The organism is Oceanobacillus damuensis, from assembly GCF_001618145.1.
Taxonomy (GTDB): Bacteria; Bacillota; Bacilli; order Bacillales; family Amphibacillaceae; genus Oceanobacillus; species Oceanobacillus damuensis.
The window spans coordinates 57,672-115,342 of sequence record NZ_LQNF01000013.1; the positions used below are offsets into that span (position 1 = coordinate 57,672).

The 57,671-nt window shown below is 38.8% G+C and carries 47 protein-coding genes, 1 pseudogene and 1 riboswitch (2 of these 49 cut by a window edge); of the genes and pseudogenes, 11 read left to right on the plus strand and 37 right to left on the minus strand.

Annotated elements, in window-relative coordinates; genetic code table 11:
- From A4245_RS10065 to A4245_RS10175, 23 genes are all read right to left on the minus strand, one after another.
- A protein-coding gene (locus A4245_RS10065) for a trimethylamine N-oxide permease (protein WP_234402390.1) crosses the window boundary here: on the minus strand, positions 1-190 show its 5' portion. 1,412 nt of this gene lie to the left of the window's left edge; 190 of the gene's 1,602 nt are visible here — the first part of the coding sequence; the start codon lies at positions 188-190; the stop codon falls past the left edge of the window.
- A gap of 376 nt (positions 191-566) precedes the next feature.
- On the minus strand, positions 567-1,529 hold the full coding sequence (locus A4245_RS10070) for a PDR/VanB family oxidoreductase (protein WP_067727606.1): 963 nt from the start codon (positions 1,527-1,529) through the stop codon (positions 567-569).
- 1 nt (position 1,530) lies between these two features.
- Positions 1,531-2,352 carry a dimethylamine monooxygenase subunit DmmA family protein gene (locus tag A4245_RS10075; protein ID WP_067727607.1) on the minus strand — a complete coding sequence of 274 codons (822 nt, stop codon included), beginning with the start codon at positions 2,350-2,352 and terminating at the stop codon, positions 1,531-1,533.
- 18 nt (positions 2,353-2,370) lie between these two features.
- Entirely contained in the window at positions 2,371-3,354 is a 984-nt protein-coding gene (locus tag A4245_RS10080) for a heme-dependent oxidative N-demethylase family protein (protein ID WP_067727608.1), read from the minus strand.
- A gap of 543 nt (positions 3,355-3,897) precedes the next feature.
- Positions 3,898-5,265: an ethanolamine permease gene (gene eat / locus A4245_RS10085; protein ID WP_067727609.1), complete on the minus strand. Its 1,368-nt coding sequence runs from the start codon at positions 5,263-5,265 to the stop codon at positions 3,898-3,900.
- A 466-nt stretch (positions 5,266-5,731) separates the two neighbouring features.
- Positions 5,732-6,094 carry a cupin domain-containing protein gene (locus A4245_RS10090; protein WP_067727610.1) on the minus strand — a complete coding sequence of 121 codons (363 nt, stop codon included), beginning with the start codon at positions 6,092-6,094 and terminating at the stop codon, positions 5,732-5,734.
- 529 nt (positions 6,095-6,623) lie between these two features.
- Positions 6,624-6,764 (minus strand): GapA-binding peptide SR1P, encoded by a 141-nt coding sequence (locus A4245_RS19690; RefSeq protein ID WP_407668383.1) that lies wholly within the window; start codon positions 6,762-6,764, stop codon positions 6,624-6,626.
- A gap of 145 nt (positions 6,765-6,909) precedes the next feature.
- Positions 6,910-7,713, minus strand: coding sequence for a helix-turn-helix domain-containing protein (locus A4245_RS10095; RefSeq protein WP_067727611.1), 804 nt, complete (start codon positions 7,711-7,713; stop codon positions 6,910-6,912).
- A gap of 223 nt (positions 7,714-7,936) precedes the next feature.
- A complete protein-coding gene (locus tag A4245_RS10100; RefSeq protein ID WP_067727612.1) occupies positions 7,937-8,518 on the minus strand; it encodes a hypothetical protein in 582 nt (193 codons plus the stop codon).
- A 621-nt stretch (positions 8,519-9,139) separates the two neighbouring features.
- Entirely contained in the window at positions 9,140-9,496 is a 357-nt protein-coding gene (locus A4245_RS10110; protein ID WP_067727614.1) for a transcriptional activator HxlR, read from the minus strand.
- 672 nt (positions 9,497-10,168) lie between these two features.
- Complete coding sequence (locus A4245_RS10115; RefSeq protein WP_067727615.1) at positions 10,169-12,064, minus strand: alkaline phosphatase D family protein; 1,896 nt, start codon at positions 12,062-12,064, stop codon at positions 10,169-10,171.
- A 134-nt stretch (positions 12,065-12,198) separates the two neighbouring features.
- A complete protein-coding gene (locus A4245_RS10120) occupies positions 12,199-13,092 on the minus strand; it encodes an endonuclease/exonuclease/phosphatase family protein (protein ID WP_234402397.1) in 894 nt (297 codons plus the stop codon).
- A 350-nt stretch (positions 13,093-13,442) separates the two neighbouring features.
- Positions 13,443-14,441 carry a 4-hydroxythreonine-4-phosphate dehydrogenase PdxA gene (pdxA, locus tag A4245_RS10125; protein WP_067727616.1) on the minus strand — a complete coding sequence of 333 codons (999 nt, stop codon included), beginning with the start codon at positions 14,439-14,441 and terminating at the stop codon, positions 13,443-13,445.
- A complete protein-coding gene (locus A4245_RS10130; RefSeq protein WP_067727617.1) occupies positions 14,441-15,736 on the minus strand; it encodes a four-carbon acid sugar kinase family protein in 1,296 nt (431 codons plus the stop codon). Before A4245_RS10130 ends, pdxA begins: the two co-directional genes overlap by 1 nt.
- A gap of 24 nt (positions 15,737-15,760) precedes the next feature.
- Complete coding sequence (locus tag A4245_RS10135) at positions 15,761-16,768, minus strand: 2-keto-3-deoxygluconate permease (RefSeq protein ID WP_067727618.1); 1,008 nt, start codon at positions 16,766-16,768, stop codon at positions 15,761-15,763.
- Positions 16,769-16,979: 211 nt separating this feature from the next.
- Complete coding sequence (locus tag A4245_RS10140) at positions 16,980-18,719, minus strand: PrpR N-terminal domain-containing protein (protein WP_067727619.1); 1,740 nt, start codon at positions 18,717-18,719, stop codon at positions 16,980-16,982.
- A 238-nt stretch (positions 18,720-18,957) separates the two neighbouring features.
- On the minus strand, positions 18,958-19,797 hold the full coding sequence (locus tag A4245_RS10145) for an HAD-IIA family hydrolase (protein WP_067727620.1): 840 nt from the start codon (positions 19,795-19,797) through the stop codon (positions 18,958-18,960).
- A 21-nt stretch (positions 19,798-19,818) separates the two neighbouring features.
- A complete protein-coding gene (locus A4245_RS10150; RefSeq protein ID WP_067727621.1) occupies positions 19,819-20,622 on the minus strand; it encodes a sugar phosphate isomerase/epimerase family protein in 804 nt (267 codons plus the stop codon).
- The gene (locus tag A4245_RS10155; RefSeq protein ID WP_067727622.1) at positions 20,619-21,749 is read right to left on the minus strand and encodes an ABC transporter ATP-binding protein; all 1,131 of its coding nucleotides are present in this window, start codon (positions 21,747-21,749) and stop codon (positions 20,619-20,621) included. The genes A4245_RS10150 and A4245_RS10155 overlap by 4 nt, the downstream gene beginning before the upstream one ends.
- A gap of 11 nt (positions 21,750-21,760) precedes the next feature.
- Positions 21,761-22,585, minus strand: a complete 825-nt coding sequence (locus A4245_RS10160; RefSeq protein ID WP_067727623.1) for a carbohydrate ABC transporter permease — start codon at positions 22,583-22,585, stop codon at positions 21,761-21,763.
- Positions 22,575-23,489: a carbohydrate ABC transporter permease gene (locus A4245_RS10165; RefSeq protein ID WP_067727624.1), complete on the minus strand. Its 915-nt coding sequence runs from the start codon at positions 23,487-23,489 to the stop codon at positions 22,575-22,577. The genes A4245_RS10160 and A4245_RS10165 overlap by 11 nt, the downstream gene beginning before the upstream one ends.
- A gap of 185 nt (positions 23,490-23,674) precedes the next feature.
- Entirely contained in the window at positions 23,675-24,964 is a 1,290-nt protein-coding gene (locus A4245_RS10170) for an ABC transporter substrate-binding protein (RefSeq protein ID WP_067727625.1), read from the minus strand.
- A 408-nt stretch (positions 24,965-25,372) separates the two neighbouring features.
- Positions 25,373-25,972 (minus strand): glycerol-3-phosphate responsive antiterminator, encoded by a 600-nt coding sequence (locus tag A4245_RS10175; protein ID WP_234402391.1) that lies wholly within the window; start codon positions 25,970-25,972, stop codon positions 25,373-25,375.
- Positions 25,973-26,509: 537 nt separating this feature from the next.
- On the opposite strand from A4245_RS10175, the gene A4245_RS10180 reads away from it, so the two are divergent.
- On the plus strand, positions 26,510-27,652 hold the full coding sequence (locus A4245_RS10180) for a CapA family protein (RefSeq protein WP_084268759.1): 1,143 nt from the start codon (positions 26,510-26,512) through the stop codon (positions 27,650-27,652).
- A gap of 310 nt (positions 27,653-27,962) precedes the next feature.
- Here A4245_RS10180 and A4245_RS10185 read toward each other — a convergent pair whose 3' ends face one another.
- The gene (locus A4245_RS10185; protein ID WP_067727626.1) at positions 27,963-31,355 is read right to left on the minus strand and encodes a phosphodiester glycosidase family protein; all 3,393 of its coding nucleotides are present in this window, start codon (positions 31,353-31,355) and stop codon (positions 27,963-27,965) included.
- A gap of 786 nt (positions 31,356-32,141) precedes the next feature.
- Positions 32,142-32,609, minus strand: a complete 468-nt coding sequence (locus tag A4245_RS10190) for a PTS sugar transporter subunit IIA (RefSeq protein ID WP_199860670.1) — start codon at positions 32,607-32,609, stop codon at positions 32,142-32,144.
- Positions 32,610-33,069: 460 nt separating this feature from the next.
- Positions 33,070-33,181, plus strand: a riboswitch (TPP riboswitch).
- Positions 33,182-33,279: 98 nt separating this feature from the next.
- On the opposite strand from A4245_RS10190, the gene A4245_RS10195 reads away from it, so the two are divergent.
- From A4245_RS10195 to A4245_RS10230, 8 genes and pseudogenes are all read left to right on the plus strand, one after another.
- Positions 33,280-33,933: a thiamine phosphate synthase gene (locus A4245_RS10195; protein WP_067727628.1), complete on the plus strand. Its 654-nt coding sequence runs from the start codon at positions 33,280-33,282 to the stop codon at positions 33,931-33,933.
- Positions 33,917-35,041: a glycine oxidase ThiO gene (gene thiO, locus A4245_RS10200; RefSeq protein WP_067727629.1), complete on the plus strand. Its 1,125-nt coding sequence runs from the start codon at positions 33,917-33,919 to the stop codon at positions 35,039-35,041. The genes A4245_RS10195 and thiO overlap by 17 nt, the downstream gene beginning before the upstream one ends.
- Complete coding sequence (gene thiS, locus A4245_RS10205) at positions 35,038-35,241, plus strand: sulfur carrier protein ThiS (protein ID WP_067727630.1); 204 nt, start codon at positions 35,038-35,040, stop codon at positions 35,239-35,241. The genes thiO and thiS overlap by 4 nt, the downstream gene beginning before the upstream one ends.
- 1 nt (position 35,242) lies before the next feature.
- A complete protein-coding gene (locus A4245_RS10210; protein ID WP_067727631.1) occupies positions 35,243-36,007 on the plus strand; it encodes a thiazole synthase in 765 nt (254 codons plus the stop codon).
- Entirely contained in the window at positions 36,007-37,023 is a 1,017-nt protein-coding gene (locus A4245_RS10215; RefSeq protein ID WP_067727632.1) for a thiazole biosynthesis adenylyltransferase ThiF, read from the plus strand. The genes A4245_RS10210 and A4245_RS10215 overlap by 1 nt, the downstream gene beginning before the upstream one ends.
- Before the next feature lie 67 nt (positions 37,024-37,090).
- Positions 37,091-38,419 carry a PTS galactitol transporter subunit IIC gene (locus A4245_RS10220; RefSeq protein ID WP_067727633.1) on the plus strand — a complete coding sequence of 443 codons (1,329 nt, stop codon included), beginning with the start codon at positions 37,091-37,093 and terminating at the stop codon, positions 38,417-38,419.
- Between the two features lie 2 nt (positions 38,420-38,421).
- Complete coding sequence (locus A4245_RS10225) at positions 38,422-38,706, plus strand: PTS sugar transporter subunit IIB (protein WP_067727634.1); 285 nt, start codon at positions 38,422-38,424, stop codon at positions 38,704-38,706.
- 236 nt (positions 38,707-38,942) lie between these two features.
- Positions 38,943-39,254, plus strand: a pseudogene (locus A4245_RS10230) (CapA family protein); the annotation flags it as partial.
- A 482-nt stretch (positions 39,255-39,736) separates the two neighbouring features.
- On the opposite strand, the gene A4245_RS10235 reads toward A4245_RS10230, so the two are convergent.
- The 5 genes from A4245_RS10235 to A4245_RS10255 form a co-directional block, all read right to left on the minus strand.
- The gene (locus tag A4245_RS10235; protein ID WP_067727636.1) at positions 39,737-41,083 is read right to left on the minus strand and encodes a hypothetical protein; all 1,347 of its coding nucleotides are present in this window, start codon (positions 41,081-41,083) and stop codon (positions 39,737-39,739) included.
- 88 nt (positions 41,084-41,171) lie between these two features.
- A complete protein-coding gene (locus tag A4245_RS10240; RefSeq protein ID WP_067727637.1) occupies positions 41,172-42,104 on the minus strand; it encodes a nucleoside hydrolase in 933 nt (310 codons plus the stop codon).
- A gap of 27 nt (positions 42,105-42,131) precedes the next feature.
- Positions 42,132-43,370 (minus strand): NupC/NupG family nucleoside CNT transporter, encoded by a 1,239-nt coding sequence (locus tag A4245_RS10245; RefSeq protein ID WP_067727638.1) that lies wholly within the window; start codon positions 43,368-43,370, stop codon positions 42,132-42,134.
- A gap of 17 nt (positions 43,371-43,387) precedes the next feature.
- On the minus strand, positions 43,388-44,281 hold the full coding sequence (gene rbsK, locus A4245_RS10250) for a ribokinase (RefSeq protein WP_067727639.1): 894 nt from the start codon (positions 44,279-44,281) through the stop codon (positions 43,388-43,390).
- A gap of 4 nt (positions 44,282-44,285) precedes the next feature.
- A complete protein-coding gene (locus A4245_RS10255) occupies positions 44,286-45,272 on the minus strand; it encodes a LacI family DNA-binding transcriptional regulator (RefSeq protein WP_067727640.1) in 987 nt (328 codons plus the stop codon).
- 819 nt (positions 45,273-46,091) lie between these two features.
- Here A4245_RS10255 and A4245_RS10260 point away from each other — a divergent pair.
- The gene (locus A4245_RS10260) at positions 46,092-48,599 is read left to right on the plus strand and encodes an NEW3 domain-containing protein (RefSeq protein ID WP_067727641.1); all 2,508 of its coding nucleotides are present in this window, start codon (positions 46,092-46,094) and stop codon (positions 48,597-48,599) included.
- Between the two features lie 235 nt (positions 48,600-48,834).
- On the opposite strand, the gene A4245_RS10265 is transcribed toward A4245_RS10260, so the two are convergent.
- From A4245_RS10265 to A4245_RS10280, 4 genes are all read right to left on the minus strand, one after another.
- Positions 48,835-49,644: a carbohydrate ABC transporter permease gene (locus A4245_RS10265; protein ID WP_067727642.1), complete on the minus strand. Its 810-nt coding sequence runs from the start codon at positions 49,642-49,644 to the stop codon at positions 48,835-48,837.
- 17 nt (positions 49,645-49,661) lie between these two features.
- On the minus strand, positions 49,662-50,636 hold the full coding sequence (locus A4245_RS10270) for a carbohydrate ABC transporter permease (protein WP_084268760.1): 975 nt from the start codon (positions 50,634-50,636) through the stop codon (positions 49,662-49,664).
- A gap of 62 nt (positions 50,637-50,698) precedes the next feature.
- Positions 50,699-52,015, minus strand: coding sequence for an extracellular solute-binding protein (locus tag A4245_RS10275; RefSeq protein WP_067727643.1), 1,317 nt, complete (start codon positions 52,013-52,015; stop codon positions 50,699-50,701).
- A gap of 59 nt (positions 52,016-52,074) precedes the next feature.
- Positions 52,075-53,247 carry an ROK family transcriptional regulator gene (locus A4245_RS10280; protein WP_067727644.1) on the minus strand — a complete coding sequence of 391 codons (1,173 nt, stop codon included), beginning with the start codon at positions 53,245-53,247 and terminating at the stop codon, positions 52,075-52,077.
- A gap of 265 nt (positions 53,248-53,512) precedes the next feature.
- Here A4245_RS10280 and argH point away from each other — a divergent pair, with 265 nt between their 5' ends.
- On the plus strand, positions 53,513-54,922 hold the full coding sequence (gene argH / locus A4245_RS10285; protein WP_067727645.1) for an argininosuccinate lyase: 1,410 nt from the start codon (positions 53,513-53,515) through the stop codon (positions 54,920-54,922).
- Positions 54,923-55,185: 263 nt separating this feature from the next.
- Here argH and A4245_RS20590 read toward each other — a convergent pair whose 3' ends face one another.
- From A4245_RS20590 to A4245_RS10295, 3 genes are all read right to left on the minus strand, one after another.
- Positions 55,186-55,299: a putative holin-like toxin gene (locus A4245_RS20590; protein ID WP_234402393.1), complete on the minus strand. Its 114-nt coding sequence runs from the start codon at positions 55,297-55,299 to the stop codon at positions 55,186-55,188.
- A gap of 162 nt (positions 55,300-55,461) precedes the next feature.
- On the minus strand, positions 55,462-56,109 hold the full coding sequence (locus A4245_RS10290; protein ID WP_084268761.1) for a bifunctional metallophosphatase/5'-nucleotidase: 648 nt from the start codon (positions 56,107-56,109) through the stop codon (positions 55,462-55,464).
- Positions 56,110-56,304: 195 nt separating this feature from the next.
- Positions 56,305-57,671: the 3' portion of an alpha amylase family protein gene (locus tag A4245_RS10295; RefSeq protein WP_067727647.1), read on the minus strand. The gene runs 301 nt beyond the window's last position; only the last 1,367 of its 1,668 coding nucleotides appear in the window; the start codon falls outside the window, past its right edge — the gene reads right to left on this strand; its stop codon occupies positions 56,305-56,307.

A 57,671-nucleotide genomic window follows, 5' to 3' on the forward strand; every position in this document is an offset into this window, starting at 1 on the left:
TCCAAACCAGCCACGATAGACCTCCCACAGTGGCTGCAATAGCCCCAATTGAAAATAAAACTAATGCTGGTACCCCGCTCGCAAACCAAAAAGCATCCTTCCATGTCATTTCTTTTTTTAATCCTTGGGATGCTTCCTCATCTTTCGGGATTTCTTCTTCCGGCAATGATTCTTTTAATAGTTCACTCACAAGCATCAAGACCTCCTTGGTATTTAAACAATAAAGAATTGATTTACCTTTCACAGATATGAAAGAATATATCTAAGGTGCCAACTAAATCTATTACAACACTTGTTTTGCGAAAGGACTGCATTCCGCAAATGAGCTGTAAGAAAGCGCATGGATAATTGTCCTTACGCAATTATCCATGCGCTTTCAGCCTATTTATCAGTTTTTTAAAATAGGAATTCTCTAAGATTTAGTTGCTTATCGTTTTGCTTGTATATGCTATACTCCGGTTATTTTCAACGACAGTTTGGGATGGATGCTTATCATTTATTTAGCAATAACTGTTCACAAATTTCCTCACTGGAAGGGTGGATTTCAACGTTTTTTACTTTATAAACTACAAGTCTAAGACAATGCTGCCATTCTTTGTTTTTGCTCGTGATATACACGTGCAAATGACACTTTTTTCTTGTTTCTCCTTATCTGTAAGGAAGAAATCCCTGTGATCAACTTCCCCATCCAGTACGTCTACTTGACAACTACCGCATCCTCCGATTTTGCAAGAATACGGAGCATCGATACCATGATTCAATAAAGTATCGAGCAAGGTTTCTCCTTCTGGCACTTCTAATACTTTATTGCTTCTATTTAATTTAACTTGGAAAGGTTCCATTGGACCAAAGTCTGGTGGGACAAAAAGTTCAAAATGAATATTTGTATCAGGGTACCCATATGATTTCGCTGACTCTGAATATTCGTTTATCATTCTTTCAGGGCCACAGAAATATACATGGGTTCCGATCGGCTGATTTTTCATTAAATCGGTCGTCATCCTATTGCCTTCCTCTGAAAAGTAAAATTTAGTTTCATCTGGATAAACCGAATTCAGAAAGGAATAAAAAGCACATAATTCCTTTGAACGTGCAGCATAATGCAATTCAAATGATTTTCCTTTCTTTCTCAAATCTGCTGCCATGGCGATAAAAGGCGTTATTCCGATACCTGCTGCAATTAAGATATGGTGTTTGGCGCTGAAACTAAGTGCAAAGTGATTTTTTGGATAACTGATTTTCAGCTGGTCTCCTTCTTTTATACGATCATGCCAGCATATCGAGCCACCTTTTGATTCATCATTTCGGCGGATAGCAATTTGGTAGTAATCTGATTGGTCTGGGTCATTTATTAAGGAATAATTATTTTCATAAATATTCTGATCGATTTGTACATATGTTTTAACATGAGATCCTCCGCCACAGCGCAGCAGCCTTGAAGTATCAATGGGCTTTAGTTTAAAACTTTTAACCTGTGGAGATTCACACCTAATCTCTTCTACAACAACATCGATGGTATTTCCAGACATCTTATTTTTTCCTCCTTTCCACACCAATTACTGCTTCTTCAGCTTTCACATAACCAAGATATGCGCCAAGCCTTCTTGAATAATGACTAGAAACCTCTAACTTCGTATTGCAGTGTTCACAAATCATTTCTTCTATTTCATCGCCTGTTTGATTTGTATTAAAAGCGTAGCACTTTACACACATAATTTTTTCCTTTTTCTGTCCTAACCCATTATATTGAATTTCATCATCTGTAAAACCTGAATTATAAGCTACGTTTTTAACGAAATTAATCATCGACCAGGATCCAGAAATATAAAGTCTTGTACCAATTACTTGGTTATTGAAAATAGTTTGCAGCTTAAAATTGTCTAAAGAAGTTATTAAGTTAATGTTATGGTAGTGCTGAAGATAACCCAATAATTCTCCTTGTTCCCCTGCTTTGACATAAACATTGGCTTCAACCCCATTGAAAGATAGAAAGTCAATAATCACTAGATTGTCAAACAGGGCCGCTTCTTCCATTAACAGCAACATTTTCTTGCATCGTTCAGGGATTTTAAAATGTGAATATTCGGAAATATTAATTTCAAAAAAATCACCTTCAGATATTGAAAGGTATTCTCCGTTGTTGATTGAAGTGTTGATAAAGAGACGACATATTCCTTCTTCATTTGTTTTAATCAAATAGACAGGAAGTTGAATAGTAGTTTCATTGCACACTATTTGATCTGCATAAGCAATCATGTTTGGGATAGAGCCCTTGGTCAATTCGACTTCTGCAATATGACCTTGTTCAAATGTCTTTAATTTGCTGAGAAGCTTACAATTAATTGGATGCATTTCCTTTCTTCCCTTCTTTTATTTTATTGAAGAAGAGCCTTCTATCCTCTGTTTCAAGTATTCCAGTATTTCATCTTTATATGAAATAAAACCTTTATATTCCGCTATATCATTTGGTATGTCATCCATAATATTATAGAATTGATATTTCCATTGCTTATTCTTAATCAACTCTTCAAGAGTAATCAGATGTGTGTGAATACTAAACAAAATACCATTACTGCGTGGTAGACGAAATAACCTCTGATCCTCTACTCTTAAATTAACTAATTGACCAGCGTTATCAGCGGTGACATTTCCTTTTTTCGGTCCCCATTCTCCAAATGTCTCTGGTGCAGTATCAAGAATCGGCTCAATTGTTAACGTCCAATTATATCTGGTCCAAGGCTGCTCAGCTTCAATTCTTAAAATGAAATCGCGAACCTTCTCAACTAAACCACTGCCAGAAAAGGCATGTGGAACAGGATTGTGTATTTCTAAAAATTCCATCCCTAAATCAAATGCAATTGACCAATCAGCCGGGAAACATAGCTGTCCAGCGTCCATATATAGCTTTCCGTCTCTTTGTCCCAGATAAACTAAATCTTCTTGAACATGCCGGCCAATAAAGTCTAATGGTTCATAAGGCAAGCTGGAAAGATCACCAAAAGTAAAGGTTTCTTCTTCTCCTAGTAGATGGTTTCGAAATACCCAGTAGTTTCTTTCTTTCTTTAGACTAAAATAGTTTGGGTGGATGGATACCATCTCGTGCATAATCATTTCCAGTATTTCCCACTGAGCTTCAATAGAATGTGGGAAAGATTGGAAAGTCTGTTCTTTTCTGCTCTCTAATAGTTCTCGTTTTAGTTTAATTTCCTCGAAATATTCTGGAGTAATGTCAAGTACATACGGGGGATCAAGTTTCCTGGAATTATTAGAATATCTATAGGAATCTGTAGTAAATGGGAACGGAAAACGTTCTAATAAAGGTTTGCTCATAATTTTTGCACTCTGTGTAACCATTATGTTATTCCTCCTTTTAAGGTACTGAATATTCAGAAATAAACTCTTACAACTGACCAAGCTTCATAATAAATCGGAACGTAATTTCTCTTTCCAATTACTTATTGTATTGCATATTCAGATTGATTGGCGGTTACTTAGATAGCGCTTTCATTAACTTTTGCATCATTCATACATTATAGTAGTTATGAACTTAGAGGTAATTTTTTCAATAAATCCTTTGATCTTCCTGGCCTGACAAATAGGATTCTCACATGACTACGCTTTCAATATTATTCTGACTGCAATTCTGCCTTCGCATTTTATAGTAGTTTTCCAGGGAATCATTAGATCACCTTTCCTCGCTCCTTTCCGTACATCCTTTGAATCGCATACTTTATTATAAATCAGATTAGGATGTGAAAAAAGTACGCACTTTTAATTCATATAGTATGTTAAAAAACATTAACATACGCAAATTCACCTCGTTGACACCATGAAGTTTCTATTGTTCATGAATGTAATATATCTATAGTTGAATCTATATTTATTTAACTAGAGTTATTATGAAGGAATTCTTTTTACTTCTTCTTCCTCCTCATTAAGTGCAGCAAATTTTTCTTCTGGAGCATCTTGGTTGATGCGGTACCTTGCCCATGTGAAGTAATAAATACTTGCTACGGCGAAAATACCGATGTTAATTACGAAAAAGACAGGATCCTTAAAAATACTGGAGAATAAAGCAATTATGCTAATGATAATACAGACGATAGGCACAACTGGGTAAAATGGTGCTTTATACGGGCGATTCAGATTTGGTTCTTTTTTCCTTAAAACCATTAGTGATATGTTCATCATAATGTAAGACACTAACGCTCCAAATGTAGCGATTAAAATTAATCGATCCGGATTGAACATTAGAACAAACACGAAACCAATTGCTCCCGGAACAAGGATTGCCATATATGGTGTGCGGCGCTTCTCATTTAGCTTAGACAGAAATTTAGGGAAATACCCAGCTCTTGACAATGCAAAGGTTTGTCTGGAATATGCCAAGATTGCCCCTGCTAAGCTTGCAAGCATTCCGAATAAACCAACTACAGAGAGGACACTGATTAACCATGAATTTTCATTGACACCAGTGGCAATCGCATAGGAAAGTGGGTTTTCTTCTACAGATGCTCCAGCTGCTCCACCAAGGCCAACGGTAACTGTAACCACAAGGAACGCAAGGATAACAAGTGTAAAAATCGCTCTCATAATCCCTTTAGGCATGTCCTTAACGGGGTCACGGCACTCTTCTGCAAGCATTGGCAGCATTTCCATACAAATATACAACCACATCGCATAAGGAAGTGCAGCCCATATACCGGAGATTCCACCAGGGATGAGTCCACCTTCAAATAATTTTTCAGCGGTAATATGTGGCATCCCATAAAAAGAGAAAAGTAATACAACACCTACAGAGATAGTAACAAGAATCATCTCGATTGTTGCGTATTCATTCACACCTAAGATATGAACAATAAAGAAAAACACATATAAAACTGCAGCAGCTAGAATAGGATCGATTGCAGGAATCAGGAAATTCACGTAATAACCTGCCCCAGCTGTGAACACCGCTGTACCTACCGCAAATTCTAATGTAACACCTACACCAGTAAGAAACCCAGCATATGGCCCCATTGCTCTTCTAGTAAAAGCATATGCCCCTCCAGCATGTGGCATTGCTGTTGTCAGCTCCGATAATGATAGGCACAATGTTACATACATAAGACCTATTATCGCAGTAGCAATCAACATTCCAATTAAACCTGATTCAGCCAGACCGTAGTTCCAACCAAAATATGACCCCGAAATAACGATTCCCACACCCAAGCCCCATATTTGTAAAGGACCTAAAACCTTTTTTAATTCCATATTATTACTCAAAATTTTCCCCCTTATTTATTAAATATTTTAATTTCATAAGTCTTTGTACAGATAAAAGTCTGACAACAATACGTAACATCCTCTTAGAAAATTAGTCGTTACTTCATTCTTGGACTTATCAAAAAGGAATATGGATAGTTTCAGTTTCCTATACTCGAAACAAACAATGGCAACCATAGGTCCATCAGAAATAAATGTGGAAAGGGTTAGCAGCTCTTTGTTGGGTTTTAATTAACAGGAATCTTCATTAAGTGAATATGGAAAAACGACCTTATAAAGGTTTGCTCACAATTTTGTCATTTATAGAACTACTATGTTATTCCTCCCTTCTAACTAAACTGAAGATCAGATAAATCTTCCGCAGCTTACCGATTGCACTTCATAATAGCCTTGCTGATAATCATTGAGGTGATTATAATGCAGTTTTCCTTCTCTATTTCTTTCCAATTACGCCTTTTAAATCATATTAAGATTTACGATGCCTTGTATAGATAGCGCTTCCATCACTTTCCGCATCAAAAAGGACTGTTGTAGTGGGTGTGAAAATTAAAGCATCGCCTTCTTCTGCCACAAACTTTCTGCCTTTATCATCTCGTACAGCAATCTTTCCTTTTGCAACAGTTTGTATTTCCAACAACTCATATGTGATCTTAAACTCTTCCTTATGCGTATCGAAGTAACCCATTTCAGTTGAACTTACAGGCACATTAAAAAATTGTATTGTATTTGTAAGTTTTTTTGTTTCATAACTGCCTGCTTTTATCAGCTGTATACCTGGATTCTGATTTAGATACTTGTAATTTATTTTTGACAATGTCTTCTCACTCATCCTCTTCGCTCCAATACAATAGTTTTCATTTTAACTGGCGTCCGTGTAAATATCCTTTGTAAATCACAGTTTTTCTCGCCAGTTTCCCTCCTTCCTCTCTTTTTTCCCCCTTATCTAGAAATTCTAGCTAAGCAATAACAGGGCCTTCAAAACTTACTTGTCTTACAGCATGCTGTAATCAAGGACTTCAGTAAATTTTTTAGAAGTCTTTATTTAGTCATTACTTCTAGTATGACTGTGTATTTTATTATAATTTAGACTATTCAGGAAATGAAGTACGCACTTTGAAATCACATGGTGTAAAAAATCATACTAAAGATTTTTTCTTTGACGCATAAACTAGAGACGAAATAAGGATCTATCAGTGTATAAATATGGTATATACGTTCCTGAACCAATCATTCAAATTACTTTCCTGCACCTAAATAAGTGGCAAAAAAAATGCTCCTCTCAAATTCTTTCTGAGTAGAAGCACATGAGTAAATTTAATATTTGTATATAAATCGCTATTTTGAAGTTATTATTTTCATTAGCAATTATGCTTTTTTGCTGGAGGACATTGCATACATTTACCGTAAAGTACATCTACCTTTTCACTTTCGATATAATCTATAACCTTACCACATTTCTGGCAAACGATTTGTCTCATCATTACTTTCAACTCCTTCATAGTAGTATGCAAAGCGGTTAATTCTCCCTCTTCATAATTTGCTTATAATCTCTACAAATTAAATTGACTGTGACTTTCAGGAATTTATTAGACAACAATAAGGTAAATGTTCTCAAAATTATCCCTATATAGAAATTTAAATAATTTACTGCAGGTTATACATAAACTGAGTAGGCGTCAAATCAGCAAATTTTTTAAAGCCTTTAATAAAATGCGCCTGATCATGATATCCATTATCATAAGCCACATCTAACGGATTATAATTATTCTTGGTGAAAATCATGGTTGCTAACGAATTTTGAAATCTGACTATTTCACTGAAGCGTTTCGGTGTAAACCCGATAGTTTCCTCAAACTTTTTACGTAAATATCGGTCTGAATATCCTGTTTCTATAGATAATTGTTTAACATTTATATTACCCTTACAGGAATAAATTTTTTTGACCGAATAATCAATTAAATCCTGGTGATTCATATTGGGATAGTATCTCTTACTGAACTCCTCAAATAGATGCATCCTTTCTTCAAAAGACTTTCCAGCGAATATTTGCTCCAAAACAGAGTGATCTATAGACATTACATCAGATAAAGAAACGGTTTTCCCCAAAAGCTCTCTCATCGAATATTTTAATTCTATAAATCTTTGCTCTGGATAAAATCTGACACCAAAATATTCACAATCATCCTGTAAATCTATGCTTTCGCTTCGTTGATTTGGACTGGTCCAAAGGAATATGGACGGCTTTTTTTCAGAGCAGCAAAACAGTAAATCAATAGATCCATCAGGAATAAGTGAAAAAGAGTTAAGTTCTCCTTTTCTGGTTTTAAATTGGTAGAACAACGCGACGCTTTTGTGGGTGATTGATTTTTCTAACGGTTTTTTTTCTACATAATTACCCATTTTGTAGTTAATTTCGGGTTGGGCAGGAAAAAAATTAAAAGTTTTCAATTAAATCCCCTCCTTGTAATTGGCTCAATTTCTGTGGTAATAATTTCCTAATGAACCTTGGCAAACAAGGTTTTATAAAAATAACAATTGGAAAATCAACACCGGACAAACCAAGAATTTTTATAAAAGATGGGAATGTCTTTAGAGACAAGCAGCTTATATGGTTCGGCACACATATATCAAATTTGCTGTTGGTTGTTAATCATAGTTAGTTTCCATTCGATTAATGGTGATGTCTTTCTTCTGCCTCCAGTTTATTTTCATCTCCGATTATTTCAGTATCCAGGTAACCTAAAGTAACAAGCGTGACAAGCGTAAACATTACAGTAACGGAAATTATTGCTTTAGCAGTCCAGGGATGATGCAACTTATTTTCCTTGGAAATACCTGCTTTCGTATCAACCAGATGGATGATGAACAAATAGCTTACTATAGAAAAAATAACGATATATACCAACATAAAAGAATAGCTGTTTGAAGGTATCATATCTCCTATCATCGCCCCCATCATTCCCCCCATTACCCCGCCGGCAACGCCTTCGCCCATGGCAAGCAGACTAATTGGCTTCCCTACTAAAATTCCGACGATAAGGGCAAAATTCATTGCGGTAATCGTAGAAGCGGTTAGATCACCTTTAAACATGATTCCCAAAATTAAGCCAATCGCTGTACTGCTAACCATACCTAATATCATTGCAATTGCCATTCCTGTCATGTTTTTTAATTGCTCTCTATTCCGATAAACTTTAATCAAGCATATAATTGTGTAAACCAAAATTATTACAGTGCCTATTATTAATAACATATTCTCTCCCCTAAAAAGATAGTTATTTGGCATTCATAAACCGGCAAACTATATTGATAATACTTCTGCATTACCATTTTGCAATTTGTCCATCTTTAGGTTAAGCCGCTTCCTGGGTAAGCGCTTTCAAATAACCCCTCTTTTTCTATGCTAGATTTCAAATCAGGTATTACACTTCTATTGAATCTTTAGCCTTTCGGTATGATGAGGCTATTATTATTTTAATTCTTTAGCACTTCTGCATTTATACTTTCGATCCAAACTGGTACGGGGGACGATAATGTTTCTTTTATATATATTATAATTGCTGTTCCAGTTTAAATGAAGTACGCACTTTAGAATCATATTGTGTATAAATATATACTAATTGTGATTAAATTCATCACCATACCCTATTACTCTTTCTTTTATAAAAGGAAAACTAAAATAGATATCTGCGGGAATGTAAGCAATAGAGAAAAAATGTTTCATCATTTTAAGCACAAAAGATAAAAGGTTCACAGCAACTATTATTGTTGCTGTGAATTTATTAATTAAAGGATATCTATACGAAAAAATTAGTTTGTTATCCAGGGAAAGCACAATTATTACACTCCTGATTTATACAGCTTTCCCCATGTCTCATTCAGAATTTGTCAGTTCGATTTTCAGAACATTTTCCATATAGTCTTTTCCCCAATCATACATAGATTCAAGAATCGGCATCAAGCTATCTCCTTTTTTAGTTAATGAATACTCTACCTTTGGTGGAACAACAGGGTAGACCTCACGGTGAACAATAAGATCTTCTTCCAGTTCCCGTAATTGACTGACGAGCATTCGTTGCGTAATTCCAGGGATTAATGCTTTCAGTTCACCAAATCGCTTCGTTCCTTCTTTTCCTAGATGCCACATAATAAGCATTTTCCATTTGCCACCGATAATAGCAAGGGTGAGTTCTTTTTCACAGTTAAGTGCTTTTAAATTAATGCGACTCATTGATTCACCTCCATTCCAGTTCGAATTCCCCAAGTAACCACCACTCAGCTTAATTATAATAAGAAGGCGATTTCAAGAATCCAAAAACCTTTCTTCCGATGAAAACTTTATATGAAAGGAACACAGAACCTCCTTTCTTTGTTTTGTCTCTCTATTTAGAATAGTTTAACATGTCTGTTTGGTTTTTATAAGTACATACTTTTTCATCATATAGTAATATTTAAGTAACTATAATACCTTACCAGACTATCCGGAGAGCGCTTATCCACCAGATTAGAAAGATAAAAACGATAATAAGAATAATAGCTAAACAATCCCGGCCATTTCAAAAGCTATTATTCTGTTTGTCAATTTCTTATGTTACTGGCTTTAGTTGGGGGATTATAAAAAGGAAGTTAGAAAAGAGGTATTGGGTATTAATGAAGTGATTTTAGCAAAAAAAGTGTCCACCATAGGAGAAAATGTGAAATCTATCAGAGGATAAAAAGGTAGAGCACCACCTCCATTCGGGAGAGGGTGCGTGACAAACGGGATAGCACTGACTACACTCGGGAGAGGACGCGTGGCAAACGGGTGAGCACAGCACTCACTCGGGAAAGCGCGCCGGCAAACGGTAGAGCACAGCACACTCTCGGGAGAGGGCGCTACCATACGATAGAGCCCCGCCTTCTTTTAAATATTCAGCAGACGATTATCCTCTGTCACCGTTAATTTTACCTCCCCATTCGGAATTTCACATTGCCACAACAATGATTTGGAGGCATCTTCCGTTTCAATCTGGTCGACAGAATATGCCGTGCAAACTGCCTTCGTTTTTGTCAACTGAAGCAAGGAGTAGCCATGTGTCGTACTGTCAAACAGCTCGATCCACGGATTTTCCAATTTAATGATTTGCTGCAGTTCTTTAAATAAGAGCTCCGCTGTTATCGTGCTTAAGCTCCCCAACTTAGAGTGGAGTGTACTGACCAGCTCCGATACGGCTTCAGATGGGATCGGACCGGAAGTATCAGGGATATTCTGCATAGCATTGCGAATGGTTTCCCTGAGATTGCTCGAGGTCACCGAACCAACCATCAGCTCGACTCCATATTTTTCACCGGTACGGTTATAATCATATTGAAGATAAGAAGCTTCAAATGTATGGAAATCCCCTGTCAAGGCAATGAAATTTTCAATATTATTATTCAGGACGGTCTGTGCGATCACATCCCTTTCATAGGCATATCCATCCCAGGCATCAAGATTGAAGAATCGTTGCAGCAGCTTCAACTCTGTGACCTGCACCTCATTGCCCCATACCTTCCATAGGCTGTCGGCCTGCTTTAATTCGTTAAGGAACCAATCTCTCTGCGGTCTCCCTAGCATGGAACGTGACGACTGCTGGATACCCTCACAGCCACTGGTAAAATAACGGTCCAGCTGTCCTTCGCCACATGGGTGGGAATCCCGATATAAACGCTCATCTGTGAGGAGGATGGAGACCAGATTTCCAACCGTTACCGTCCGGTAGATTTTAATCGATTCATCAAAAGATTTGTCCGGATCATATGGAACCCTTGCAGGCATATACTCAAACCAGACCTGATTCGCGAACAGCCTCCTAGTCGGATCGGAAGCTTCACTGTCATCAGGAGCTACAGCCGGATAGAAGGTATCATTGGCAAACTCATGATCATCCCATATCGCAACAATGGCATGACGTTCATGAAGCTTCTGCAGATCCTTGTCTGTCCGGTATGTTTGGTATAGTGTCCTGTAATCCTCAATGGTAAAAGCTTTGCTGCCTCCACTCGGAAGCTCAATATACCTATCCTCCAATCCACCTTGGTAAGCTTCCTCACCTACAGCTTCATAAATGTAATCGCCCAAATGCAGGAAGAAATCCATCTCCTCTTCCGCCATATGGCCCAATGCGTTAAAATAGCCATTCGTATAATCCTGACAAGATATGTAGCCAATCGTTGCTGAATGGACATCGCTTCCGGGTACAGGCAATGTTTTTGACTTGCCAGTTTTGCTGACAAGACCGCTCTTCGTTATAAAGCGGTAATAATAGACCTGATCAGGCTCCAATGTTCCGTCCAGATCCACCCGCACAATGTTATCATAGTCCTTCCATATTGGAGAGAACCCGCTCAATTCAACCGTTGAAAAGTCTTCTGATCTGCTCACCTCAAACATGACAAATTTCCCCCCATCGATTGCGTCTCTGAGATTTTTGTCACTTTCTTTGCCGTTCTGTTCCATATAATAAATGACTGTACTGCTTATTTCCGGATTGGAGAATCCTGTTTCAAGCTCCGGATCAACTCTCGTCCAAAGCATCATCCCGCTCGCAGTTGGGTCACCGGAAGCAATAGACTGGGGAAATCCTTTGCCCGGTTCTCCTGCTGCCGGATATGCTTCCAATTTAGGTGCCGCTTGCACCTTTGATGTCAAGGAAGCAAGTCGGTTTAGACCGGACGTTTCCAAAGCAAGTACAGCTGTTCCCGCCAAAAAATATTTTAAGAAAAGCCTTCTTGATTGACCCTGTGATAATTTTGCTGTTTCATTATTCCTGTTCTTCACAAAAACACTCCATTTCTTTTTATGATTAAACATACCGTCATATCTTTAAAAACATGAATCAGGAAACGCCACATATGTCCACTGTGGCATTTCCTGCATAATTGCATCAATAGTTTAAGCGGCTACTGAAACTTTTAAAAAATCATGTCCGACATTACCGGATAATGGTCACTCGGATACTGCCCATTTTTTTGGTAGGTAATTATTTCACTAGTCTCAGTGATGACATTTCCCTTCGATAAAATCCAGTCAATTCTGTTATCCGCTCCACCGCCAGTTGCATCTTCAAAACCGGTAAACGTACCAAAACCATCATTTATTCTAGTTTCTGCAGCAGTCCATGTGTCGGTGAAACCGCCTTGTTCAATTAATATTTGATATGGTTCACTGTCTGGACCGGCATTAAAATCTCCTGTCAAAATTACTGGCAAGTCCTGATTAAATTCCTTCACTTTTTCCGAAATAAGTGCTGCACTTTTCTCTCTTGCCTCTTCAGACATATGATCAAAATGGGTATTCACAAAATAGAATTCTTCACCTGATCTTTCATCCAGAAATTTAACCCAGGTAACCATTCTGGGAATCGTATTGCCCCATGACATGGACCCAACAACATCAGGCGTATCGGACAGCCAGAAATGATCATATTCCAGTGGTGTAAAACGATTCTCATTATAGAAAATAGACATGAATTCACCTTCGTTGCCGCCCTCGCGTCCCTGACCGATCCACTCATAGTTTGGCAAGTCGGCAGCCACATCTTTCACCTGCTCATACACCGCCTCCTGTGTCCCAATAATATCCGGCTGTTCCTTTCGAATAACCTGTCGAATGGTAGAGCGTCTCTCTTCCCACGTGTGCGGAGATGGATCAAAATCATTTAAGTATCTTAAATTGAAACTCATTACTCTTAGCTTCGTATCCGTGATATTCTCAGTCTCTTTTGCAGCAAAGGTCTCCACAGGACTTGAAATGAAACCTCCCCAAAGTACGAATAAGCTCGATAATACGAAGAATCTTTTCATCATGTTTTTCAATTAAAATTCCTCCTTAAATTGTGTTTGAACAGTGAGAACAGAAACGATTTTGACATAAAGAGTGGTATGCTTAAGAAAATCCCTCCTCAGCGGTTGCTTACTTTTATCTTAACGGAAGTCTATTAAGCCGATATAAACTAGATTTGGAGAATAAGTAAAGAAAAATAGGCGGATGGACTTAGGTAGGATGTGGACGTTCTGCCCCGTTTTGGAATAGTGTTAGTTGCGGTTTATATAGTTCAATATCATAAATAGATTCAACTCTCTCAGAGCCGGGCTGCTCCTATTCAAATATAAAAAGGAAGCATGAGAAACTCCCCCATGCTTCCTTACCTTAATCGTTATTTTTCCGGTGCTAGTTCAATTGCTTGGCGCAATGCCTCAAGCATGCTTCTTTCGTCAACGATGCCCTTTCCGGCAATGTCGAATGCAGTTCCATGATCAACACTTGTTCTGATGATAGGCAAACCGACTGTAATGTTTACTCCAGCTTCAAGTCCCAATACTTTAATTGGACCATGACCTTGATCGTGGTACATTGCAACGACTATATCAAAGTCTCCGCGTTGGGCGCGGAAGAACAGCGTGTCTGCCGGCAGTGGGCCTTCGACATTAATTCCGTTCTCCGTCGCACGTTCAATGGCCGGGATGATTTTTTCTTCCTCTTCCCCATAACCGAATAGCCCATTTTCTCCTGCGTGTGGGTTAATGCCGCACACACCAATTTTTGGCTGCTTAATCCCTGATTTGGAAAGCGTCTCATGTGCCAGCTCAATAACTTTTTGTACTCGTTCCGGTTTAATCATGTTAATCGCGTCGAGTAAACCTACATGAGTTGTCACATGAATGACCTTTAATTTAGGGGATGAAAGCATCATTGAAAATTCTTTTGTATCCGTTAATTCAGCTAAAATCTCCGTATGTCCCGGGTATTTATGACCACCTTTATGCAATGCCTCCTTATTTAATGGAGCAGTACAAATGGCATCAATTTTCCCTGCATTGGCCAATTCGATCGCAGTCTTCAAGTACTGAAAGGCAGCATCTCCAGCCGCTGAGGATACTTCACCAAACGGCAGGTCTGCCGGCAGCAAATCCAGGTCATAACAAGCGATTTCTCCAAAATGGACAGATGAAAAATCAGCATCTCCACTTATTTGTTTGATAGTTATATCACTATTTAAAATTCCAGCAGCACGCTTAAGCATTTTGGCATCACCGATGACGAAAGGTTGTGACTGCTCGTATACTTTTTCATTCAACAGACTTTTTACGATAACTTCCGGGCCAACACCTGCTGCGTCTCCCATTGTAATACCTATAATTGGCTTTTTACTCATTATTTATGAACTCCCTTCAATTCCTGCATCGCCTTATAAATGGAATTCTCTTTTCCAAATGCTCCGGCTTTCGTTACTACTGTATATGCTCTGCTGGTTCCGATCAAGGCTCCCAATGGTATTCCCGCTTCAATTTGCTTGACCAATCGAATACCAATACCACCAAGAAATCGAGCCGTATCCTTTGCAGTATCTCCACCGGTTAATACCAGTCCTGAAAGACCATCATTACGTTTAGTAATCTCCGTGACAATTCCACCTATTGCCTGGGAAACGCGCTCGCCCACCTGATTACTCGTTAAACCGAGCTCGCTCCCTCTTTCACGGACCTGCTTCCGTATTTGTTCATTAGAAGGAACATAAAGGACAATATCCCTTCCTTCTTCCAGTCCAATAAGACAGCTTTTAATATATTCTTCCCTAAAAATCTTCCAATTGTCATTGAAAATCTCCAGCGTATCCAATTGAACACCAGTAACTCCGGACTGTTCACTGGCAAACTGCACTTGACCCTGCGTTACTTCAGATAAACTGCCGCAGACAGTCATGATTTGAGCTGAATCTGAAAAAGAACGATTTTCTGCCTTTTGAGAAATATCAAGAACCTCCGGCAAAACTTCTGCAAGTCCAGCAGAACCAGCCCAGATTACTTTTTCTGAAAAAGAAGCCATCTGCCGGGCTGCATTTTGCAGATCTTCCTGGTCCACTGCATCACAGACGATATAGGTTATATCACTTTCTTTAAAAGCTTTGATTTTTTCCTGGAAGACCGTTGATTCCACTTCAAAATCATGCTTTTTCAATAATCCAACCGGTTCTCCGGTCGCATTCTCTATTAATGCTGGAATATACGACTCAGTGACTGGATGTTTTGGATCCTTGGATACCTCTGTAAGAGCAATCTTTTTTCCGTTGACAAAATGAATACCATCTTTGGTCGTCCTTCCAAGAGCCGGAAAAGCAGGTGCTACAAAGACAAATTCCGGATTAAACACCTCTTTTACTGCTTGCAGCTCCAATCCGATATGACCCCTTAGTGTAGAATCCATCTTTTTGTAAATATGCCTGTAACCAGATTCTTTAAGGAAAAGAGCCGCTTGTCTTGTAACAGAAGCGGCTTCATTTCTGGGTAAAGCACGTGAATTTGTATCGATTACTATTCCGTTGTCCAGATGATCCTGCATTTTGGGAATATCGAATAGAACAGAAGTGTTGATTCCTTTTTCAGTTAATTGAACCCCACTGTCATTTGCACCCGTTAAATCATCTGCAATTATTCCTATTATTTTTTCCACGTTAATCCCTCATTTATTACGATATTAGCTAGAAACCCTTGTATTTGATTCATCGATCACATAATCATCTGGTAGTTTAACACCTTTTTTCTCCAGGCGTTTAACGAGGAAAGCGATATATAATGGAAGGAGGATAGCTGTTGTAACGACCGAAGCTGCCACCTGTACCGTCGCTATTTCCACGTTTGCCGCAAATCCAGCACTTGCTGCTGCGATTGCTGCTGGTGTTGCCACTGCATTTCCTGCTGTAGATCCTTCTGCTGCACCAACAATAGGATTCCATTTCATCGCTTTAAACACGATGTAGCCAGCTGTTCCAGTCAGAAATACTGTTAGTACGCCAAGTACGACTCCAGCAAGTCCACCCTCTAGAATAGCCCCAAAGTCAATTCCCATACCTAATGCGAAGGCAAAGAAAGGAATCAGCATCGAGCTCCCTTTGTTTAGGAATTCTCTCATTTCATCATCTAAATTACCTAAAACCATACCAACGATGATTGGAAGCAGGACTGAAACAAAGGATACGAATGAAAACATGCCTTCAACAAAGCCCATCGCTCCAAAAATAGATAATGCAACCATGGTAAAGAATGGACCATCATTTAATGCGAGCAATGAATATGCCGCCCTGTCCGTTTTATCCCCGTATTGTCCCACAAGAGCAACATAAAGTCCGCCATTGCTGTTTGTCATCGCTGCAATGATTGCAATTGGAGCAAGACCAAGCCATAGACCATTTGGCCCTGCAAATATATATGCAAGAAGACCAATACCGGCACCTACCAGCCATTTAACCGTTAACAATGTAGCCCCTTTTCCGAGACTAACTCCTACATTCCGAAAATTTATTTGTGCCCCGGTACAAAGTAAGAAAAGTGCGATCAATGTACTTGCCCCATCTACAAATAACGCTTGAGTAAAGTTACCAATTCTCAGCAGGTCAGGCGCAAAGGTATTCAGTGTTGCAGCAAGCAACAGCGGGACTACCATCATACCTCCTGGAATTCTGTCTAAAGTAGCTTTGATTTTCATTCTGCATCCCCCTTTAATTTAATAAAATATGTTTTAAAATTAAACACAATGAAATCTATAAAGCGTTTTCACTAATTATATTAAACTACCATGATAAATTATGCAACATATTTTTATATATTTTTAAAAGGTAATTCTTTTAATCTGATAAAAGTGTTGCATTTTAAATCAAAAAGAAGCCGTTGGAAGGCTTCTTTTTGATTCTCATATTCTAGGGATTAAGCTTCCGCCACAATGTAGAGCGATTAATACCCAGCCTTTTGGCGGCCCTTGATTGGTTGTTTTTTTCTTCTTCTAATACTTGATTAATTATTTTCTGTTCCATTTCTTTAAGCGTTCCATTAACTGGAATGCCATGTTTAATGGTTTTACTCGGCATATCTTTCATATTAGACATTAATTCTTTTACATGTTCTGCCTCAACATAATAACCCTTAGTAATCATACTTATTTCCCTGACTGCTTGTTTCAGCTGCCCATGGTTCCCCGGCCAGTCACCTTGGAGCAGGCATTCCATTGCTTCCGGTTTTATCGCCAGTGTTTCACTGCCGGATTCAGCATGAAACTCAGCCAGGAAGTAATTTACAAGAGAGGGTATATCGTCTTTCCTTTGTTTTAATGGTGAAAGGTGCAAAGTATTTTTGGCGATTCTCTTATAAAGTTCCTCATTAAATTTCTCTTGAATCAAAAGACTATCCAGTGGTTCATTTGCAAGTGTGAAAACCTGCAGCTTTTCAGATGCGTGTCCCAATATTTCCAGAAGTTTTGACTGCTTTTCCAGTGACATGATACTTATGTTTCTTAATAAAAGGCTTCCTTCCCTGATTGTATTCAGGACAGCTATAAATTCTTTCATTTCCTGAATCGAAACATTTCCATCCAATATGACAAGAGGTGCCGTCTTGCCAAATTTTTCAAAGTGAATTGCCTGAGCAATTGCCTGCTTCCCTGTTCCCCGTTCTCCCAGTATGCAAAGACCGCCATCTGCATTTGCATATTGCTCAAGACTTTCCCTCAAGCTTCGGGTTTGTTTGCTCTCGCCAATAATCGGGATATGGCCTGGATTACTAATTTGTATCGCTTTATTGTTTGATTCAATCCCAGAGGAGTATAAAATTACTCCAACGGCGGATTCTGACCCGCTTAAAGGAAAAGCCTGTATCCGAAAGAGTTTTCCCTGGGAAACCGTTTCATCCCATTGAATCGCATTGTATTCAAGTACCCTGTTCACTATCTGGGAAATAACGGGGGAATTACTAATTTCAGGATGAGGGATTTCCTGTTCATATTGTTCGTTTTTATCAATTACCTTTTTGTTTTTATTTAACAATATCATGGGAAATGGCGCAGCTTTAAATGCCTTCTTGAGATAGCTGAATTGGTTTTGAACTTTATGAAATAAATGATAAACCCTTTTCCCCTCTTCAAGTGCGTCCATAAGCGCTTCTTTTCCAGAGGTAATCAAAACACCGCGCAAGCCAATCTGCTCTGCAACCTGAACAGTAATGACGTCCCCGATAACAACAGTATATTCTTGTTCCTTTAAGCGCTCTAAATGACCCCTTACTTCAGTACTGCTTTTAATGGTGATTACATTTACATCAAATTCCAGTATGTTGCATAACGTCGCTGCACCCTGCGATATGTTCTCAAATCCGACAAGAGCAACCCCTTTTTTTATTCCGCGAATAAGTGTAAAAACACGAAGCATATCATAGCCGCTAATATCAATATGTACAACAGGAACAGAAACAGAATCCTGGATCATAGATGCAGTCCCACCACGGCTGATGATTAATTCATATCCACTTTTTTCAGCCTGCTGTGCAGCCTTTACCCCTTCTTCCAGATTGGCTACATTTATATCCAATTCAACATCATCAGGTATATTCAAGCTTTTTGCCGTTTCTGCCAGTCCCTGGTATGGAGCAATCAGCATTGCTTTCATCATTTAACACCCCCATTTGTTGCAATTTTCAACAGTAACTCTATTATTGCATAACAAAAGGGATACAGGCAAGTGAACCGGGGGGACAGTGAACCGAGGGGACAGGAACCCTGGTCCAGCTAATTAAGCAAACTAATAGACACATGAAAACCACCCTTGTAGCAGGCAATCGATGCTGAGTAAGCAATTAAATTTATTCTCAGCTGTGGGGCTCTGTGTATTGAAAATCTAGATTAGAATTCTAAACACACTCAGTCTCATCTACTAGAAATGGACCACGGTTCCTGTCCCTCTGGTCCGATTGAAATAAGCTTCCTACATTTTTAATGATATAATCTGGTTTGATGTGGGATGTCTGTACATCCTTTTCTGTAGAGATACCTGTGAGTACTAGGCAGGTTGCGAATTCTTTTGTTTTCCCCAATTGTATATCTGTTTCCAAACGGTCGCCAATGACTAAGATTCTGTCCCGAGCGACTCCTAGCAATTCGATCATTTTGTTTCCATAGGTATCATACGGTTTACCTATCACTTTATCTATCTTTTTATCGGAAGCAATCTCTATCGCTTTTGCAAGGGACATGGTGTCAGGGATAAAGCCTCCTGGCACGGGGCATACAGGGTCAGGGTTCGTTACAATGAGCTTTCCGCAATGCCGAACAGCATTCATCGCCATATGTAAACCATTGTATGTAAATGTCCTGTCCAATCCTACTAAAACGTGTGTGGCTTCCATTGGATTCTCGGTAGTTTGGATAGAGTGATTTTCGAATTCTTCTTTGATTGCCTGTTCGCCTATCACGAAAACCGATGCTCGTTCTGTGACCCCAGTAAAATAAATGGCTGCTAAATATGGTGCCGTGATTACTTCTTCAAGATCCGCATCGATACCAAACTGTTCGAGACGTTCTTTTCCTTCTCTTCTGGTTAATGTAGGCGAGTTGGTAATGAAAAGGATCTTTTTATTGTTCGCTCTAATTATATCCAATGTTTCTTTAACGCCCGGCAACAGTTGATCACCGATATATATGGTACCATCCAAATCAAAGCAATAGGCATCATAATCTTTAGGTGAAATCATAATACGTTATTCCTCCTTCACCTAACGCGCGAAAACTCTTTCACTTAGAAAGTCTTTTCCGGTTCGTAATGTTTCCAATGAAGTTCCAGGTGCATATTCTAAAATTAAGTCACAGTCAATTTGCTGTTCATGAAGAGTATCGAAAACATTTTCCCAGTCCATTTTTCCAGTTCCGATTGGTAGATGGTCATCCGAAGAACCCATATTATCATGAAGATGGAGCGCTAGTAATCTACCTTTGATCGTTTTGATCACCCGTGGCACGTCCCATCCATCCAGTTGGGCATGGCCGACATCGATTAAATACCCTGCAGTTTCATCGATATCGTCAAGGAAATGTACAAACTCCTCTTCAGTAAAAAGGGCAGTACCATTATAGCCAACATTCTCGATTGCTAAATGTACATTTAATGGCTTTGCAATCCCGCATAATTCCTTTATATAAACGGATGCACGCTGTTGTGCCTGTTTTTTATTAAAAGCAGGCGAGAAGCAAAACCCTGGATGAATGACAACATGACTGGCACCAACCATTCCAGCAAATTCAATAGATTTCTTATACTCATTAAAAGAAGCATTCCGTATTGCTTTATTTTCACTTGTCAAATTAATGTCCCATGCGGGAGGATGAATCGAAAATGGGATCGAAAGCTCGTTTAATTGCTTAGCGACTGGTTCAAACAGCAGCTCCATGTCATCCCACTTGTCTCCGTCCATCATTAATTCAACTTTATCTGCTCCATGCTCGATTAACTGCTGGACATTTTCTATAATATCTCTATTTAATAATGGTAGATCTGAATAAGTTATCTTTTGGTTACTCATACATAAATCCCTCTCTCTTCCATATTGTTTTCAGTTTCATTTAGTTCTTCTGGATACCCGATAGAATTCTCTGTTTCTTTATTAAAAAGATGGATTCGCTCCAGCTGGGGGCTTAAATAGGCAGTTTCCCCTTGATGCCAATGTCTGTCTTCACTTAGGGCAATCATCTCCTGCCCATCCAAATCCAAATAAACACTATAACTGTCCCCTTGATTTTCTATATATTTGACCTCCCCTTTCAATCCGTTTTGGGATGGTGATTTGGATAATTGGACATGTTCCGGGCGTATTCCAAACACGAGATTTTCGATTTGCGCTTTTTTAATATGCCTCTTCCACATTTCAGTCAGCTCAAAAGACTGTTGCCCGATAATAATACGGCCTTGATTGTAGTCCATTTCTAAAATATTTGTTGGCGGCGAACCGATAAACTTCGCTGTAAATATATTAGCCGGCCGGTGGTACACATTTGTAGGCGTATCGATCATTTGCAGCTCTCCGTTGTACATCAGCACAATCCGGTCCGCGAAAGTCATTGCCTCTATTTGATCATGGGTGACATAGACAATGGTTTGCTTAAACATTTCATGGATTTTCACCAGTTCCTTCCTGGCTGATACCCGAAGCTGGGCATCCAGGTTTGATAATGGTTCATCCAACAAGAAAAAATTACTTCGTTTCACTGTCGCTCTTGCCAATGCAACACGCTGACGCTGCCCGCCAGAAAGTTCTTTCGGCAGCCTGTCTTCCAATCCTCTGAGCTGCAGCATGTCCAAAACAGAATCCAGCCGATCCTGAATTTCCTGCTTTGGCAGTTTATGCACCTTCAGCCCGTAGATAATATTTTGCTTCACCGTCATGTGCGGATAGAGGGCATAATTTTGAAATACCATAGCAACATTCCTGTGCCCGCTTGGAACATCATTCATTTTCTTCCCATCCATATACAAGCTGCCATCTGTAATATCTTCCAACCCTGCAATCATCCGCAATATCGTTGACTTCCCACATCCTGAGGGGCCAAGCAAAATCAGGCGTTCACCTTCTTTAACCGTAAAGCTTAGATCTTTGACAACCTCTGTATCTCCATAAAACTTTCTAATGTGTTCAAATTTAATTTCCTTCATGATTACTCTCCTTATTTAATTCCCGATGAAGTAAATGTGCCGATAATATACTTTTGAAAAATTAAATATAATATAAGCGGAATGATCATCGTGATAACCGATACGGCCATCGCGACCGTAAAGTTCGTTCCACCCTCTGAACTGATAAACATTTGCAATGCTAATGGCAATGTATAATTGTCTGTTGTTTTCAAAATAAGAACAGGCCAGACAAATTCATTCCATGTACTGATGAAAAACCAGATTCCAACCGCTGTCACAGCAGGCCGGACAAGTGGCAGGACGATATCCTTCATAATCCTCCTGTGCCCCATATTGTCCAGTCTGGCAACTTCTACGAGAGAGACCGGAATGCTTTTCATCGATTGCCGGATTAAGAAAATACCTACCGCATCCGCCAGCTGCGGCAGCATCACTCCCCATATACTATCCAATAGACCCATTTCAGAAATAATTAAGTAGTTTGGAATCATCGTTACGGTAAAGGGAATGAAGATGGTACCGATTAATACAAAATACAAGATTTCTTTTCCTTTGAAATCAAAATAAACGAATGCATAGGCTGCTAAAAAGGAAGTAACGATTTTAAAAATCGTAACGACCGATGCAATGATGAAAGTATTCATCGTAATCTGTAGAATAGGCAAAGTGTCAAATAATGTAATATAGTTTTCTAAAGATGGGTGTAATGGAAGAATGTTTAGTACATTATTATAAGCATCCTGCAATGGTTTAAAGGACATTCCAACCGCATAGATAATTGGAAATACCAATATAAGAACCGTTGCCATAAAAATAATATGCCATGTAAGTGCTACTGCTCGGTTAGTTTTCATAATAGATTCCCCGCTCTACAAGCTTAAACTCCAGAAATAATAAAATAAGAAAAAGGGCCATGGTTATAATTGATATGGCAGCTGAGTGTCCCGTTCGATAAACGACAAAAGCCTCATGATATGCATGATAGATCAAATTAGAGCTTGCATAGTCCGGTCCTCCCTGTGTAATGACCTTCACCGGCGTAAACACATACTGCAAGCTTTGCACGATGGTAATGATGAAAACATAGATCCCAGTTGCACTGCTCATCGGCAAGATAATCTGCAGGAACAGCCGCCATAATGGAACATTATCCAAGCGGGCAGATTCAATCACTTCTCTTGATATCCCATTAATTGACGCATAGAGAAGAATAAAATTATACCCGAACACTTTCCAGGACGTAATCAGACTCAGGACAAGAATGACCCAGCCTTGGGTTTTCGTCCAATTGGGAATTTCCAAACCAAGCCAGCCAAAAATAATCGCCAGCGGGCCGGAAACAGGGTTTAATATCCAAGTGAATAAAATCGATCCGACTACTAAAGAAATAAAAGCCGGCAAAAACATGGCACTTTTGTAAAACCCGTTAAATCGTTTCAATACAACATCAATCACGAAAGCAAATATGTAAGGGACAACACAATTAATTGCCAGCAACAAGACAATATAAAGAAAGGTATTACCGATGATCCGATATGTTTTCGAATCACTTAAAACCTCCATATAATTCCTTAATCCAACAAATTCCTTTTCGGGGCTAATCATATTCCAGTCAAAAAAACTTAAATAGACCGTGTATAGAAAAGGCCAGAAAGTAAAGATAGCAAAAACAATGATGGAAGGAATGAGAAGCCCATATCCAAACGCATTTCCCCGATTTTTATTAAACTTTCCCCATATTCCAGTTAGCGTACTCATTTGAACTTCCTCCACTTACTTTATTAGGATGATAAACTTGGCCGCTTTGGGTACGGTACCAATCAAAAGCGGGCCAGTTTATCTTTTTGTAACGGATGAGAAACTTTAAAACTGTCCCATCTGATACATTCAACCAGGACATTCGTCTAAAGGTCTGGCGAATGCCTGGTTTGTTGACAATCCATTTACTGAAGCAATTCATTGATTTTATCTTCAGTTTCTGTTAACCCTTCTTCGACAGTGACGCTTCCTTCAAGGATTCGATCACGCAGATCTAAAAGTAATTGTTCTGCTTGCAATCCAGAATCCCCTGGGAAGGAAGCCCAAGAAACGACACCATCCATCTGTTCCACTGCAGCAGTCATCATTTCATTTTCCTCTAGATAGGTTTTCAATCCATTCTCAGCATCGGCAACGTCATTCCTTGGTGGGACATATCCCGTTCCTTTTGTCCAATCGGCCATCGACTCAATACTGTACAAATAAGACATGAATTCCCATGCCGCTTTTTGCTCCTCCTCATTTGGAGCAGTAATCGCAAGCATTGAGCCACCTGCTGGAAGCTTCGGATCTTTGCCTTCCCATGCCGGAGATTTCACTGCTGCCACATCAAATTGGGCATTGTCCTGGATGTTGGAGCGCTGCGCAATTGTTGTATAAGCCATTGCCACACTTCCATCAATAAAACTTTGAACACCTTGATCCCATCCGATATGTAAGGCCGTTTCATCCTCTAAAACCATGTCAGCCAATAATTCATAAGCCTCAATTCCCTCTTCAGAAGCAAATGTTGCCTTTCCATCTGTAATAAACTGTGCACCATTACTTTCTAATAAAGCCTGGGTAGCCCAATTATCCGCTGGTTCCTGGAAGTAAAATCCGCTTTTTCCTGTTTCCTCTTTAATCACTTTCGAAAATTCCTTTACTTCTTCCCATGTTTGCGGTCCATTTTCATCAAGACCTGCTTCCCTTAAAATATCTCGATTAATATATAAAACCGGTGTACTTAAAGAATATGGAACACCTACTTGCTCTCCATCAGAGTTCTTTGCCAGATCCATTATATTCGGAAGGAACTTATCCTGTAAGAACGTTTTATCCTCCGGAAAATGCTCGTCAATGACTTTCTGTGGAGAAACATAGCTGAAATTGTCCGAGAAATAGTTTAAAAAGGACCAGCCAACCTGAACTACCGCTGGAGCATTGCCTGCAGCAGCATCTGCTTGAAGGTTTTGCATTAATCCCTTGTACATATCAGGATTATATTTCGCCACAACTTCCACCGTGTCACTTTGTGCATTAAAGTCTTCCACTAATTGCTTTACCGTCTGTCCTCCCTGTGTTTCTGCATTAACATGCCAATATTCAATGGTCGTTTTCCCATCCGTTGTTGCACTCCCTGCGTCATTCGAATTACATGCTGCCAATAATAAAATAAGTGCCAAAAACAATGTTGCTCGTAACATTTTTCTCATTTTCCATTCTCCTCTTATCATAGATTTTAGGCGGATGACTTTGTCGCCCTTATGTAAGTGATGCTTACTTACTTGTGAAAAAATATGATGATCCATTTTCATTTAAGGACACTTTCTTCTGTTTTTTAAAGATCATCACTGAACCCACATCACATTACAGCCGTCCTTGTACAATCCATTTGGACAGCGATCATAACTAGATTGCATAACGAAATTCTTCTTATGAAGAACCGATAATTCCACCTCCAGCCGGCAATTAAAAAAGACCAAAAATATACAGTATATATCTGCCAATAGATATACACTATTTATTTAAGGTCTCTCTAAATGCCCCGTTTATTATTCACTTTTCATTTTTAGTATAGCAACCAATTGTTAATAAGTTATATAGATAATGTAAATTTATCGTTAAATTAGTAGATTAATATCTTTTTTCCACATCTCTATATTTGAAGTAGAAACGGCGATGGCCCCGTTATCAAATGCATTCTTAGCATGCTCTTCTGAAGATAACAACCCACCTGTAATGATCGGTACAGGAGATACTTTCGATAACCTATTAATAAACTCAGGAACCCTGCTTGGCATGATTTCAATAACATCCGGCTGATTCTTCCCCATATCCTTTTCCAGATTGATGTACATATCCGTATCAATTAAAAAAACACGCTGAATGACAAAAATACCCTTTGCTTTCGCTTTTTTTATAATCCCACTCTTTGTCGTAACAATCGCTGCCGGTCTTATGTATTTTTTTACAAAATCAATCCCATTGTTATCCATCTGAAGTCCGCCAATCCGTTCCACATGCAATATTACCGGCAGATCATGGGACTGGATAAAGTCCACATACCGCTTAACCGTTAAGATCGTTCCTGTCATTAACAAAACAGCACTGATATTATCCTTATACTTAATCGCCTCTTCTAAATATTTGGGATCCTTGACCGCAGCAACCAGCCTATTTTTATACAATTTATCTATCAAAACATTACTACTCTTTTCCACTAATTCTCCTCCTAGCAGTTTCTCGTATTTGCAGATGAAAAGAGGTAAAGGCCTTAGTGCAATGTACCCGCATCTCAAAGAATACCCTTTAAATATATCAGAGAACCGTAGGGACAGGAACCCCGGTCCAACTAATTAAGCAAACCAATAAACAGGGGTAAGCCACCCTTGAAACGGCAATCGATGCTAAGTAAGCAATTAAATCTATTCTCAGCTGTGGGGCTCTGTGTACTTGAGCAGAAAATACAGATTTAGAATTCCCAACACACTCAGCCTAATCTTTTAGAAAACTTAGTTCTCAACAAGCCTTTCGGTGAAAGCATTAGTTGCACTTATGCAGGTTGGTAAGTTTATTCCTTCCTACCTGTCAGGAAATGGACCACGGTTCCTGTCCCTCTGGTCCGCTTTCCCGGTTTTTGTAAGTATTTGTCGTACGATTTTCTATAAAAATGCATTTTAATTTTGATATAATTCATATAATTGTCTTATGCAAATGCACCCCAAAAATAAAAAAACAAAAACAATGGAGTTGATAAAATGACAATACGATCTATTCCTTTCTTGCTTTGCTTTTCCTTTCTTTTATCTCAACAACCGTATCAACATCCATTTATCGAAGAAATAAAGACAGCTATTACACCAGACCTGCTTAATTATTTTACGCTTATAGATTTTTCTCCACTTGTTGATAAAGTAACTAACTATGAAAATACGGTAACGATAAGTGCTGCAGGTGATGTCACGATAGGCAGTGATGATAGCTTTGGATACGATGGTACATTCCATCATGAAGTGGACCAATCTGGCCTTGAGCACTTCGGAAAGAATGTTGCCCCCATCTTTAAAAATGACGACTTAACGATTACTAATCTGGAAACCACGTTAACTTCCAGCCAAAATAAAGCCAAGAAAACATTTCGGTTTGCCGGAAAACCATCCTATACAGAAATCTTGGATTTATCGGGAATAGATGCAGTAAATCTCGCTAACAATCACACGTATGATTACCTGGAAAAGGGATACGAAGACACGGTTATAAATCTTGATACATACCATATAGATTCGTTTGGATATGACAAGTTTTTGTTAAAGGAAATAAATGGTATTGCTATCGGTGCTTTGGGATATAACGGATGGAATGATACAAGTGAAGTACGTCACCAAATTGAAACAGATATCTCCTCATTAAAAGAACAAGGTGCACAGATTGTCATCGCTAACTTTCATTGGGGAGAGGAGCGGCATTATCATCCAAATGCCACACAGCAATCTCTGGGGAGGTTCGCAATTGATGCAGGTGCGGATTTAGTACTTGGTCACCATCCACACGTGGTACAAGGGATTGAGGAATATAACTCAAAACATATCGTTTATAGTCTTGGAAACTTTATGTTTGGCGGAAACCGAAACCCTGATGACAAAGATACATTTATTTTTCAGCAAACCTTTCATTTTGCCTTTGACGAGCTAACGGATAAGAAGGATATAATGATTATTCCAACAAGTATTTCTTCCGTCACGAATCGAAATAACTACCAGCCGACTCCACTGGAAGGAAACGAGGCAGAACGCGTGCTGAATAAGATATTGACGCTAAGTGATGAAATACCTGAGAATGCTTTTGCTTATAGAGATTATAGTGATGAGGAAAGTATTGCTGTATTTTCGAGTGGGGAGTAAGTTGTTAAATAAAGGGCTCTTTTGGTCGTTGTTTTTGAGTGACGTACTATCCAATATTCCGTCTGAGGTTTTCCCTCTCTTTTGAACTATTACGCTTTGATAAAACACTTTCATCATACTTTGAGGCTGGGACAAAAGTGTTCTAGTTATAAAAAAATCCGAACTATGATTCGAATTCTTTGGTTAGAATTCAAATTAGTTCGGATTTTTCTTCTTAAAAGCTTGCTTATCCTGAAATTAATTGTTTTTATTAATGGAACTTTTAATTTATATCTCAGTCCCTTATTATTTAGCTGCTAAAAACTGCCAATTACTCTACCACCAACTCATGTACTGCCTCTACATTATTCGAGATGACTTTCAATGAAATCTCACCGCTTGTAAGTGCGGTAAGTTCTCCTGTCGCTGGATTGAATACTGCGGCATATTTGTTAGATATTTTCGCGTGTTCTAATTTATCACCTGAGCCAATAAATACATTGTCACTGCCTTCCCAATTAACAGACGCTGGGTAGCTGAGTGGAAAATCCAGATTTCCAGCTTGATGACCTGTTGCTGTAATATCGGCAGTTTCACCAGCTTTAATTGTTTCCGGTGCATTTATCGTTATCGAATCTAATGCTGGACGAATCTCTACTTCAATCCAATCCGAATCCTTTACTTTACTTTGCTCTGCTCCTTGTTCTGGGCCAAATGCATGGTCAGGAACAGGTGTTGGATCAATGCCAAACATGGTCCAAGCATAAAATCCACCATTATCAGGTGTTCCGTATGGAGATTTACCTGATGGTCCAACAATCAAATATGGAACTCCTTCTACACGTTCCAGGTGAACCATATGAGCATGACCGCTAATGTAGATAGCACCTTTTCCATTGGAAGTTTCTCGGAAATCGGTTAACCAATCCTCCATTAGCGCAGCCTCCTTCTGGTCGGAGAGTTGACTATTTTTTGTTGGCAGTGGGTCGCGTGTAGGGTGATGACCAACAACAACGACATTATTAATGGTCGGATCTGTCGCTGCATCATTTAAGGATTGCTTCAGCTCAACCAGCTGGTCAAAATCACTAATACGATAACTGCCAGTCGATGTATCAAGCAGAATAAATCGTGTTCCATTATGATCAAAGCTATAGCGATTCTCTTCAAATACATTTAAGAAGTTATCTAATGTTCCTGGCCCCTGAATTTCGTGATTACCAGGAATATAATAGACTGGGATGTCCCCTATTTCTTCTTCCAATATTTGTTTAGCCAATTCGAAATCCTCTTCCCAAGCTGTATCCACAAGGTCACCATTAATAACAATGAATTCAGGGTTTTCTGCGACAATCTCACGTAAAGACTCTCGGGCCATTTGTACTTGACGACTATTTGGAGAACTTGCAACAAACTGGCTATCTGCTAGCATTGCAAATTTCCAGCGATCCTCTCCAATCGTATCGTTTTGAACAATCAATGGATCTGGTTTAGCCACTTCTCTTTCTGGCATTTCAATGCTTGGCGGAACTTCAACAACTAAATTATCATAAACTAATTGGCCTGTGTACTGCTTACTTGCACTCGTTTCAATCGCGCCAATCGTTCTTAATTCTAACGGATATTGCACACCTTCTGGAATATTCATCTCGATATTTTCCCAACCTGTCCACGTTACATACGGACCGTACAAATAATAGTACGTTCCAGCTGCATCGCGCAACGTGAAGGACATCCATTCTCCTTTTCCTTCTCCTTTAACGGACATGCCTATTTTTCTAGGCTCTCCAGGGAGCATCATTGTTGAAACTGGATGAGCATTTGCTGTTCTCGTTCCGGTTGATAATGAAAAATCATAATTGACCAGTAATCCATTTCCTTCTACCCCATCTGTTGTTCCTAAGCTTCCAGAACCACGAGCAGTAGAAAACCTCCATTCGTCTGCCGTATCTTCAAAATCTGAAATCTGCACTGTTTCCATCCCTATTGATACCGGAAGCTCAACACGCTTGTCCTTCACACTGATTGTAATCAGTGCAGATGTACCATCCTGTTTTGGCTCTACTGAAAAAGTGCCATCGTGATTTTCTTCTATGAAAATAATAGAATCATTATAGTCTAATTCCATATCAAGTGCTTCAATCGGTGCAGCATAACCATCCTTATCATAACCAATAACCGAGAAGACTCCGTTTTTCCCCATTTCAAGACCAAGATACGATTGTGAAGTTTCCAATCGATCCAGCTCACCAAGTACCGTAATATCCTTTGTTCCTTTTGCCGATTCAATTTGCGCCTGCGCTACTGCCGACCCTGACTTTTCCGCATAAAAAACACCAGATTCATCAAACGATCCAACATCTGCTGGAAGCGCCTGCCACCTTATTCCCTCTACATTGACAGGGGAATAATTTTCATCATGACCGAGACCGACAAAGCTTCTGCTTAAGCCCGGAAAAACACGATGGCTATTATCATCCTCCACCACAGTTTGAACGGCAAAGTTTGATAGCTCCCCGCTCCCCGCTTCAGCAAAGATTCCAATTCCATTGGATACATACCGCTCCGTTCCATCTGATGGATTATTTACAATATCGGCATCTGTTTCCCCTGGCTTACGTGCAACCATGGTAGAAGAACCGCCACCATCCAGATTCAATGCTTGGTACGCACCATATTCCTTCATCAATTCCCCCATTTCTTTATACGTCATTCCGCGGCTGTCCACTTGACGGCCGTCAATAATTCCTAAAATCATCGTTTGCCCGTCCTCTGAGAAACCGACCGCTGTCCTTGGTGCGGTTAAATTGTCATCTATATTTGTTGGTACCTGGCCATTTTCTACTAAAATCGTATTTCCACCGATGGCAAAATTCATTAAAGCATCTCTATCGATTTTCGGTGCGTAGGAAACGTTTACTTCATCACCAACGGAAAGTTCTTTTAAATAATCCGCACCCGTTTCTCGACCAACAAGTACAAATGTGTTTTCTTCTATTGCTCCTCGTCCTACTTCATTGGAGACAGCAGTCACTTTACCGTCTTGGACTGTTACTTCATATACAGAACTTCCGGCATTCGCTCGTTGTGCTTCTCCCCAAACTGGTGTATAGACCCCAATTCCGTTCGATGGAATGCTCGACTGGTTCAATGCCGCAAGCGGTCGCTCACCATTCGGAAGCTGAACAGTGCCTTCCAAAAAAATAGAGGTAATGTCCCCAATTCCATGTTCATTTACTCCAGCTGTTAACGTATGCGATCCTTGTGGTCCTTTTAATAATGAACCACTTTCAATCATTGTACCGGACGGAGCTTTCGTATTATTAATATCAAAAAAGTCCCCATTTACTCCGCCAACTGCACCAGATTGTTTAGCCATTTCTGATAATGGCTTGGAATCAGTAATGACACCTGAATAGAGCAAATCCGCAGAAACTGCTTCATTTGCAAGATCAACCGTCATCACTTCTCCATTTAACCACCCACGCGCATCAAACCGCTCAAAGTGAGTCAGTTCTATTCCCGGTCCAATTGTTGTTGTCTCTTCACTTGAAACAATTGTCTTTCCAGCTGGGCCTACTGTAATAATCGGCTCCGTTTTATCCGATGACGCAGATCTGGAATCAGCTACAGGATTTTCCTTCGCAAGCGCAACTGGCGCTGGAAAAACAGATGTTAAGAAGAGCAAACTAGCAAACATACTACTGATCCATTTTCGGTTCAACTTAAATCCCTCCCTGTTTTTTAAAAAGTAGATTAGAAACTGAAATTAATAAAGACAAATACTTAAATATCCTCCCTCCTCTTCCTTTCTACTCTAATACTAGCAAAGCAATATTTAATAAATGTATGAATATTATAAATTTTTATAGGATAAAAGGAGGAGGTATATTTACGTTTCTGACCCAGGGGGACAGTGACCCAGGGGGACAGGAACCCTGGTCCAACTAACAAGTTAAACTCCTTCTCCGCGAAGGGCTCTGTATATCGAGTAGAAAATACAGACTCAGTACTGCCAGCAAACTCGGTTAAAACTATAAAAATGAACTGCGGTTCTGTCCTTCTAGTTCTCTATTTCTTATCTAGCAGAAATGGTCTTTCATAGTTTAGCAGTTACATAAACCTGCTTCTAAAGAAATAACTCACTCCCCACAAAATAAAGCAAACCTCAATCAGTTGAATATAAAATGAAATTTCCACCAATTGAAGTTTTGCTTTTTTGGACTAGATAGTATTTATCTAGCCCAACCTTTTATTTACTTGTCTTCACGAACCACCTTCAATATTCCGGTAATTTGATGTGCTGCTTTTGTATCATTAGAAAACTCTTCTTTTATACTATCCCACCAACCCATACATTTCTAAATATACTAAGTCGAATAGCATAATTCCATGTGGGTTATCTTTTACAGTACGGAAGGATACTTGTCCAGGCTTAGGGTCAACACCCCAATTAAAGAAACAGCAGATTAATTCGGGAAGCGCGGCACCAGAACTTCTTCTTTCTGATTTATGAGGCTCTTGTATAATCCTTTAGCATAGTAACAATATCTGTTTTTGAAGTAGCTTTCATCATTTTGTTAATGACTTGCCTATCTTGTAAAAGATTGATTATCGACTGTAAAACATGAACCTGATTAGAAGAATCCTGAATGACAAGCATAAAAATAAGGTGAACTTGCACTACTTCTCCTTTAGCAACCATATGCTGAAAAAGGACAGGTTCTTTCAAAATGCATACAGCAATTGTAGCTTTATTCACGTGGATACTATCGGTATGAGGAATAGCCACTCCAATTCCATCTATAAGCAATCCAGTAGGGAACTTTTCCTCTCGATCAAGAACTGCTTGCTTGAATGTTTCTTTAACGTATCCCTTTTCATGAAGCTCATCGGCTAATTTCTCCAGTACTTGTTTTTGTTCGTTTTCTTCAATTAAAAAGGTCAACTTCTCATTAAAATAATCCTCCGTTTTCAAAACTTTATCCTCCTTGTATTCTCCTTTTACCAACCACTGCCTCTTATACTAAACTGTTCTTTTATAAAACCTGTTAACTCTTAGCTAGGTTACAATACCATCGAAAACTTGATGACTGAAAGTATGCTTTCAGTCCGTGAGCAAATTAAATTTGTCTTTACTTTGACCAATAGATAATCAACTACTTTTTTAAATGGTAGATTCTTCATTTTCTGTCAACCCGATTATATAGGCTTCCTTTTTTACAACTCTTTAATCCAAGGAAGGACTACACCCGTATTTTCACCTACAGTATATAAAAAGGTGGGTAATATATGAAAATATTTGCTTTTGATTAGACAGCGACTTTGTGAGAGCGAAAAGTGGCTACAATGACAATCACCCTACCCAAACCATAATAATTAGACTATTGACAATTGTTGTAAGTATGCTATTATTTAACTAAATAATCAAATATTTAATGATTCACTAGGGGTGCCTTTTAAAAGGGCTGAGATCAAAGTAATTGACTTTGGGACTCTTTGAACCTGATACGGATTGATGCCGGCGGAGGGAAGTGAAAGAACGGATATCGTAATATACTTGTTTAATGATGCGATAAAACCACTTTCCCCATATACGGAAAGTGGTTTTTTTATTTTTTCAAATAATCTTAAAGGAGAAACTTGGGATGAATGATTTTAACAGTCAAGGTGATACATGTGGAGAACTTCATATTATCTCAACTGGTGAACAATCACCCGAAATGTTTGTATCCATTGCTGCAAAGTTAAACGAATATGTAGATGCTTTTCATATTCGGGAGAAATCATGGTCTGATTACCAATTGACTCAAACAATCAAACTACTCCATTCCAATGGCATTCCACTTGAAAAAATCATCGTCAATCACCATATTGATGTAGCCAACGCAATGCAGGTTCGGGGCGTTCAATTAACTTATCAAAGTATCGATGTATCAGTGGCAAGAAAAGCGTATAGATCCTTACACATTGGCTGTTCCGTCCATACCGTGGAAGAAGCTGTTTTCGCTGCTTTACATGGTGCAGATTACTTGCTATATGGTCATGTATTTGAAAGCCGCTCAAAACCTGGCGTAAAGCCAAAAGGATTGGATGGCTTGAAACAAGTCGTTCAGCATGTATCCATTCCAGTAATTGCAATTGGTGGCATCACCTCTCAAAATACGCCACAGCTTATCAATCATGGTGCAAGCGGTATCGCGGTTTTATCAGGAGTGTTATTGTCCAGTGATCCTGTTGCAAAGGCAATCTCCTATAGGCATGCATTAAGAAAGGGGGCAAAAAATGAAGAAACATTATGACGTCATTATCGTTGGCGGGGGTGTCATCGGCAGTTCCATTGCATTCTATTTGAGTAAGCGTAATTATCATGTACTCGTTGTAGAAAAAGAGGCACTCGCTCAAAAAGCATCACGTGCTGCTGCAGGCATGTTAGGTGCGCAAAATGAAATAGGTGAAAATAGTCCGCTTCTTCCCTTTGCTCTTAAAAGCAGAGCAATGTTTCCGGCCTTAGCGGAAGAACTTCAATTTTTATCTAATATCAATATTGAGCTTATCCAAAGTGGGATTATAAAAGTTGCCCAGTCAGAAGAAGAGGCGGCACACTTACGGGCAATCGCATCCTTTCAAGAGAGATTAGGAGAAAAAGCAGAATGGTTGACTACGATGCAAGTGAAGGAAAGAGAACCAGAACTTTCCGAAGTTGTACAAGGCGGATTATATTTGCCAAATGACGGTCAAGTGTCAGCCCCACTTTTATCCAAAGCATTGGCCCAATCTGCAGCTGCTTTAGGAGCAGACTTCCTGGAATATACCGAAGTACAGGAATTAATTCAAGAGAATAACCGGATATCCGGTGTAAGAACAGGAACAGACATCCATCTCGCCGATCATGTCGTTATTGCGGGCGGTGCATGGAGCAAACAAATCTTAGAGAGAACGGGCATATCATTAGAAACGTATCCCGTAAAAGGCGAATGCTTTTCCGTAAATACGCATAAACGTATCATCACATCAAGTATTTTTTCATCTGGGGGCTATATCGTTCCGAAGTCTGGCGGCAGATTAATTATTGGTGCTACAGAAAAGCCAGATACGTTTGATGAATCTGTTCAACTGGATGGACTTTATTCGTTAATGACTCAAGCGGTAAACATCATTCCAGCATTGAAAAATGCCAAATGGGAGAAGGCATGGGCTGGCATTCGCCCGCAAACAGGAGATGGATTGCCGTATCTCGGAGAACATCCACATGTTGCAGGGCTATTCGTTGCAACTGGCCATTACCGAAATGGTATTTTATTAGCTCCTGTTACCGGTTTATTAATGGCTGATATGATCGATGGAAAGGCTGGCGATCACCCGTTTTCTATCAACAGAATTCCATATATGAAGGAGGCGAACATATGAACCTGCTAGTGAATGGAAATGATTTACAAGTTCCAAGTGATGTAAATACGATTGCTGATGTCATTACCCATTTTTTTGAACAGGACCCCATTGTCATTGTGGAGCATAACGGAGAAATTTTGGAGAAAAATCACCATACTGAACGAATCGTCGCAGATGGTGACAAAATAGAATTGGTACAATTTGTAGGAGGCGGATGACATGTTAACGATTGGTAAAAAACAATTTAATTCCCGATTACTTTTAGGAACCGGGAAATACCCAAGCTTTGCTATTCAGAAAGAAGCGGTTGACGTATCAGAAACAAATATTCTAACCTTTTCGGTGCGCCGGATGGATATCTTTGAAGCCTCCCAGCCGAATTTCCTGGAAAGAATCGACTTGAAAAATTATGATCTTTTACCCAATACAGCCGGTGCAAAAACCGCTGAGGAAGCGGTTCGGACAGCCAAACTTGCGAAAGCATCCGGACTATGTGACATGGTGAAAGTCGAGGTGATTGGCTGTGATAAAACCTTGCTGCCAGACCCTGTAGAAACATTACGGGCTACGGAAGAATTATTGAAAGAGGGATTCATTGTACTTCCCTATACTTCCGATGACGTCGTTTTGGCACGAAAACTGGAAGAATTAGGTGCCCATGCGATCATGCCCGGTGCATCCCCTATTGGCTCAGGGCAAGGTATTATTAATCCGCTTAACTTAAGCTTTATTATTGAACAAGCAAATGTGCCTGTCATTGTTGACGCAGGAATAGGTTCTCCAAAAGATGCTGCCTTTGCAATGGAGCTCGGGGCTGACGGGGTTCTTTTAAATACAGCTGTTTCCGCATCCCATGACCCTGTCAAAATGGCTGAAGCGATGAAACTCGCTGTAGAGGCAGGTAGACTCGGCTATGAAGCAGGTCGCATTCCAAAAAAACGTTATGCAACCGCAAGCAGCCCAACAGAAGGGATTAGCATCTAATGAATGACCGTTATTCCAGACAAATATTATTTTCGCCCATCGGTCAAGTGGGACAGAAAAAGTTGGCAGAGAAGCATGTCCTACTGATTGGTGCAGGTGCACTTGGTACAGGAAATGCGGAGATCCTTGTTCGTTCTGGAGTTGGAAAAATAACCATCGTTGACCGGGATTACGTCGAGTGGAGCAACTTGCAGCGTCAACAGCTGTACACAGAGAGTGATGCGAATAGTCGCATGCCAAAAGTCATTGCAGCAAAAAGAAGATTAGAGGAAATTAACCGGGATGTGCAAATTGAAGCCAAAATCATCGATGTCACCCCGTTGGAAATGAGCCAGCTTACCGATGGCGTTGATCTAATTATTGATGCAACAGATAATTTCGATATTCGACTCATTATCAATGACATATCGCAAAAACATCATATTCCATGGATATACGGCGCTGTCGTTGCAAGCTACGGCATCAGTTATACGATTCTTCCAAATGAAACGCCCTGTTTGCATTGTTTATTGCAACAAGTGCCAATGGGCGGGATGACTTGTGATACGGCAGGTGTTATCAGTCCCGTTGTTCAGATGGTTGTTGCCCATCAATCGGCAGAAGCTTTAAAAATTCTAACCGATAATCGGGAAGCATTGAGACGGCAACTCATTTCCTTTGATCTTTGGACAAATCAGCAAGCTTCCATTGATGTCAGCACGTTCAAAAATACAAGCTGCCATTCCTGTGGTCAAGCACCGACATACCCACATTTAAATTATGAAAGTCAAACAAAGACAGCCGTACTATGTGGGAGAGATACGGTTCAGATCAGACCGACAGCAGCTGGAAATCGAGACTTAGAAACGATTGCGGCACGTCTTTTCAATATAGGAAAAGTCGAACAAAATTCATTTCTATTATCTTTTACGAATGAACCGCATCGTTTGGTCATGTTTCACGATGGACGTGTACTTGTGCATGGAACGAATGATGTGACCGAAGCAAAATCATTATATTACCGGTATTTCGGATGAGCTGTGAAATGCCATTCTCTATATGGTATTTCAATTGAATTAGATAGAAACTAGTCTGGAGGGCGGTATGTTGGAAGTTTTACAATGGTTTGTCGATTTGGGAGCGAGTGTGATGCTCCCAATGATTATTTTTATTTTTGCAGTACTGCTTGGTACAAATCCAGGAAAAGCATTGTATTCCGGATTGATTGTCGGCGTTGGTTTTGTAGGATTGAATCTCATCTTAAACTTACTCACGACGAGTTTAGGACCTGCGGCGCACTCCATGGTCGAACATTTCGGTTTAAACTTACAAACAATTGATGTTGGCTGGCCTGCTGCAGCAGCTATTTCCTATGGAACTGCACTTGGAAGTCTTGCTATTCCTATAGGAATTGGAATCAACCTATTATTATTGACTTTCGGATTAACGAAAACAGTCAATGTGGATATTTGGAATTATTGGCATATTGCTTTTACAGGATCGCTCATTTATGCGTTGACAAATGATTTCGCGTTAGGTCTATTTACAATCGCAGTGCATGCTATAGTGGTGCTCTTCATGGGTGATATGTTAGCGAAAGATATGCAACAGTATTTTGGATTAAAGCAAATTACCTTTCCACATGCCGCATCCGCACCATCCTATTTTTTAGCGAAACCATTAAATGCCGTTTTTGACAAAATCCCAGGATTTAATATGTTAAAAGCAGACCCAGCTTCTATACAAAAACGTTTCGGAATGTTCGGACATACGATTGTCTTAGGTGCATTGCTTGGTTTGCTTATCGGTTTAGTTGCAGGCTACAACATCCAAGATATATTGCAACTATCTATACAGACTGCTGCCGTCCTGTTTTTGATGCCAAAAATGGTTGCCTTGTTAATGGAAGGACTGACACCTATTTCAGAAGCTGCCAGTAAAAAACTAAAGAATAAGTATCCAGACAGGGAGCTCTATATCGGAATGGACAGTGCGCTAGCAGTAGGACATCCCGCTGTATTATCCGCTTCCTTAGTCATGATACCACTTACGTTATTTCTAGCAGTCATTTTACCCGGAAATAGAGTTTTGCCATTCGGTGACCTAGCAACAATCCCATTTTTAATTTGTTTAATGGTACCTGTGTTTAAAGGAAACATCGTCCGCACAGTCATCGCAGCAAGCATTTACATCAGTGTTGGATTATATATCGCTACATGGCTATCCCCGATATTTACGGAAATGGCTTTGGCTTCGGACTTTGATATAGGAAGTAATTCCAGCGTCTCTTCCCTTGTTGACGGTGCTGTTTGGACAACAGCCATATTCGCAGGGCTAGGAAAATTATTAAGCTGGTATGGGATTGGTGCAATTGGTTTAGGTGCTTTAGCCGGCTTAGTTTATGTAAATAAAATGAAAAAGGACGGAAAATAAACATGAAAAAAGTGTTAGTCATTTGCGCGACAGGGATTGCTACATCTACCATCATCATGGCGCGATTAACAGAATGGTTGAAAAACGAAAACCTCCTGGAACATGTGGAACTGCATCAAGGAAAAGTCAGTGAAGCATTCCATGTACAACAGGATTATGACTTTATCATCTCCGCTACGATCGTTCCGGATGATTTAAAGGAGAATGTGATTGATGGAGTTCCATTGTTAATAGGTAATGGATCAGAAGAAGTTTTTGAAAACATTAAAAATAGAATTCGTAGGTGAACCGCGGGGACAGGAACCCTGGTCCAACTCATACAACGTACCGGGGAATGAGCCTGTTTCGACTAGTAAATCAAAACACACCTATATTATACTTGTAACAGATGGTAGATGCAGAGTGAGCAATTAAAATCGTTCTCCAATGTTGAGGCCTGTATATTGAACAGAGAAACCAGGCTCAGCACTGCCAACGCACTCGGCGAAAATGGTCCGCGGTGCCTGTCCCTGTGGACCTTTCAAAATATATTGTTTATAGTCTTGGAGACTTTATGTTTGGTAGAAACAGAAACCCGGTTGACAAGGATACATTTATTTTTCAGCAAACCTTCCATTTTGCCTTTGACGAGCTAACGGATATAAAGTTTATCCCAACAAGTATTTCTTCTGTTACGAATCGAAATAACTACCAACCGACTCCTCTGGAAGGGAACGAAGCAGAACGGGTGCTGAATAAGATATTGACCCTGAGTGAGGAAATACCTGAGAATACTTTTGCTTATAGAGATTATAGTTCGGAGGAAAGTATTTCTGTGTTTTCGAGTGGGGAGTAGGTTGTTAAATAAAAGGTTTTATCATTCGTGGTTTTTTGATTGATATAATAATGGGTCTAAGATATAAAGTCACTTGAAAGGGGGCTTGTTGCCTTTATACTTACTTCTAGAAGATACTTAGAAAAGATACAATTGAAATATTAAAAGCCTCCAAAAAGATATTCATTCCGTTCTTTTATCACTGCTACCAGAAGTTAAGTCAGACAAGGAACCAATCTGGTCGGTTAGCTACAAAAGGAATTGTGCCTGTACCCACATTGCATCACCTACGAGTAGTCTTTATTCTTAATGAATATGGATATCGCTTGATTAAGTTCTTCGCCAAGCAGATCCGAGATAATATCTTTTGGAGTATCTTCTAGACCTTTCGTATAAGCTGGCGACACAACAGGACCCGCAAACTCCCATATTTTCCCGGATGGGTCTTTAAAAACACCGTCACCATAACGGACACAGGGACAGGATTTATCCCCATGTCCATTCTACAAGACAAGCATTGCAACCAAAATTCCCACAGCGCTCATAAGAATAGAAAATGGAAAGTTAACCTTCGTAATGTAGTATGGTGAAACGCCAATTGTTTGTGAGGTAAGTGTTGCATTAATACCATAAGGTGCAGAAGCTGATGTTGCGAGCGCAGATATGATTAAGACGATTCCTATACTCATCGGGTTAATTATACTGAATAACGGGCTTAATACTTCCAATAAGATGGCAATCGTTGCAACAGGATGCACCCCAATTAACCCCATCGCAAAATAAATCAATGTAATTAAAATAAAGTTGAATAGATAATAGTCGGAGAACTGACCAAAAATGTTCTGCAGAATCTCTGGGATCGACGTCTGGTTAAATCCCTCCGAAAATAATGCAAGTGAAAGAAATAACACCATAAAATTTTGCATACCATTATTATAATTCTTCCAGTTTTTCCAACCAAATCTGAAAAACGTGTAAGGAAGACGCATGAATATTGACCAAATAAAAGTAAACGGAAGAATGACTAAAGATACCGTTAAAATAAAATTAAGTTCAAACATATAGTTATTCACGATGATGATAGTAAAGAAAGCAAACAAAACAAAAAATAATTTCATCAATGCTCTCATTAATTGTTTTTTATTTACATTTGTAGAATCGACAATCTCAATTTCAGAAAAACTTCTTTTACTCAAGTAGACATCGATAATGGCTAGTAAAAAGGAACATAATAATAGCCAAGGGAGGTAGGACAAGAAGCTCACATTGGTAGCATCGACCGTTATTCCAACAATAATTTCCATCGGACTCCAGATTACTGCAAGAGAGAAAGTTCGTAATGTAACCTTAATAATAAAATCATTTCTGACCGTTTGATCTATCCCTTTTAACTTATCCATAAGAATCTGTTGAACTAAGAAAATCGCCGAGATATTTATAAAAATTAACAAACTATATGTAGTTGAGATACTCTTTCCATACATTTCGGCCAACTGATTGTTTTTCGCGTAAATCATATCTTTTAGATTTTGATCGTATTCACCAAGACTAAATGCACTCGCCATCCAAGGAAGCATACTTAAAAATATTAGCATGGGGAAATTATTAGTGAATTGCTGTGGAATCATATACCAAGCAACTCCCGAAGCAAAACTCATAGAAACACCAGTCACTGTAAAAATCACACTAATCAATTTAAATAAATTTGTTGCCAAAGGCCAGGAAAGAATGAAAACAACCAATGCGCTCCAACTAATAATGGAATGAATGGTGGAGGAATGTATAAATATATTCAGGATATATAATAAAAATACAATTCCATAGATAAGATAAAACTGTATATATTTCAACCGCTAACCCTCTTTTCCTGTTTAGATTTCCTTTCAAAACATAGGAGGAGGCTAAGTAACGTATACTTAACCTCCTTGTAATACATCATTATGCTTGTTTTAAGGTTTCGATAAAGTCATCAATAAATCTTTCTGCATCAACATTAAGGCAAATGTTAACATTTGGCTCCTTTTTCCACAGATTTCTGAAATCACAAATGGTTTGTCCATAATTAAGCGGACTTACAGTTTCCACATCTACAAAGTATTTTTTCGTTTCGATATAGGAAGGGTCAAGAAAGTAACCGATAGTTAATGGATCGTGTAATGCACAACCATTTGTTCCATACTGTTTTTCACTAAAAGCACGGAAAACTTTTGTACTGTTTAATACAAAATCATAATATTTAGTTCCCTTTAACTTTTCAATATGCTCAAGCTTCATATAAGTCTGCAGTGTTACATCAAGACTTACCAACGTTACTTCTATCCCCGAATGAAACACAATTGAAGCTGCTTCTGCATCAGCAAAAATATTGAACTCTGAATTCGGCAACTTATTCCCTTTCCCGGCCATCGATACTAAGCCACCCATAATGATTACTTCATTAATCCAATCAGCGATTTTCGGTTCTTTTCTCAAAGCCAATGCTAAGTTAGTAACAGGACCGACCATTATAAGGGTAAGATCCCCTTTATATTTTTTAGCTTGCTCTATAATAAAATCGGCAGCAAATTGCTCTTCGGTTTGGTTTTCTATCTTCATATCATCCAAAGCATTTCCAATTCCATCGGTACCATGGACTCTAAACTCATATTCAGGCTCACGAATCAACGGTCTATCAGCTCCAGGATATACTTTGATATCCTCTCGTCCGATTAATCGAAGTACTTTTCGTGTGTTCCGTTCGGTCATATGCAAAGGAACATTTCCACTTACAGTTGTGATTCCAAGCAAGTCAATTTTTTTACTTTCTATTCCATAAATAATAGCTAGCGCATCATCCACACCTGTATCGACATCAAGTATTATTTTACTCATAAAATATCCCATCCTTATAAAAGATTTTTAGAAAAAGAACATACCTACAATTGCTCCATTTAACAAATTAGCTAATGTTGCGACAATTAATGATTTAAACGCCATTCCTTGAATTTCATGCTTTCTCTTCGGTGCAATTCCTAGCATGATTCCTAATATTATTCCAATCGATCCAATGTTAGCAAAGCCAGCTAAAGCAAATGTCATTACGGCTACTGATTTATCTGAAAATTGCCCCATAACTTCTGCAAAAGAAGTAAAAGCAACAAATTCATTTAAAATCATTTTTTCACCAAGTAGACTACCTGCGAGTAATGCTTCATTCCAAGGAATACCAATAATTAAAGCTAATGGTGAAAATATATAACTGAATATTAAGTTTAGGGATAAGTTGCTCATTCCAAAAATGGACCCGATTCCACCCAGCATGATATCCAATAAAGCAACAAGTCCGATAATTGAAATTAACACCATTGCTGCATTGACAGTAAGACTGACGCCGTCACGGGAACCATCAATTACAGCATCCATAAATGTTGATTTTTCTCCTGTTGCGGAAGCGTTAAAGTTATCAATTTCCTTCCATTCTGATTCACTGAGCTCCTTGGTTTCCGGAATAACTAACTTTGCCATCATCAGTCCGGCTGGTGCAGACATAATTGCTGCAGATAATAAATAATCAACGGGAACTCCTAATGCGACTAATCCAAAAAGTACTGCCCCAGAAACGGATGCAAGACCCCCAACCATAATTGCAAAAATCTGTGAACGTGAAATTTGGCTGATGTATGGTTTTACAGAAATAGCAGATTGCGTCATACCAAGGAACATATTCGTTACTGCGTTTGTAGATTCTACGTAGCCAGTTTTCATAAACTTGGATATAAAACCACCAACGATCCTAACAAAAAATTGCATAATTTTAAAATGATAAAGAATCGCGATTAGTGCTGTTAAAAACACCATAATGGTTAATACATTGATAATGAACACCGAACCAACCACTCCATTTGGGTTAGCCAGTTCACCAAAAACAAACTGTAATCCTTCTCTTCCAGCCGTCATGATGGCATCTACACCGTTAGAAATAAATTGAATAAAGGATATTCCAATGCTCCATTTAAATACGATAAAACCTAATATAACCTGTAACAAGAATCCGATTGTTACCGTTTTCAAATTAATTGCTTTTTTATTCTCAGACATTAAATAGGTTATTCCAACAATAATAGCACAACCTAGTAGGCCCCATAAAATTGATATCATTACATTCACCCCTTCTATTATTTTTGAACTTTCACTAGAAATTCATTTACTTCATCTCTTTTAGGCATACCAGCTTGTGCACCGACTTTACCTACAGACAAAGCTGCTGCTGCGTTTGCAAAATTAATTGCTTCACTTAATGATTTACCTCTCGCAATTTCTACGGCAAAGGCTCCATTAAAGGTATCTCCTGCACCAGTGGTGTCTTTTACAGAAACTGCATACGCATGAACGGATTTCACTTCACAAGTGGGAGTTATAAATTCAGCACCATGTTTGCCCTTCGTGGTAATCAATTTATTCGTAATCGATTCGTATAAGGGCATGGAACGCATAGAAAACGCTTCACCTTCATTTGGTGTAAAAAAAGTTGCTTTCGTTAAGATGTTTTCTGGAATATATTTGTAAGGTGCTGGGTTAACGATCACAGGAATATGATGTTCATAACCTAGATTGACAATATAACTTATCGTTTCCATAGGAATTTCAAATTGTAGAAGAATGATGTCACTCTTTATAATTACTTCTTTAGAAGCTTCTACAATTTCAGGTGTTAATTTGGAATTAGCACCTGACGAGACGATAATCCGATTGTCATTTTCGGATATAATAATGGTTGCAATTCCAGTTGATGTCTCAGAAAAAATTTGAATACCTTCACGTTTTATATTTTCTAAGTCAAAGTGCTTGAGAAGCATTTTCCCAAATGGATCATCCCCAATAGCTCCAACAAGCGACACTTCAGCACCTAATCTTGCAGCTGCAACTGCTTGATTTGCTCCTTTTCCTCCTGGATTTGTTCGAAATGTCCCGCCTAACACTGTTTCTCCTTGGCCAGGCATTTTATCTACCGCCGTCACCATATCCATGTTTATACTTCCAACAACACAAACCTTTGGGTGGTCATTCATTTGTTCAGCTCCTTTCTTTTGTAGATTCTCTTTGGATTAATGTAACCTTATATTCTTCTGATGGAATCCTTCTATCTGGTTCTTCAATTTGTTGAAGTAGTATTTCGGTAGCTCTTTTTCCAATGATATAGATAGGTTGTTCCATCGTTGTTAAAGTAGGGGAAGTAGTTCTACCTATTGTGATACCATCAAAGCCAATAATTGATAAGTCGTTAGGAACGTTTATTCCAAGATATTCGGCTGCTTTGAGCACACCAATAGCCATCAAATCATTTGCAGCAAAAATACCATCTACTGTTGAGTGACTTGTTAATAGTTCTTTTGCTACCTCAAAAGCATCTTCATAGGTGTAATTTCCAAATCTAATATAATCGTCTGAAAACCGATATTCTTTCTGCACGACGTCTAAATAACCCTTCATCCGCTCGCTTGAACTAATAATATCTTGTGGACCAGCTATATGTGCGATATGTTTACACCCGGTTTCTTTTAAATAACGAACGGCGATTTTTGCTCCTTCACGATTGTTCACAGTAACAGCTGGAAATTCTGCATCAAGTTTACGATCAAGGGCAACAATTGGAACTTTTATTTCCCTTAGTTGTTTTACAGACATGGTACTGGAAACGATAATTACACCATCAATTGACTTTTGTAAAAGTGCATTTAAATAATTGACTTCTTTAGCGGGATCATTGTCTGTGTTACAAAGGATAAAGGTGTAATGATGCATATTGGAAATATCTTCTACCGCACGAGCAAGTTCAGGGAAAAATGGGTTCCTTATATCCGGAACAAACAGAGCAATCATTTTCGACTTTCCTTTAAATAGACTTCGAGCCACATCGTTCGGTCGATAATTTAATTCTTTAATCGCCGCTAGTACCTTTTCTTTCGTACGCTCATTTACATAACCGTTATTATTCATGACGCGTGAAACTGTTGCTACAGAAACATTAGCCAGTTTAGAAACGTCTCTCATTGTAACCATCCTTTTACTCCCCAATCAATTTATTCCACCCCTCAATTGTCAAATAACAACCAATATGTAACGGGTTACATATTATATTAAAAAAAGTTAGGTGATTATGTAACCCGTTACATATATATTAAAGCGGTTTCATTCTGATGTCAAGAAGAATTTAAAAGTTGTACGGACAGTAAACTTAACACCAGATTCCCTTCTATTTGATTTTAGAAATTAAAGACCTCTACAAACTTTTGAAAAACTCGGTGCAATACATGCTGGTATTATGGCGGCTCCTTTTTTAACGATGAAGGATCTTCCTCCAGAAGAATATTATTTCTACAGCTTTACATACGTTCTGTCGTCTTCATTACCTTGATGAACATCATTTTTACAGTTTTTCCTGCTCACTTTGACCTTCATCACTTGATGAAGAGTCATTTCTGCAGCTTTTTCATCACATTTTGATCTTAATTCTGCAATCTACTTTTATTATGATATGTAATTAAACAGTCTAGATTGTAAAGAAAGGCCAAAGCAAATCATCATACTCATTGAAATAAAATAGGCCTTTTACCCGCAAATACATCCTTTACATTTCCTCATTACTAACGGATAAAGTGCCTGCCCTCTGTATATTATTAGAATATTTATAACTTTATTACTACAAAACCCACACAAATAAGACTATTGTAATATTTACTGGACGATCTACACCTGCTATGTTTATTTATGAATAAAATATTCTGAATAGTTGGTAAGTTTATCTTACTAACTAACTTAGTCAACAAGGAGGGTAGATTGTTTATATTTGCTAACTATAAGACGGAAGGGGTTTAACTTATGTTAAAGAAAAAAGCGCTTTATTTGCTGTTGTCACTCATTCTTATCGTTTCGGTTCTCCCTTTTAATGGACTAGTTAAAGGAGAAGAAAAACCAGATGTTGAACTTTGGAATGTAATTAAGCCACTTGATACGACTGTCACTTTCTTAAATACTGGGGCGCATCCGGATGATGAGCGCAGTGATTTCCTGGCTTATTTATCTCGCGGACTCGGTGTGAAGACAGCGAGTTTAATTGCAAACCGTGGAGAAGGCGGACAAAATGAGATCGGGACAGAATTAGGTAATGGTCTTGGGATTATTCGCTCCAATGAAATGATTGAAGCTGCTGAAATCACAGGAGTAAAAGCCTATCACTTAAGTGATACTGTTTCGGACGCTATTTATGACTTCGGTTTCTCAAAATCGCCGGACGAAACCTTAGAAAATTGGGGAGAAGACGTAACCTATGAGCGTTTTATCCGCCTTCTTAGAACCTACCAACCGGATATTGTCATGCCGTCATTTCGCGATGTCGACAGTCAGCATGGCCACCATAGAGCAATAACGATTTTATCAGAACAAGCATTTGAAGATGCAGCAGACCCTACTGTCTTTCCGGAGCAGCTAGAAGAGGGATTATCTGTTTGGCAAATCAAGAAATTATACCTTCCAGCTGAGTCCGCAGAAACAGCAACCACGTCGATAGAAATTGGAGATTATGATCCAATCTATGGGATGACCTATCCACAGCTTGGAGAGGAATCCAGATATATGCATAAAAGTCAGGGTATGGGAAATGACATTCCTGCTGAACCTAGACAAACCCACCTAGAATTAATAAAACAGGCCAATGTGAATGAACAGAATAATGATCTATTTGCTGGAATACCATATGATTTTAATGAATGGGCTGAAATCATACCTGCAAAAAATGTCCAAGTACAATTAGGAAAATTACAGCAACAATTAGATGAAATCATCGACTTATATCCAAGCAGGGAAGCTATTTTACCTAAGTCTCAAGAGACATTAAAAGATGTTGAGAAATTAGAAAGAATGATCAACAACGTCGACATGAATGAGGATTTAAAAAATGACTTGCTTCATAAACTTCAATTAAAAGAAGAACAATTACAGGAAGTAAGTTTTGTGACATCCAGTCTCAAGATAGAACCAGTAATTGATTCCAACGTCTTAACACAAGGACAGCAAAGTCAAGTGACAATGGAGATTACGAATGAAGGAGACGAAAAGATTAAGCATATCGAAGCATCGCTTGCGCTACCAAAAAATTGGAATCAGGTAGGTTCACAGGCTATCGGTCAATTGGAACCTAATCAGTCAACAACAGTAACTTTTGATATAACTGTACCAAGTGATGCAGATTACTTTGATCCGTATGGCGAACCGGTACTACAAGGTAAGATTGAATTTGAAGAGAAAGGTACGACAGTGACTAAATTCATTGATTTTGATAATACCGTTGCTGTATTACCAGAATTAAGTGTCACTCCGGAACCTAAAAACGTAACCATCAATACTGCTGATGTACAGACAGATATTCCAGTTACGGTTAACATTAAGAACTATTTTAAAGGTGAGAATGATGGAGTTGTTTCATTAAACCTGCCTGATGGATGGACAAGCACTCCGGAACAAACGGAGGTATCCTTCGCAGAGCAGTTTGAGGAAAAGGAAGTGACATTTGAGGTCAACCCTCCTTCCGAATTAGAAGAAGGTGATTTCTCATTTGATGCCGTTGTCCAATCAAATGGTAAGCTATATGATACAACCGTACAGGAGATCAGTTATGACCATATTAAAGATTCGTATTACCAATATTCATCAACAGTCAATACAATAGCATTTGAATTATTAACAGAGGATAATCTTAAAATAGGATATATCGAAAGTGGCTTTGATGAAGTTGCTGATTATTTACTAAATGCTGGTATGGATGTGGATAAGCTTACAGCTGAAGACCTCTCATCCGGGGATCTATCACAGTACGACACAATTGTTACAGGAATCAGAGCATATTTATCACGTCAGGATCTTGTAGAAAACAATGAAAGACTGCTTGAATACGTGGAAAACGGTGGACATTACGTCGTGCAGTATCATAAGCCTGGTGATAATTGGGATACAGATTTAACTGCGCCATACTCGTTAGAAATTGGCAGGCCATCCATCCAATGGCGTGTCACAGATGAAACCGCGGATGTAAACGTGTTACAACCTGAACATAGACTGTTTAACTATCCGAATGTAATTACAGACAGTGACTGGGATAATTGGGTCCAGGAAAGAGGACTCTACTTCCCAATGAATTGGGATGATCGGTATGAAACGTTCGTAAGCATGGCAGATCCGAATGAAGATCCATTTACAAGCGGTATATTACTTGCTGAATATGGTGAGGGAACTTACATGTATACAAATCTCGTATTTTATCGCCAAATTGATAATCAGGTTCCAGGTGCTTATCGTATATTTACTAACTTAATTAGTTATAGTAAAGACTAGAACAAAAGCGCGGGGCGCCTTGATCACCCCCGACAAGCTTAAGTAGAAACTACCTGTGGCGTTCTTTGCCACAGGTAGTTTCTACTTAAGACCTCGAGGGGGTAGGCGCTGGAGCTGGACGTGGCTGTTTATGTGAAAGAGTTAATTGCTGCCAAAATTAATTCTCATATTTTCAAAAAAAATAGCCCAATAAGGTAGCTACTACCTTGTTGGGCTATTAATTTTATTAAGTATATTATTTCATACCAGTCAATGTAATTCCTTTTATAATATGTCGTTGCAGAAGAATAAATACAAGAATGATTGGTATGACTGAAATCGTTGCCCCCGTCATAATTAAATGCCATTGCGATTCGGCTTCTCCTGAGGAAAAGAAGGATAAACCGACTGGAAGTGTTCGTAGACTAGGTGATTCAATGGCAATTAGTGGCCATAAAAAGGCATTCCAGTTACTTAAAAATGTAAAAATAGCTAGGGCAGATATTGCTGGCCATACTTGAGGTACAGCTATCTTAAAGAAAATGACATACTCATTCATGCCATCAATTCGGGCTGCGTTCAAGAGGTCGTCCGGTATTTGTTCCATAAATTGCCTCATTAGAAATACCCCAAAACCAGTCATTAACCCCGGAAACAAGACCGCCCAATACGTATCGGTCCATCCTAATTCCGAACTCATCATATACCATGGAATAATAAGCATTTCAGTAGGAACCATCAATGTACTTAAAATTAATACGAAAATAACCGTGCGACCAACAAACCTAAATTTAGCGATAATATATCCAACAAGTGTATCAAAGAATAAAACACTGATCGTCGTAATGACAGCAACGATAAAACTATTGATGAACCACCTGACGAACATGCTTTCCTCTAAAATCTGAAGATAATTACTTAATGTCGGATTCTCAGGGATAATACTTAAGTTAAATATATCGATTGGTGCTTTTAAAGAGGTGGAAACCATCCAAATAAATGGAAAAAGCATAACAACAGATCCAAGTAGTAAGATTAGATATGGCAGGAATTTTCTGAGTTTCATTGTTTCAACCTCCTTTGCTAGTAATCAAATTTCTTCGTCAGAACTTTCATTTGGAATAGTGTTAAAGCTAGAATAAACAGAAATAATATAACCGTTGCTGCTGAAGCCAGTCCCATATCAAACTGTCGGAAAGCAAGCTGATAAATATAGACAACAACGGAAATCGTTGAATTTAAGGGACCCCCACTTCCATCCATACTCATATTGACAACTTGTGTAAATGAAACCTGGATAAACGTAATGGTTCCAATAACTGCCGAAAATACAATGGTTGGATTTAGCAATGGAAATGTCACATGCCAAAATTTTTGCCATGGGCTGGCTCCATCAATATCAGCGGCTTCATACAGCATTTCTGGTATATTTTCTAAACCAGCCAAAAATAAAATCATCTGAAAACCGATGGATTGCCAAATCATCGCACCGATAATGACATATATTGCCTGATCGGGCGAATTCAAAAAGGGCTGCGGTGGAAGTCCTAAATTGACCAATACGTCATTAATGATTCCATTCCCCATTAAAATCCATTGAAAGACCCAGCTGATCGCAACAATACTTGTTACATAAGGGATGAAATATATCACCCTGAAGAAACCAACAAATCGGTTAATTTTATGCAATAACAGGGCGACAATGATGCCAAATATCAATTGACCTGAAACACCTAACACAATATATATCAATGTATTAAAAATCGATTTTATAAAAACTTCATCCTTAAAAAGGGTCAAATAATTTTCAAATCCCACAAAGGGTTGTATATCTGTAGATAGAAGATTCCAATCTCTAAACCCTACATTGAATGTAAATAGAGTAGGTAAAATACGAATTCCAAGATAAAAAATAATTGGAAGCAGTAAACAGGTGTATACAAATAAATATTTTTGATATTTAAGGTTACCTCTGAATTTATGCGTTAACGACTTCTTTTCTTTCTGGGGTGGTTTATTTTCTTGATTATGATGATGTGAAGAAGAATACTGTTCCATGTTGCACCTCCCTTAATTGATAAGGACCAAGGTAGAGTAACCCTTGATCCCCTAAAAAAGTATTATTTATCACTCCAATATGCATCATAAAGTTCCTGGGTGGACTCCACTAATTGATTAAATGCTTCTTCCGGATCCATTCCTTCCATTAACACCCGATTTGCAGCGTCAATGACAAGGTCACGTTCTTTCGTTTCATCAACGAAGAAATGTGCATTGGCAAATGGCAACGATTCGATGAACGGACCATAAATTTCATCGTTTACATATTTGTCCTGCATGGCCACAGCTTCTTTTGCCGGTAGTTCTCCAGTAGCATCTAACCATCTTTCCATCACATCATCACTTGTTAAAAACTCCAAAAACTTTGTAGCTGCTTCTAGTTTTTCTCCTTCTACTCCTGCTGTAATTCCATTCGTCCAGAAAGAGGAATTCGTTGACTGTGCTTCCTTGCCTGGGAGTGGAGCAACGGCATAATTCAAATCAGGTGCATCACTTTGCAGTGTACCAATTCGAAATGACCCATCAACGTTCATCGCAGCTTTTTCCGTAACGAAGGCTGTTACATCATCTGTATAAAATCCTTGTTCAGATGTACCAAGATCGGTTGGGAAGCTTAACCAATATTTAAATGCTTCCAAGCCTGCAGGGTCATCACCCCAAACGACATCTCTTCGGTCCTCGCTTAATACTTGACCACCTGCTTGGATTGTTAAACCATCTCTAAGCCATTGGTGACCTTGCTGTGCAGGTTCCCAAGCCATACCTGATTGTTCCAAACGACCGCTTGAGTCTGCTTTTGTTAATTGTACTGCATAATCCTCCAGTTCTTCCCAAGTAGTCGGTGGAGAATCTGGATCGAGTCCTGCTTCCGTAAATAAATCCTTATTATAGAACAATGCAAGTGTTCTTACTGCAGTTGGAATGGTCCAATACTCGCCATCCATTTTTGTAGCTTCCACTAAAGGGAAAAACTCACTTTCAATTTCATCATGTGGAAAAGCATCTTGCGGAAGTGGCTGTAAATACCCCGCATCTACATAGGTTGGTACCCAGCCATAAAATAAGTTGATGACATCTGGCCCTCTGCCTGCGGGAACTTGCGCCGCTACTTGTTCATTGTACTGATCATATGGAAAGTTTGTCTGTTCTACTTTAATACCAGGATTCGCTTCCTCGAATTCTGCTATTAATTCATCCATCAATTTTACCTTTGAATCAAACGAGTATTGCCAATATTCGAGTGTGATTTCACCACCTGTACCTTCTGAATCATCTGCTTTTGCGCCATTTTCAGAATCCCCTTCATCACTTGAGCATGCTGCTACTACAAGCAATAACAAAATTCCCAATAAAATAAATTGCCACTTTCTAACCATTTAAAAACCCCCTATAAAAATATTTTAAAGGACCGAAGTCTCTCTAATTTAAATGAAGACTACACTTTCAAAATAGAATCATGCTCTTTTAACAACAAGTAACCTGCACCTACTAATGAGACATCTTCAACCGTCGTAATGGATACTTCCGTTTGGATGGGTAAGTGCTTTTTCATAGTTGCAGACAAATATGGTAAAAAGGAGTCCATTGACTTTGATATTCCACCCCCTAGAACAACTTGTTGCGGGTTTATAATAGAAATGACATTGATTAATGCATAGGAGAGATGAGAGAGGAATTCATTAATGACTTTTAACGCAATTTCATCTCCAGCAATTGCCATTTGAAATATTCTTTCAGCAGACCAATTCTCTGAATCGTTATTTTTTTCGCCTAAGTAATGAAGCATTCTTTTTGTAATAGAAGGGCCTCCAACATGGTTGTCTAGAAATCCATAACCAGCGAAAGTTTGGTCATACTTTTTATGCGCCGCGTCTTTATCGGTTACCATATAACCTATCTCTCCAGCTGCGTAAGAGGCTCCCCGGTATAAATCGCCATTTATTATAAGTCCACAACCAATACCAGTACCGAGTGTGATCATTAAAATATTATTATTTGTTTCACCGGCACCTTTCCACCACTCACCTAATGCTGCAACATTCACATCATTATCGATATATACAGGACACTTAAGAAGGCTTTCCAACTGTGATTTTAAGGGTGTATGTTTCCAGTTTAATGTCGGTGCATCAACAACGATGCCATTCTCAACATCCGTAATTCCAGGAACTCCAATTCCGACTCCCAATACATGTTCTATCTCAAACCCACATTCTCTTAAGAGATTATTAACATGATCCGCAATTGTATGGACAAAGTTCTCGCTAATATGTTTCTGTGTGTCAAAAGCAATTTTATTTATAATCGTTCCGGATAAGTTTAAAACCGCAATTTCAACCGATGTTCCCCCAATATCAATTCCAACAATGTAGGATGCATTTTCATTAAAGGAAATTCGAAAGGGTTTCCTGCCGCCCGATGAACTTGCTTTTTCACTTTCCTTTTCCCGAATCCATCCTTCTTCTAATAGTTCATCAACTATGTTAGAGACAGTTGGTTTACTAATTTTTAAGGCTTTTGCAATATCAGACCGAGAATGGCCTTGCTTATTTTGTATGTACTGCAAAACTTTCCGTTTATTCATATGCTTTGTTGAATTGAAATCCATTTGGACATTACGGATAGTAATAATTTTTCACTCCCTTCATTATGAAATAGCCAATAAGTTAGTAAAGTTTACTTATTAATTAAATTTATAATAATATGAAAATTATCTATTGTCAACGGTTACAAAACTTAATATTTATTTTATTTTAATTAAAAACACTATTGTAAAAATTATACTTTACAATAGCAAAAGTATTCCTATACAATGTTTAGTAAGTAAATCTTACTAACTTAATTCAAGTAAATACGAATGCTGAGGTGTTTAAATGAGGGTGATTAGAGAAGAATTTGAAGTGAATGATGGGGTGAGCTTTCCTGGTAAAACGTACGTCGATGAACTTTTAAAACCGGTATTCGAGGATCAGAAAATGTACCTATTTGAAGCGATGTTTAAAATTCATGAGGCACACACAACGATGCTGACCGAGCAAGGAATTCTAACGCAAAAAGAATGCCAAACAATTTTGGAAGGCCTTCACGAGGTGAAATTGCTCGATCAAAGCGAAATACGTTATTCCTCTCAATATGAAGATTTATTTTTTTTAGTAGAGTCCAGGATTGGGGAACATATAGGTGATGAATTAGCTGGGAAAATGCATATAGCAAAAAGCAGAAATGATATGGGAGAAGCGATGTATCGCATCGTTATAAGAGAATACATCAATCAAGCTATTGAAGATGCAGAACAGTTAAGTAAAGTTATCCTTTTACAAGCAGAACAACATGTCGAATCGATTATGCCAGCTCATACACATACACAGCCTGCTCAACCAACAACTTTTGGGCATTATCTCGTAGCTATTTTCGATAATCTAAATCGTGATATTGATCGGTTGAAACAAGCATATCGTACCGTAAACCAGTCTCCAATGGGTGCAGCTGCCATAACTACGACAGGTTTTCCTATCAATCGAGAACGAATGGTGGAACTACTTGAGTTTGATGGTTTAATAGAAAATTCCTATGATGCGATTGCAGCAGGTGATTATTTAATGGAAGCAGCTCAGGCCCTGGTAAGCATCATGACGAATATGGGAAGATGGCTACAAGAATTTCTGCGAATGGCTTCAAAAGAAGTCGGGTTGATTAAAGTTTCTAATGCGTACATTCAGATCAGCAGTATCATGCCACAAAAAAGAAACCCAGTCTCCATTGAACATTCCCGCGCATTAGCCAGTAGTGCTGCAGCAGAAGGTTTGGCCGTCGTTCACATGATCCACAACACCCCTTTTGGCGATATTAATGACACAGAAGATGACATGCAGCCTCATATTTATGGAGGTTATCGAAAAGCGATACGGGTATTGCGATTAATGAGAGCAGTTGTTCTCACATTGGATTTCGATAAAGCAAGGGCATATCAACAAGCACGGGAAAATATGATAACAATTACGGACCTTGCAGATATATTAGCACGCGATTATGGTGTACCTTTTAGAAAAGCGCACAAGAAAGCGAGTATTATTGCAACAAAGGTAAGTGAAACGGGAAAAGAATTGTATGATGTCCCCTTACCATTAGTAAATGAATGGCTAGATGATGTTCAATTAAAAAAGAGCGATTGGGAGGCAATCGTGGACCCTAAGCATTTCGTAAAAAGCAGAAATATCACAGGTGGAACAAATCCGGAAGTAGTTCGAGAAATGATTGAAAGAAGGAAATTAAAGTGGTGTTGAATAAACTATTTTTGAACCGGGGGGAACAGGAATGAAGTGAACCCTTTGACCTTCACCAACCAAATTGTAATAAATAATTGCACAAACAAATGTAAGTTATGTAAAATATAAATAGAATTATAATAAAATAAAAATAGCCTGAGCGCTGTTACACTCAACCTAAGCTACTACATGCCGCATGAAGAGAGGCTGGCCAATTGCATTTGGTGTTTCAATCAAGAAGAAGTAATTACCCTACTCTTTGGACCAGAGCGGATGGGTGATTACTTCTTTTTTTTATTGTTGACAACCATAATGACTGTGACAACTGCTGTAAATGTCGTAACTAAGGAAATGCCAAATTGAAACAGCATATCCATTGCGTCATAAGTCACCATATACACCCCCTTTCTTTCAGGGTGTGCCAACCGCCCATCCGCTTTATGCAGCGATGTAATTATTATTTTAGCAATAAGCTTAAAAGCAATAATCGCAAAACAAATCGAATCTGACCCACGATTTCCTTTTGTTAGGAATCAATATTTAGTAAATGATTCAACCTACTGAATCACCACTATCCGCCCTTCTAAACTTGCGTTAATCGTACCTAGCTTGCTTGCATATTGAATCAGCACTTCCGCATCTGTTTGAGCATTAGTGTCGTCTACTAGAATCTCGCTTTCAGCAAACATTGTGTAGCCATCTCCACCATGAAAAATATAATTTGGCATGGCAACGAGATAGTCTTTTTCTAAATCAATGGGTTCATTGTTAATTGTGACAGACTGTACTCTTTCTCCAACTGGAAGATCTGGATTATAGGAATAGTGGATTCCAGATACTTGTAAAAAACCTCTGCCTAAACTTTCTACACGTGAGACACTATTCTCCAATGCAGCCTGAATTGTCTCTCCTTTTACATTAGCAAGAATGACTTTGTTGCCAAAAGGTAAAATCGCGTATGCGTCTCGTAGTGTGAATTCTCCAGTTAGAATACTTGTACGAATTCCTCCACCATTCATTAGTCCAATATCAGCGTTAAAATGATCACGATAACTATCCGCTACAAAGTTACCAATATTGGTTTCCTCGTATCTTGATTCATGATTATCTCCATAATCTAGAGAAGTTTCTACTTGCGCAATCGTTTGGCCTAAATCTTCTTCCAGCTTGTTTTGGTAATAGTCAGTTAAAGCTTTAAATTCTATTTCTTATCTAGCAGAAATGGTCTATCATAGTTTAGCAGTTACATAAACCTGCTTCTAAAAGAAATAACTCACTTCCCTCAAAATAAAGCAAACCTCAATCAGTGGAATATAAAAAGAAATTTCCCCCAATTGAAGTTTTGCTTTTTTGGACTAGTTTTTTGGACTAAATAGTATTTATCTAGCCCAATCTTTTATTTACTTGTCTTCACGAACCATGTTCAATACTCCAGGATTTTGATGTGGTGCTTTTGTATCATTAGCAAACTCTTCTTCTATAATTTCCCACCAACCATACATTTCTAAATACACTAAGTCGAATAGCATAATTCCATGTGTATTATCTTCTACAGCCCGAATCGCTTTTCTGAACTGTTCTGGATCACCTTCATATTGTTGGAGATAGAGGGAACCATATAATGGTGTAGCATAATCTACTGCTTCCATTGCCAGTTGTGCAGATCCTTCGACACTATACCAGTACGGTAAGCCGGAAGCATCCGATTCTTCAGTAGTTACATCATAATAGTAATTACCTGTCATCAGGAAGTCGAGGGATTCAGCATAACCGGTTTTATGATAATCCTCACTTGCCCAATCATACTCGGGCTTGTAATCTTTGCTTGCCCAGTTTACACCTTCATTATAGTAAAGTGGATACCAAGAACCAACATACGTAGTAAACATTAAATCATCGTCATAAGAATGTATGAGACTCTCTGCTTCTTTGAAGAAGGATTGAATATTATGTGCACGGAATTCAATCCATTCTTTATATAACGGACCTTCCATTATTTCTTGATCTGTTCCATCTAATTGGATTTCATAGATGTCTTCTGGCCAATTTGTCACTTCCTGATCAATGTACTCTTCAAATTTCTCACGGCTTAAATCACTAAAATCAGCATGTTCATTCGAATATCTTGCTCTATCAAGCACAATACCATCCAAATCATAGTTGGTGATGAGTTCTTCAATAATACTCAGTTCATAGTTACGAACATCTTCTCGGATAGGGTTCACAAACACCGAATAAGACGGATACTCTGAAGCTGGAATAATACTAGTCTCCGTTTCTTCGTAATTAATTGGATCACCAACTTCTATATTTTCCAATACCCATGTTCTTGCATCCCCATGAGCGGATAACACTACGCCATTTTCGGGAATTTCTAAAGGTTCTCCATTCGTCGATGCTCTGTCTTCTATTTGAGAGACTAAGCCATCAACAACCTGAACTTCCACTCCCCAACGATTGGAAGGAGATACGTCATATTCCTCGGGAGTAAATAAAACTAATTGGTTGCCTCCTCTTTCTGTATTAACCCCGTCTAATGGTAATGTCGCTCCATTTGCAGCTTCTACAATTTGTACTGCTGTATAGAAATGGGATTGCCATTCTGGATGGTCGAAAGCTGGACCATCTTTATACGTGTTGTTTCCTTCTGAGAAAACATTGATATTAGCTAAAACTTCCAGGCCATAGTTATCAGCTTCTTCGAGTACTGTTTCCAGTAAGTCATAGTCAGCCGGAAAGTCACTATAATCGCCAATCTCTGCTGTAC

Coding starts and splice junctions, on each gene's coding strand:
- A4245_RS10070 (WP_067727606.1), bottom strand. CDS start 1,529: ATGTCTGGAAATACCATCGATGTTGTTGTAGAAGAGATTAGGTGTGAA.
- A4245_RS10075 (WP_067727607.1), bottom strand. CDS start 2,352: ATGCATCCAATTAATTGTAAGCTTCTCAGCAAATTAAAGACATTTGAA.
- A4245_RS10080 (WP_067727608.1), bottom strand. CDS start 3,354: ATGGTTACACAGAGTGCAAAAATTATGAGCAAACCTTTATTAGAACGT.
- A4245_RS10090 (WP_067727610.1), bottom strand. CDS start 6,094: ATGAGTGAGAAGACATTGTCAAAAATAAATTACAAGTATCTAAATCAG.
- A4245_RS19690 (WP_407668383.1), bottom strand. CDS start 6,764: ATGAAGGAGTTGAAAGTAATGATGAGACAAATCGTTTGCCAGAAATGT.
- A4245_RS10100 (WP_067727612.1), bottom strand. CDS start 8,518: ATGTTATTAATAATAGGCACTGTAATAATTTTGGTTTACACAATTATA.
- A4245_RS10110 (WP_067727614.1), bottom strand. CDS start 9,496: ATGAGTCGCATTAATTTAAAAGCACTTAACTGTGAAAAAGAACTCACC.
- A4245_RS10120 (WP_234402397.1), bottom strand. CDS start 13,092: ATGATGAAAAGATTCTTCGTATTATCGAGCTTATTCGTACTTTGGGGA.
- pdxA (WP_067727616.1), bottom strand. CDS start 14,441: ATGAGTAAAAAGCCAATTATAGGTATTACAATGGGAGACGCAGCAGGT.
- A4245_RS10135 (WP_067727618.1), bottom strand. CDS start 16,768: ATGAAAATCAAAGCTACTTTAGACAGAATTCCAGGAGGTATGATGGTA.
- A4245_RS10140 (WP_067727619.1), bottom strand. CDS start 18,719: ATGATGAAAGCAATGCTGATTGCTCCATACCAGGGACTGGCAGAAACG.
- A4245_RS10145 (WP_067727620.1), bottom strand. CDS start 19,797: ATGATTTCACCTAAAGATTATGATGCCTATTGCTTTGATTTGGATGGT.
- A4245_RS10150 (WP_067727621.1), bottom strand. CDS start 20,622: ATGAGTAACCAAAAGATAACTTATTCAGATCTACCATTATTAAATAGA.
- A4245_RS10155 (WP_067727622.1), bottom strand. CDS start 21,749: ATGAAGGAAATTAAATTTGAACACATTAGAAAGTTTTATGGAGATACA.
- A4245_RS10160 (WP_067727623.1), bottom strand. CDS start 22,585: ATGAAAACTAACCGAGCAGTAGCACTTACATGGCATATTATTTTTATG.
- A4245_RS10165 (WP_067727624.1), bottom strand. CDS start 23,489: ATGAGTACGCTAACTGGAATATGGGGAAAGTTTAATAAAAATCGGGGA.
- A4245_RS10170 (WP_067727625.1), bottom strand. CDS start 24,964: ATGAGAAAAATGTTACGAGCAACATTGTTTTTGGCACTTATTTTATTA.
- A4245_RS10180 (WP_084268759.1), top strand. CDS start 26,510: ATGACAATACGATCTATTCCTTTCTTGCTTTGCTTTTCCTTTCTTTTA.
- A4245_RS10195 (WP_067727628.1), top strand. CDS start 33,280: ATGAATGATTTTAACAGTCAAGGTGATACATGTGGAGAACTTCATATT.
- thiO (WP_067727629.1), top strand. CDS start 33,917: ATGAAGAAACATTATGACGTCATTATCGTTGGCGGGGGTGTCATCGGC.
- thiS (WP_067727630.1), top strand. CDS start 35,038: ATGAACCTGCTAGTGAATGGAAATGATTTACAAGTTCCAAGTGATGTA.
- A4245_RS10210 (WP_067727631.1), top strand. CDS start 35,243: ATGTTAACGATTGGTAAAAAACAATTTAATTCCCGATTACTTTTAGGA.
- A4245_RS10215 (WP_067727632.1), top strand. CDS start 36,007: ATGAATGACCGTTATTCCAGACAAATATTATTTTCGCCCATCGGTCAA.
- A4245_RS10220 (WP_067727633.1), top strand. CDS start 37,091: ATGTTGGAAGTTTTACAATGGTTTGTCGATTTGGGAGCGAGTGTGATG.
- A4245_RS10225 (WP_067727634.1), top strand. CDS start 38,422: ATGAAAAAAGTGTTAGTCATTTGCGCGACAGGGATTGCTACATCTACC.
- A4245_RS10240 (WP_067727637.1), bottom strand. CDS start 42,104: ATGAGTAAAATAATACTTGATGTCGATACAGGTGTGGATGATGCGCTA.
- A4245_RS10245 (WP_067727638.1), bottom strand. CDS start 43,370: ATGATATCAATTTTATGGGGCCTACTAGGTTGTGCTATTATTGTTGGA.
- rbsK (WP_067727639.1), bottom strand. CDS start 44,281: ATGAATGACCACCCAAAGGTTTGTGTTGTTGGAAGTATAAACATGGAT.
- A4245_RS10255 (WP_067727640.1), bottom strand. CDS start 45,272: ATGGTTACAATGAGAGACGTTTCTAAACTGGCTAATGTTTCTGTAGCA.
- A4245_RS10260 (WP_067727641.1), top strand. CDS start 46,092: ATGTTAAAGAAAAAAGCGCTTTATTTGCTGTTGTCACTCATTCTTATC.
- A4245_RS10265 (WP_067727642.1), bottom strand. CDS start 49,644: ATGAAACTCAGAAAATTCCTGCCATATCTAATCTTACTACTTGGATCT.
- A4245_RS10270 (WP_084268760.1), bottom strand. CDS start 50,636: ATGGAACAGTATTCTTCTTCACATCATCATAATCAAGAAAATAAACCA.
- A4245_RS10275 (WP_067727643.1), bottom strand. CDS start 52,015: ATGGTTAGAAAGTGGCAATTTATTTTATTGGGAATTTTGTTATTGCTT.
- A4245_RS10280 (WP_067727644.1), bottom strand. CDS start 53,247: ATGGATTTCAATTCAACAAAGCATATGAATAAACGGAAAGTTTTGCAG.
- argH (WP_067727645.1), top strand. CDS start 53,513: ATGAGGGTGATTAGAGAAGAATTTGAAGTGAATGATGGGGTGAGCTTT.
- A4245_RS20590 (WP_234402393.1), bottom strand. CDS start 55,299: ATGGTGACTTATGACGCAATGGATATGCTGTTTCAATTTGGCATTTCC.